This is a genomic window from Ancylobacter sonchi, from assembly GCF_018390695.1.
Classification (GTDB): Bacteria; Pseudomonadota; Alphaproteobacteria; order Rhizobiales; family Xanthobacteraceae; genus Ancylobacter; species Ancylobacter sonchi.
Genome location: NZ_JAHBGF010000036.1, coordinates 223,234 through 279,542, shown reverse-complemented (window position 1 = coordinate 279,542; position 56,309 = coordinate 223,234). Strand labels below are relative to the sequence as shown.

Annotated in this window: 50 protein-coding genes (2 of these 50 only partly in view); 30 read left to right on the top strand and 20 right to left on the bottom strand. The window is 68.7% G+C overall.

Translation table 11 applies throughout. From position 1 onward, the window contains the following. Nucleotides 1-325, bottom strand: the 5' portion of a protein-coding gene (locus KHC28_RS22105; protein WP_214010519.1) for a vitamin B12-dependent ribonucleotide reductase. It extends 3,398 nt beyond the left edge of the window; 325 of the gene's 3,723 nt are visible here — the first part of the coding sequence; it begins with the start codon at nt 323-325; its stop codon lies beyond the left edge, outside the window. Nucleotides 326-922: 597 nt separating this feature from the next. Here KHC28_RS22105 and KHC28_RS22100 point away from each other — a divergent pair. The 3 genes from KHC28_RS22100 to KHC28_RS28045 all read left to right on the top strand — a co-directional run bounded on the left by KHC28_RS22100 (nt 923) and on the right by KHC28_RS28045 (nt 3,478). Further along, nucleotides 923-2,119: an MFS transporter gene (locus KHC28_RS22100; RefSeq protein WP_214010518.1), complete on the top strand. Its 1,197-nt coding sequence runs from the start codon at nt 923-925 to the stop codon at nt 2,117-2,119. Nucleotides 2,120-2,220: 101 nt separating this feature from the next. Further along, on the top strand, nt 2,221-2,634 hold the full coding sequence (locus KHC28_RS22095; RefSeq protein ID WP_214010517.1) for an NADH:ubiquinone oxidoreductase subunit NDUFA12: 414 nt from the start codon (nt 2,221-2,223) through the stop codon (nt 2,632-2,634). Between the two features lie 133 nt (nt 2,635-2,767). Next, complete coding sequence (locus KHC28_RS28045) at nt 2,768-3,478, top strand: DUF2155 domain-containing protein (RefSeq protein ID WP_214010516.1); 711 nt, start codon at nt 2,768-2,770, stop codon at nt 3,476-3,478. Here KHC28_RS28045 and aat read toward each other — a convergent pair. The 6 genes from aat to KHC28_RS22060 all read right to left on the bottom strand — a co-directional run bounded on the left by aat (nt 3,409) and on the right by KHC28_RS22060 (nt 8,963). After that, on the bottom strand, nt 3,409-4,089 hold the full coding sequence (gene aat / locus KHC28_RS22085) for a leucyl/phenylalanyl-tRNA--protein transferase (protein WP_214010515.1): 681 nt from the start codon (nt 4,087-4,089) through the stop codon (nt 3,409-3,411). The two genes, KHC28_RS28045 and aat, sit on opposite strands and share 70 nt — an antisense overlap. A gap of 173 nt (nt 4,090-4,262) precedes the next feature. Continuing rightward, entirely contained in the window at nt 4,263-5,615 is a 1,353-nt protein-coding gene (accC, locus tag KHC28_RS22080) for an acetyl-CoA carboxylase biotin carboxylase subunit (RefSeq protein ID WP_214010514.1), read from the bottom strand. Between the two features lie 8 nt (nt 5,616-5,623). Continuing rightward, the gene (gene accB / locus KHC28_RS22075; protein WP_376772781.1) at nt 5,624-6,094 is read right to left on the bottom strand and encodes an acetyl-CoA carboxylase biotin carboxyl carrier protein; all 471 of its coding nucleotides are present in this window, start codon (nt 6,092-6,094) and stop codon (nt 5,624-5,626) included. 29 nt (nt 6,095-6,123) lie between these two features. Beyond that, nucleotides 6,124-6,576: a type II 3-dehydroquinate dehydratase gene (gene aroQ / locus KHC28_RS22070; protein ID WP_214010513.1), complete on the bottom strand. Its 453-nt coding sequence runs from the start codon at nt 6,574-6,576 to the stop codon at nt 6,124-6,126. Between the two features lie 174 nt (nt 6,577-6,750). After that, nucleotides 6,751-7,536, bottom strand: coding sequence for a DsbA family protein (locus tag KHC28_RS22065; protein WP_214010512.1), 786 nt, complete (start codon nt 7,534-7,536; stop codon nt 6,751-6,753). Nucleotides 7,537-7,589: 53 nt separating this feature from the next. Beyond that, nucleotides 7,590-8,963 (bottom strand): M48 family metalloprotease, encoded by a 1,374-nt coding sequence (locus tag KHC28_RS22060; RefSeq protein ID WP_246565137.1) that lies wholly within the window; start codon nt 8,961-8,963, stop codon nt 7,590-7,592. A 334-nt stretch (nt 8,964-9,297) separates the two neighbouring features. On the opposite strand from KHC28_RS22060, the gene KHC28_RS22055 reads away from it, so the two are divergent. Further along, entirely contained in the window at nt 9,298-10,506 is a 1,209-nt protein-coding gene (locus KHC28_RS22055; RefSeq protein WP_246565101.1) for a pyridoxal phosphate-dependent aminotransferase, read from the top strand. A 125-nt stretch (nt 10,507-10,631) separates the two neighbouring features. Here the strand turns inward: KHC28_RS22055 and KHC28_RS22050 are convergent, their stop codons facing one another. Next, entirely contained in the window at nt 10,632-13,421 is a 2,790-nt protein-coding gene (locus KHC28_RS22050; RefSeq protein ID WP_214010511.1) for an Rne/Rng family ribonuclease, read from the bottom strand. 751 nt (nt 13,422-14,172) lie between these two features. On the opposite strand from KHC28_RS22050, the gene KHC28_RS22045 reads away from it, so the two are divergent. Both KHC28_RS22045 and KHC28_RS22040 read left to right on the top strand, forming a co-directional pair. Next, nucleotides 14,173-15,498 (top strand): N-acetylmuramoyl-L-alanine amidase, encoded by a 1,326-nt coding sequence (locus KHC28_RS22045; protein WP_246565100.1) that lies wholly within the window; start codon nt 14,173-14,175, stop codon nt 15,496-15,498. Nucleotides 15,499-15,591: 93 nt separating this feature from the next. Further along, nucleotides 15,592-18,030 (top strand): penicillin-binding protein 1A, encoded by a 2,439-nt coding sequence (locus KHC28_RS22040; protein ID WP_214010510.1) that lies wholly within the window; start codon nt 15,592-15,594, stop codon nt 18,028-18,030. Nucleotides 18,031-18,124: 94 nt separating this feature from the next. On the opposite strand, the gene KHC28_RS22035 is transcribed toward KHC28_RS22040, so the two are convergent. Then, a complete protein-coding gene (locus KHC28_RS22035) occupies nt 18,125-18,739 on the bottom strand; it encodes a glutathione S-transferase family protein (RefSeq protein WP_214010509.1) in 615 nt (204 codons plus the stop codon). 163 nt (nt 18,740-18,902) lie between these two features. Here KHC28_RS22035 and KHC28_RS22030 point away from each other — a divergent pair, with 163 nt between their 5' ends. Together KHC28_RS22030 and prfB are read left to right on the top strand one after the other, a co-directional pair. After that, nucleotides 18,903-19,424, top strand: coding sequence for an Lrp/AsnC family transcriptional regulator (locus KHC28_RS22030; RefSeq protein ID WP_214010508.1), 522 nt, complete (start codon nt 18,903-18,905; stop codon nt 19,422-19,424). Nucleotides 19,425-19,585: 161 nt separating this feature from the next. Beyond that, complete coding sequence (gene prfB / locus KHC28_RS22025; protein ID WP_214010507.1) at nt 19,586-20,716, top strand: peptide chain release factor 2; 1,131 nt, start codon at nt 19,586-19,588, stop codon at nt 20,714-20,716. Nucleotides 20,717-20,752: 36 nt separating this feature from the next. Here prfB and bcp read toward each other — a convergent pair whose 3' ends face one another. Next, complete coding sequence (gene bcp, locus KHC28_RS22020) at nt 20,753-21,220, bottom strand: thioredoxin-dependent thiol peroxidase (protein ID WP_214010506.1); 468 nt, start codon at nt 21,218-21,220, stop codon at nt 20,753-20,755. Nucleotides 21,221-21,381: 161 nt separating this feature from the next. Between bcp and KHC28_RS22015 the strand changes: the two genes are divergently transcribed. Beyond that, nucleotides 21,382-24,948 (top strand): YhdP family protein, encoded by a 3,567-nt coding sequence (locus tag KHC28_RS22015; protein ID WP_246565099.1) that lies wholly within the window; start codon nt 21,382-21,384, stop codon nt 24,946-24,948. A gap of 86 nt (nt 24,949-25,034) precedes the next feature. Here the strand turns inward: KHC28_RS22015 and tyrS are convergent, their stop codons facing one another. Further along, nucleotides 25,035-26,291: a tyrosine--tRNA ligase gene (gene tyrS / locus KHC28_RS22010; protein WP_214010504.1), complete on the bottom strand. Its 1,257-nt coding sequence runs from the start codon at nt 26,289-26,291 to the stop codon at nt 25,035-25,037. Between the two features lie 98 nt (nt 26,292-26,389). Here tyrS and KHC28_RS22005 point away from each other — a divergent pair, with 98 nt between their 5' ends. After that, nucleotides 26,390-27,532 carry an anhydro-N-acetylmuramic acid kinase gene (locus tag KHC28_RS22005; protein ID WP_214010503.1) on the top strand — a complete coding sequence of 381 codons (1,143 nt, stop codon included), beginning with the start codon at nt 26,390-26,392 and terminating at the stop codon, nt 27,530-27,532. Between the two features lie 227 nt (nt 27,533-27,759). Further along, complete coding sequence (locus KHC28_RS22000; protein WP_214010502.1) at nt 27,760-28,125, top strand: hypothetical protein; 366 nt, start codon at nt 27,760-27,762, stop codon at nt 28,123-28,125. 89 nt (nt 28,126-28,214) lie between these two features. Here the strand turns inward: KHC28_RS22000 and KHC28_RS21995 are convergent, their stop codons facing one another. After that, entirely contained in the window at nt 28,215-28,880 is a 666-nt protein-coding gene (locus KHC28_RS21995; RefSeq protein WP_214010501.1) for an alpha/beta hydrolase, read from the bottom strand. A gap of 343 nt (nt 28,881-29,223) precedes the next feature. Here KHC28_RS21995 and KHC28_RS21990 point away from each other — a divergent pair, with 343 nt between their 5' ends. The 10 genes from KHC28_RS21990 to KHC28_RS21945 all read left to right on the top strand — a co-directional run bounded on the left by KHC28_RS21990 (nt 29,224) and on the right by KHC28_RS21945 (nt 38,203). Then, on the top strand, nt 29,224-30,393 hold the full coding sequence (locus tag KHC28_RS21990; protein WP_214010500.1) for a cysteine desulfurase family protein: 1,170 nt from the start codon (nt 29,224-29,226) through the stop codon (nt 30,391-30,393). 136 nt (nt 30,394-30,529) lie between these two features. Then, nucleotides 30,530-32,023: a Fe-S cluster assembly protein SufB gene (gene sufB, locus KHC28_RS21985; RefSeq protein WP_214010499.1), complete on the top strand. Its 1,494-nt coding sequence runs from the start codon at nt 30,530-30,532 to the stop codon at nt 32,021-32,023. A gap of 114 nt (nt 32,024-32,137) precedes the next feature. After that, nucleotides 32,138-32,896: a Fe-S cluster assembly ATPase SufC gene (gene sufC / locus KHC28_RS21980; RefSeq protein ID WP_214010881.1), complete on the top strand. Its 759-nt coding sequence runs from the start codon at nt 32,138-32,140 to the stop codon at nt 32,894-32,896. Between the two features lie 10 nt (nt 32,897-32,906). Next, the gene (sufD, locus tag KHC28_RS21975; RefSeq protein ID WP_214010498.1) at nt 32,907-34,220 is read left to right on the top strand and encodes a Fe-S cluster assembly protein SufD; all 1,314 of its coding nucleotides are present in this window, start codon (nt 32,907-32,909) and stop codon (nt 34,218-34,220) included. Nucleotides 34,221-34,363: 143 nt separating this feature from the next. Further along, nucleotides 34,364-35,620 carry a cysteine desulfurase gene (locus KHC28_RS21970; RefSeq protein WP_214010497.1) on the top strand — a complete coding sequence of 419 codons (1,257 nt, stop codon included), beginning with the start codon at nt 34,364-34,366 and terminating at the stop codon, nt 35,618-35,620. Then, entirely contained in the window at nt 35,617-35,991 is a 375-nt protein-coding gene (locus KHC28_RS21965; protein WP_214010496.1) for an SUF system Fe-S cluster assembly protein, read from the top strand. Before KHC28_RS21970 ends, KHC28_RS21965 begins: the two co-directional genes overlap by 4 nt. A gap of 21 nt (nt 35,992-36,012) precedes the next feature. Next, complete coding sequence (locus KHC28_RS21960) at nt 36,013-36,456, top strand: VOC family protein (protein ID WP_214010495.1); 444 nt, start codon at nt 36,013-36,015, stop codon at nt 36,454-36,456. 134 nt (nt 36,457-36,590) lie between these two features. Next, complete coding sequence (locus KHC28_RS21955) at nt 36,591-36,977, top strand: HesB/IscA family protein (protein WP_246565098.1); 387 nt, start codon at nt 36,591-36,593, stop codon at nt 36,975-36,977. Nucleotides 36,978-36,985: 8 nt separating this feature from the next. Continuing rightward, nucleotides 36,986-37,342: a TfoX/Sxy family protein gene (locus tag KHC28_RS21950; protein ID WP_214010494.1), complete on the top strand. Its 357-nt coding sequence runs from the start codon at nt 36,986-36,988 to the stop codon at nt 37,340-37,342. Nucleotides 37,343-37,420: 78 nt separating this feature from the next. Then, the gene (locus KHC28_RS21945; RefSeq protein WP_246565097.1) at nt 37,421-38,203 is read left to right on the top strand and encodes a mechanosensitive ion channel family protein; all 783 of its coding nucleotides are present in this window, start codon (nt 37,421-37,423) and stop codon (nt 38,201-38,203) included. 12 nt (nt 38,204-38,215) lie between these two features. On the opposite strand, the gene KHC28_RS21940 is transcribed toward KHC28_RS21945, so the two are convergent. Further along, the gene (locus KHC28_RS21940) at nt 38,216-39,757 is read right to left on the bottom strand and encodes a DEAD/DEAH box helicase (RefSeq protein WP_214010493.1); all 1,542 of its coding nucleotides are present in this window, start codon (nt 39,755-39,757) and stop codon (nt 38,216-38,218) included. Nucleotides 39,758-40,094: 337 nt separating this feature from the next. Between KHC28_RS21940 and greA the strand changes: the two genes are divergently transcribed. After that, on the top strand, nt 40,095-40,577 hold the full coding sequence (gene greA / locus KHC28_RS21935) for a transcription elongation factor GreA (RefSeq protein WP_214010492.1): 483 nt from the start codon (nt 40,095-40,097) through the stop codon (nt 40,575-40,577). A gap of 1 nt (nt 40,578) precedes the next feature. Beyond that, entirely contained in the window at nt 40,579-41,208 is a 630-nt protein-coding gene (locus tag KHC28_RS21930; protein ID WP_214010491.1) for a LysE family translocator, read from the top strand. Nucleotides 41,209-41,227: 19 nt separating this feature from the next. Here the strand turns inward: KHC28_RS21930 and KHC28_RS21925 are convergent, their stop codons facing one another. From KHC28_RS21925 to KHC28_RS21915, 3 genes are all read right to left on the bottom strand, one after another. Beyond that, nucleotides 41,228-41,968, bottom strand: a complete 741-nt coding sequence (locus KHC28_RS21925; protein ID WP_214010490.1) for an SDR family oxidoreductase — start codon at nt 41,966-41,968, stop codon at nt 41,228-41,230. Nucleotides 41,969-42,352: 384 nt separating this feature from the next. Next, the gene (gene parE, locus KHC28_RS21920; RefSeq protein ID WP_214010489.1) at nt 42,353-44,392 is read right to left on the bottom strand and encodes a DNA topoisomerase IV subunit B; all 2,040 of its coding nucleotides are present in this window, start codon (nt 44,390-44,392) and stop codon (nt 42,353-42,355) included. Nucleotides 44,393-44,507: 115 nt separating this feature from the next. Next, the gene (locus KHC28_RS21915; protein ID WP_214010488.1) at nt 44,508-44,792 is read right to left on the bottom strand and encodes a hypothetical protein; all 285 of its coding nucleotides are present in this window, start codon (nt 44,790-44,792) and stop codon (nt 44,508-44,510) included. Nucleotides 44,793-45,016: 224 nt separating this feature from the next. Here KHC28_RS21915 and argC point away from each other — a divergent pair, with 224 nt between their 5' ends. Then, complete coding sequence (argC, locus tag KHC28_RS21910) at nt 45,017-46,072, top strand: N-acetyl-gamma-glutamyl-phosphate reductase (protein WP_214010487.1); 1,056 nt, start codon at nt 45,017-45,019, stop codon at nt 46,070-46,072. Nucleotides 46,073-46,270: 198 nt separating this feature from the next. After that, on the top strand, nt 46,271-46,888 hold the full coding sequence (locus KHC28_RS21905) for a carbonic anhydrase (RefSeq protein WP_246565096.1): 618 nt from the start codon (nt 46,271-46,273) through the stop codon (nt 46,886-46,888). Between the two features lie 8 nt (nt 46,889-46,896). Here the strand turns inward: KHC28_RS21905 and KHC28_RS21900 are convergent, their stop codons facing one another. Continuing rightward, nucleotides 46,897-47,721 carry a lysozyme inhibitor LprI family protein gene (locus tag KHC28_RS21900; RefSeq protein WP_214010485.1) on the bottom strand — a complete coding sequence of 275 codons (825 nt, stop codon included), beginning with the start codon at nt 47,719-47,721 and terminating at the stop codon, nt 46,897-46,899. Further along, nucleotides 47,718-49,421, bottom strand: a complete 1,704-nt coding sequence (gene phaC, locus KHC28_RS21895) for a class I poly(R)-hydroxyalkanoic acid synthase (protein ID WP_214010878.1) — start codon at nt 49,419-49,421, stop codon at nt 47,718-47,720. Before phaC ends, KHC28_RS21900 begins: the two co-directional genes overlap by 4 nt. Nucleotides 49,422-50,325: 904 nt before the next feature. On the opposite strand from phaC, the gene KHC28_RS21890 reads away from it, so the two are divergent. The 4 genes from KHC28_RS21890 to glpX all read left to right on the top strand — a co-directional run bounded on the left by KHC28_RS21890 (nt 50,326) and on the right by glpX (nt 54,422). Beyond that, entirely contained in the window at nt 50,326-50,625 is a 300-nt protein-coding gene (locus KHC28_RS21890; RefSeq protein ID WP_214010484.1) for a hypothetical protein, read from the top strand. 192 nt (nt 50,626-50,817) lie between these two features. After that, on the top strand, nt 50,818-52,035 hold the full coding sequence (locus KHC28_RS21885) for an LL-diaminopimelate aminotransferase (protein WP_214010483.1): 1,218 nt from the start codon (nt 50,818-50,820) through the stop codon (nt 52,033-52,035). Between the two features lie 57 nt (nt 52,036-52,092). Beyond that, nucleotides 52,093-53,412: a homoserine dehydrogenase gene (locus KHC28_RS21880; RefSeq protein WP_214010482.1), complete on the top strand. Its 1,320-nt coding sequence runs from the start codon at nt 52,093-52,095 to the stop codon at nt 53,410-53,412. A gap of 11 nt (nt 53,413-53,423) precedes the next feature. Next, entirely contained in the window at nt 53,424-54,422 is a 999-nt protein-coding gene (glpX, locus tag KHC28_RS21875; RefSeq protein ID WP_214010481.1) for a class II fructose-bisphosphatase, read from the top strand. Between the two features lie 79 nt (nt 54,423-54,501). On the opposite strand, the gene KHC28_RS21870 is transcribed toward glpX, so the two are convergent. Continuing rightward, nucleotides 54,502-55,107 carry a nucleotidyltransferase domain-containing protein gene (locus tag KHC28_RS21870; protein WP_214010480.1) on the bottom strand — a complete coding sequence of 202 codons (606 nt, stop codon included), beginning with the start codon at nt 55,105-55,107 and terminating at the stop codon, nt 54,502-54,504. A 183-nt stretch (nt 55,108-55,290) separates the two neighbouring features. On the opposite strand from KHC28_RS21870, the gene KHC28_RS21865 reads away from it, so the two are divergent. Then, nucleotides 55,291-55,629 carry a hypothetical protein gene (locus tag KHC28_RS21865; RefSeq protein WP_214010479.1) on the top strand — a complete coding sequence of 113 codons (339 nt, stop codon included), beginning with the start codon at nt 55,291-55,293 and terminating at the stop codon, nt 55,627-55,629. A 65-nt stretch (nt 55,630-55,694) separates the two neighbouring features. Here the strand turns inward: KHC28_RS21865 and KHC28_RS21860 are convergent, their stop codons facing one another. Continuing rightward, nucleotides 55,695-56,309, bottom strand: the 3' portion of a protein-coding gene (locus tag KHC28_RS21860) for a DUF3750 domain-containing protein (protein WP_214010478.1). It continues 132 nt past the right edge of the window; only the last 615 of its 747 coding nucleotides appear in the window; the start codon falls outside the window, past its right edge — the gene reads right to left on this strand; the stop codon is at nt 55,695-55,697.

Below are 56,309 nucleotides of genomic sequence, written 5' to 3'. Positions count from 1 at the left end.
CCTGAGTCGCCTGCGTCTCGCCGACGAAGCGCTCCTTCTCGGGGAGGCCGGCGAGGGCCTTGTCGTCGGCGCCGCCGCGCCACAGGAAGGAGGGAACTGTCTCTTCCTCGACGCGCTTCAGCTTCGCGGGCACGCCGGCCTTGCGGAAATATTTCTGGGCGAGGATGTCGCTCGCCACCTGGGAGAAGTGCTCGGGCACCTCGATCCCTTCCAGGCGAAAGACGATGGAGCCATCCGGGTTGCGGATTTCGCTCGTTGCCTGGCGGAACGCGATGTCCGCATAGGGTGACCGACCGGCCTTGGTATAGCGGCGCTCGATGCGCATGATCTTCGTCCCCAACTCGCTCAAGGCGCGGTCCCGTGCCGCCGCGCTGTATCGATGAGGCCTGGATCCGTATCCAGGCCCTCTGTCTTGAAGGGGACGACCGCCAGCCGGCGTCTATCGTTCCCGTAAATTTCGAACTTCAACCCGCAAGACGACGCGCGGAAACGCTCCGGCGTCACCGCCGCGAGTACACATTGACTGGGTTGAGACATCCCAAGCCGACGTGAAGGCCGACCGATCGGGAACGACATCAACCTGTACGAGTCACTTGACCACGTCAAGATATGGGGCGTTCGTAAACAAACCGTCTAGATATTGTATATGGGGTGGGGCGAAGCCGGTGGCTACCCCCGAGGCCTTATCGAGCGCGGATTCGGCGCGGGAGTCCAGCGCGGAGGCGGGATCGATGAGGGCTGCGCTGGATAGCGAGAAAAGTGGGGAAACTACCCCGCAGGCGATTTTAGCCGTTTTGCGTGACGTTCGTGCGTAACACCGTGCCGGACTTTCCGTTGCGTCCGCGCATGACGGCCCTGCGCCGCCGGTGGTGGACAGACGTGCTCCCGCACCGCACAACGGCCGGCTTACCGGAGACAGCCGATGAACGGAGCGGATGAGCGGCCCCATGGGACCGCCAGCGACCTCACCTTTTTTCTTCTCGCCCTCGCGGCGGGGGCCGGGGCGGCGAATCTCTATTACGCCCAGCCGCTGATCGCGCTGATCAGTGCCGATATCGGCCTCGACGAGAGCATCGCCAGCCTTGTCGTCACCCTCGGCCAGATCGGCTACATCGCCGGGCTGCTCCTGGTGGTGCCGCTCGGCGATACGGTGGAGAATCGCCGGCTGCTCGGGCTGGTTCTGGTCTGCGCCTGTATCGGGCTCATCATCGCCGCCAGCGCGCACGCGCCGCTGGTGTTTGCGGGGGCGGCGCTGGTCTACGGGCTCGGCTCGGTGGTGGCGCAGGTGGCGGTGCCGTTCGCCTCGCATCTCGCCCGGCCGGAGGAGCGCGGGCGCAAGGTGGGCAATGTGGTGGCCGGGCTGATGGCCGGCATCATGCTGGCGCGGCCGGCCGCCAGCCTGATCGCCCATGCCTTTGGCTGGCGGGCGGTGTTCCTCGCCTCGGCAGCGCTGATGGCGGCGCTGGCGGTGGGGCTGCGTCTCGCCTTGCCGGCGCGCCACCCGCATGGGCGGCTCGGCATGCTCGCGCTGATCGGCTCGTTTCCCAGGCTCCTGCGCAGCCAGCCGGTGTTGCGCCGGCGCATCGCCTACCAGCTGCCGATGTTCGGCGCCTTCATCCTGTTCTGGACCGCCGTGCCGCTGGAACTCGCCGGTCCGCGCTTCGGCCTCGACCAGCGCGGCATCGCGCTGTTTGCGCTCGCCGGCGCGGCGGGGGTGTTCGGCTCCTCGCTCGCCGGGCGGCTGGCGGATCGCGGCCATGCGCGGCTGGGCACCGGCATCGCGCTGGTGAGCGCGGTGGCCGGCTTCCTGATCGCCGCCACCGGTGTGGCGGTGGGCTCGGTGGTGGTGCTGGCCATCGGCGCGGTGGTGCTCGATCTGGCGGCGGCGGCCAACCTCGTCTTCGGCCAGCGCGCGCTGTTCATGCTCGATCCGGCGATCCGCTCGCGGCTGAACGCACTCTATATCGCGCTGTTCTTCTTCGGCGGCGCGATCGGCTCGGCGCTGGCGAGCCCGCTCTACGTGCTCGGCGGCTGGCCGGCGGTGTCGGCGGCGGGTATCGTCGTGATGCTCGCCGCGCTTGGCTATTTTGCCACAGAAGGCCGCGGCGGCACGGCCTGAGCCGGCGCCCGGCCGTTCCTTATCTGGACAGGGGACGGCGCGGGTGGCATGTTCCCGCCGATCCAGCTTTCGGCCCGCTTTGGCCTTCAGGGACTCAGCCCGTGAATCTCTCGACCTTCGTCACCGAACTCTTCACCTGGTGGAACGGCAACACCATCGGGACCCGCGTCCACACCTGGCGGCACGGCGAGTTCGTCGGCGACGATCAGTTCGGCAACAAGTACTACCGTACCAAGGGCGGCGCCATCGATCCGGCGCTCGGCTTCGAGCGGCGTTGGGTGATCTTCAACGGCTATGCCGAGGCCACCGCGATTCCGCCCGGCTGGCACGCCTGGATGCACCAGCGCTCCGACGTGCCGCCGAGCAAGGAAGACTACAAGGCGTACGAGTGGGAAAAGCCGCACCGGCCGAACCCGACCGGCACCATCGAGGCCTACCGCCCGCCCGGCTCGACGCTGGGCTTCGGCCACCGCCCGGCGGTGACCGGCGATTACCGGGCCTGGACGCCGGAGTGAATGGCGCCGACGCAGCGGCACTGCGCACCTTTGTGAGCGGCCGCATGGGCCGCTTGCCGCTACATCGCCGTATTGCCTCGCCATCTGCCGACGTGCGGGCGCGTCGTCGGCGCGCGCCGACAGAGGCTGCATCATGACTTCGGGTTCGACCGCCGCGTATCGGCGCCTTCCGCTTCGACCTGTCCTTGCCACCGTGCGGATCCTCGCCCTCGGCGTCGCCGTGTTGTCGGCCGGGCAGGCCTTCGCCCAGCAGGGCTGGCAGGGCGGTGTAGAATCGGCGCCGCTGGCCCCGCCCAGCGGCGGTCCGGTGGAGAACCCCGATTCGCCGCTGCCGGGCGGTCCGGGCGTGCCCTCGATCATGGAGCCGCCGGCCGGTCCGGCCCAGCGTGCCCAGCAGCCTCGCGCCGACGAGCCGCGCGAGCCGGCCGCGCCGCCGCCGGAAGTGCCGGGCAGCGCCACCGTCGGCCCGCAGGGCGACATCGAGGTGGTGCAGCCGCCCGCGCAGAAGATCGCCAACAAGACCGCCGTGTTCTCCGGCCTCGACAAGATCACCGGGCGCATCATCACCTTCGACGCGGCGGTGGGCGAGACGGTGCAGTTCGGCGCGCTGCGCATCACCCCGCGCGCCTGCTACACCCGGCCGGAAAACGAGACGCAGAACACCACCGGTTTCGTCGAGGTGCAGGAGATCGGCCTCGACGGCGAGGTGAAGCCGCTGTTCGGCGGCTGGATGTTCGCTTCCAGCCCCGGCCTGCACGGCATCGAGCACCCGATCTATGACGCCTGGCTGATCGACTGCAAGCAGACGGCGCCGGTGATCGCCTCGCCCGGCCCCCAGCAGTAGAAATCCGCCTCGCCGTCGGCCAGCGCCCGGGCGAGCAGCCCGGCGTAGCGCTGGCGTGTCACCTCGACGGCACCGAAGCTGCGCAGGTGATCGGTGACGAACTGGGTGTCGAGCAGGGTGAAGCCGCCCTTCTTCAGCCGCGCCACCAGATGCACCAGCGCCACCTTCGAGGCGTCGCGGGCGATGTGGAACATGCTCTCGCCGAAGAAGGCGCGGCCGAGCCGCACGCCGTAGAGCCCGCCGACCAGCGCGCCGTCCTGCCAGGCCTCGACCGAGTGGCAATAGCCGCGCGCATGCAGGTCGCAATAGAGCTTGTGGATGCGGGCATTGATCCAGGTGGAGGGGCGCCCCTCCGCCGGCGCGGCGCAGGCGCGTAGCACGGCCTCGAAATCATGATCGACGCGGATCTCGAACTTGTCCGAGCGCACGGTGCGGGCGAGGCGGCTGGAAATCGAGAAATTCGCCAGCGGGATGATGCCGCGCTTGTCCGGCTCGATCCAGTAGAGGCCTGGGTCGTCCGCGCTCTCGGCCATGGGGAAGATGCCGCAGGCATAGGCCTTCAGCAGTACTTCCGGGGTGATTTCGACCTGGTGTTCGCGCGGGCGTGACATGGGCTCAGCATGACGCAGGGCGACGAAGGTGTGAAGGCTCGGCGACGCGCGATCCGGAAAGAGTGAAGGCGCCCACGGAGGGCTCGAACGTCCGAAAACACCAAAGGCGCCCCCGGGCGCCTTTGGTAACCGCAGAACGATGAAGGCGCCTGGAGGCGCCTTCAATGGGTCGTTCAGCTGGCCGGCTCGCCCTCGGCGAGGAAGGCTTCGAGCCAGTGGATGTCGTAGGCGCCGCGCTTGATGTCGTCACTGACGACCAGCTCGCGGAACAGCGGCAGCGTGGTCTCGATGCCCTCGACCACGAACTCGTCCAGCGCCCGCTTGAGGCGCATCAGGCACTCCTCGCGGTTGGCGCCGTGGACGATCATCTTGCCGGCGAGGCTGTCGTAATAGGGCGGGATGGAATAGCCCTGATACACCGCCGAATCGATGCGCACGCCCAGCCCGCCCGGCACGTGCCAGTAGGTGATCTTGCCCGGCGAGGGCCGGAAGGTGCGCGGGTGCTCGGCATTGATCCGGCACTCGATGGCGTGGCCGTCGATCTTCACGTCGTCCTGCGTGTAGCCCAGCGTCTCGCCTGCGGCGACGCGGATCTGCTCGCGGATCAGGTCGAAGCCGGTGATGGCCTCGGTCACCGGATGCTCCACCTGGATGCGGGTGTTCATCTCGATGAAATAGAACTCGCCGTTCTCATACAGGAACTCGACGGTGCCGGCACCGAGATACTGCATGTCGCGCATGGCCTTGGAGACCGTCTCGCCGATCCGCGCCCGCTGCTCGGGGGTGATGATCGGGGAGGGGGCCTCCTCCAGCACCTTCTGGTGGCGGCGCTGCAGCGAGCAGTCGCGCTCGCCGAGATGGATGGCGTTGCCCTGGCCGTCGCCGAGCACCTGGATCTCGATGTGGCGCGGCGTGCCGAGATATTTCTCGATGTAGACCGCGTCGTCGCCGAAGGCCGCGCGGGCCTCGGAGCGGGCGGTCGACAGCGCCGAGGACAGCTCCTCCGGCGAGCGGGCGACCTTCATGCCGCGCCCGCCGCCGCCGGCGGCGGCCTTGATCAGCACGGGGAAGCCGATCTCCGCGGCGACGCGAGCGGCTTCCTCGTCGGAGGAGACGCCACCCTCGGAGCCGGGCACGCAGGGGATGCCGAGCTTCTTGGCGGTGCGCTTGGCCTCGATCTTGTCGCCCATGATGCGGATGTGCTCGGGCTTCGGCCCGATGAACTTCACGCCATGGTCGATGAGGATCTCGGCGAAGCGGGCGTTCTCGGCGAGGAAGCCATAGCCCGGATGCACCGCCTCGGCGCCGGTGATCTCGCAAGCGGCGAGCAGGGCGGGAATGTTGAGGTAGCTGTCCTTGGCCGCCGGCGGGCCGATGCACACGCTCTCGTCGGCGAGCTTGACGTGCATGGCGTCGGCGTCGGCGGTGGAGTGCACCGCGACGGTGGCGATGCCGAGCTCCTTGCAGGCGCGCAGCACCCGGAGAGCGATCTCGCCGCGATTGGCGATCAGGATCTTGCCGAACATCGGCTTCCTCATTCGACGATCACGAGCGGCTCGCCATATTCGACGGGCTGACCATTGTTCACCAGGATCCGGGTGACGGTGCCGGCGCGGGGCGCGGGAATGGCGTTCATCGTCTTCATCGCCTCGACGATGAGCAGGGTCTGGCCCTCCTTCACCACCGTGCCGACCTCGATGAAGGCGCGGGCGCCGGGCTCGGGGGCGAGATAGGCGGTGCCGACCATCGGCGAGGGCACCACGCCGGGGTGCTTGGCCGGATCGGCCGAGACGGGCGCGGCGCTCGCGGCCGGGGCGGCAGCCACCGGAGCCGGCGCGGCGTAGGCCGGCGCCGGGGCGGCGTAGACGGTGGGAGCGGCGCGGACGACGCGGATGCGCAGATCCTCGTGCTGTACCTCGATCTCGGTGAGGTCGCTCTCGGAGAGGAGATTGGCGATCTCGCGCACCAGCGCGGGGTCGATGGCGGGTTTGGTGGTTTTCATCATGATCCCGTGACGGTCCTTGCCCGTCCCCCTCAACTTACGCGTGCCTGGGCCAGCGCGTCGATCGCGAGCCGGTAGCCCTCAGCTCCCAGGCCGCAGATCACCCCGCGGGCGACCGACGAAATGTAGGAGTGGTGGCGGAAGGCTTCGCGGGCAAAGACGTTTGACAGATGGACTTCGATGGCGGACACGCCGACCGCCTTGATGGCGTCGGCGAGCGCGACCGATGTGTGGGTATAGGCCGCCGCATTCAGCACCACGCCGAGCGAATTGCGCGCAGCGTGAATCATGTCGACCAGTTCACCCTCATGGTTCGACTGCCCGAAGACGAGCGTGAGCCCGTGCTGCTCGCAGGCCGAGCGGCACAGTGCCTCGATATCGGCGAGCGTGGTGCGGCCATAGATCGCCGGCTCGCGCGTGCCGAGCAGGTTGAGGTTCGGTCCGTTGATGACGTGAACGGTGCCGGATTGAATGGTGTCGGTCATGATGTCCCGAGTGACGGCCCGGCCGGCGGAAGCCAGCACGACCGCGGGGTTATAGGCAATGGCTCGCCCGAGGCCAAGCCCCTAAAGGCTTTACGGCGCGGCAACGGCCCGCTGACCCGCGGGTAACTGTGGGAAAGCCGTGCCGGCGGGTGCCGGCACGGGTCGTACGGGAGTTTAGCAGGCCGCCTTGCCGCAGCTGCGCACGGAATCGATGGCGCCCTTCAGCTGCTCGTGGCCGACCGCGCCGATGATCACCGCGTCGCCGGTGATGTAGCTCGGGGTGCCGTCGATGCCGAGCGCGTCGGCGATCTGCATGCTCTCCTGGAGCGTGGCGTTGACCTCCGGGCTCGCCATCGCCTTCTCCACCGCCGCCCGGTCGATGCCGGCCTCGGTGACGGCTTCCAGCGCGCGGGCGCGGTTGGCCTGGCCGCGGCCGCCGAGCAGCGCCTGGTGGAAGGCGAAATACTTCTCCGGCGCGACGAGCTTCACGCCGACCGCGACCTGCGCCGCCTCGACCGAGCCCGGCCCGAGCACCGGGAACTCCTTGAGCACCACCTTGAGCTTCGGGTCGTTCTCGATCAGCTTCACCAGATCGGGCAGCGAGCGCTTGCAGTAGCCGCAATTGTAATCGAAGAACTCGACCAGCGTGACGTCGCCCTTCGGGTTGCCGATCACCACGCCGTGCGGGGAATCGAAGATCTGCGGCTTCAGCTTGACGATGGCCTGCTTGCGCTGCTCGTCGGCGGCCACCTGCTGCCTCTTCTGCAACTCGCCGATCGCCTCCTGGATCACCTCCGGGTTCTTCAGCAGGTAGTCGCGGATGACGCTCTCGAATTCCTTGCGCTGGGCGTCGTCGAGCGCGAAGGCCGGCGCGGCGGCGACGCCGAGCGCCAAGCATGCCGCAAGGCCTGCCGCGAGCAGGCGGCGCCCGGTACGGCGGAAAAGGGAAGTCGGCGACATGACGGTCTCCAGATATGCGATGCGCAGCGCGCGATGACGGATAAGCCCGGCGGTCAGGGCGTCGGCCCCGGCCGCTTCTTCGGTGGCGGCTTGACGTTGACGATGTCGTCCGCCTGCAGCCAGCCGGGCGAGCCATAGGGAAAAGTCTGGCGGGCGCGGGCGGCGAGCTCGCGGGCGAGCCGCACGTCGCCGCTCAGCATCGCCGACTGAGCCGAGGCGAGGTCGGCATTCGGCAGGTCGCCCTTCTGGCCATAGGCCTGGGCGAGGAAGCGCCAGCCGGAGGCGGAATCCGGCTCGCGCTGCACGCCGAAGGTCAGTTCTCGCACGGCTTCGTCGAGCGAGGCCTTGTCATTGGCCGCCACCAGCGCCTGGCCCAGCAGGGTGCGGATCAGCGGCGCGCCGCCGGAGAGCTGCACCGCCTTGCGCAGCGGCGGGATCGCCTCGCGAGCCCGGCTCGCCTCGAGCAGCGCCTGGCCCTTCAACTCGTAGAAATAGGGATTGTTCGGCTGTTCGGCGATCAGCGCGTCGATCTGGCGGATGGCGTCCGGCACGGCGCCGTAGCGATAGGCGGAGATGGCGCGGGCATAGCGGGCCGGCAGCGAGGTGTTCGACGGCGGATAGCGCCGCGCCACCGCGTCCGGCGGCATGGAGAAGCCGACCAGCTTGGCGCGCATCATGTCGTGGCGGGCCTGCAGCTGCGGCGAATCCCTGGCGTCGCGATAGGGGCTCTTGGCGACGAGGTCCTCCAGCGCCGCGACGCGCTCGCGCGCCATCGGGTGGCTCAGCACATAGGGGTCGACGCGCTGGCTGATGAACATCTGGTCGTTCTGCATGCGCTCGAAGGTCTTCACCATGCCGACCGGCGACTGCTTGGTCGCGGTGAGATAGGTGACCGCCGAGCGGTCCGCCGCCTGCTCCTGGGCGCGGGCATAGGCGAGCACCGAGCGGCGGGCGATCTCGCCCGGCCCGGCGAGCGCGGCGGCGGCGCCGCCCATATTGCCGCCCGAGGCCGCCCCGGCCGCCACGCCGCCGGCGGCCAGCAGCGTGCCGATGATCGCCATGGTCTGGGCGTTCTCCAGCTCCAGACGCATGCGGGCGAGATGGCCGCCGGCGATGTGGCCGGTCTCGTGCGCCAGTACGCCGATGATCTCGTTCGGCGTCTCGCTGCTGGCCAGCGCGCCGGTGTTCACGAAGATGCGCTTGCCGTCCATCACGAAGGCGTTGAACGACGGATCGGAGATGATGACGACCCGCAGATTCTGCTGCGTCAGCCCGGCGGCCTTCCAGATCGGCCGCATATAGTCGCGCAGCAGGTTTTCGATTTCGGTGTCGCGGATGACGGTCGGGTTGCGTCGCCCGCTTTCCTGCGCCTGCGCAACCGCCGGAAAGCCGAGCGGGGCGAGCGCGGGCGGAACCGCGAAGGACAGGCCGAGCGCGAGGCGGACGGCTGCCCGGCCGACGCGGCGCCCCGTAGCGGCAAGCTGATGGGCGGCAAGCCGATGGGTGGCGAGCCGATGGCCGGCCAGTCCATGGGCGACACGCCGACAGGCCACAATCCCGTATGTGGTCCGGCTCCGTCGAAGCGGGGGGTTGTCAAGGCGGGTCAGAAGCATCATCCATCGACTGCATGCGAGTGCCGCGACCTGACCCGCTCCGCGGGTCGGGGTCAAGACCGGTATGCATCATCTTCGTTTGAACGCAACGTCGCACACGACCCGCAGATTGCGGCACCGGTGCGGCGGCACGGCGAGAGCCCCTTCCATGACCGCCTCCTTCGCTTCCCCCTCCACGCTCGACATTGCCGCCGCGCTGCTCGCCACGCCCTCGCGGCGCAGCGAGATCGCTCCCTTCATCGTCATGGACGTGATGGAGCGGGCGGCGCAGATCGAGGCGGCGGGCGGCCATGTGGTGCATATGGAAGTCGGCCAGCCGGCGGCCCCCGCGCCGCTCGCCGCCCGCGCGGCGGCGCGGCGGGCGCTCGACGAGGGGCGGATCGGCTACACCACGGCGCTCGGCCTGCCGGGCCTGCGGGCGCGCATCGCCCGCCATTATGGCGAAGCCTATGGCGTCGATCTCGACCCGGCGCGGGTGGTGGTGACGACCGGCTCTTCCGCCGGCTTCCTGCTGGCCTTCCTGGCGCTGCTGGAGCCGGGCGACCGGGTGGCGATCGCCAATCCCGGCTATCCGCCCTACCGGCACATCCTCACCGCGCTCGGCTGCGAGCCGGTGCTGATCGAGACCGACGCCGCCTCGCGCTGGGCGATCACGCCGGAGGCGCTGCTGGCGGCGCATCGCCGCGCGCCGCTGAAGGCCGTGCTGGTGGCGAGCCCGGCCAACCCGACCGGCACCATGATGCGCCCGGAGGCGCTGGCCGAGCTGATCGGCACCGCCGAGGCGGAAGGCATCCGCTTCCTCTCCGACGAGATCTATCACGGCCTCGACTACGCCTTTCCCGCCGCCACGGCGGCGGCGATGTCGCCGCATGCGACGGTGATCCATTCCTTCTCGAAATATTTCTGCATGACCGGCTGGCGGGTCGGCTGGATGGTGATGCCGGCGCCGCTGGTGCGGGCGGTGGAGCGGCTGCAGCAGAACCTGATGATCTCGGTGCCGACTCTGTCGCAGGTCGCCGCCGAGGCCGCCTTCGACGGCGTCGCCGAGATGGAAGTCGTGAAGCACGGCTACGAGGCGAACCGGCTCCTGCTAACCCGCGAGCTGCCCAAGGTTGGGCTGCCGGAATTCCTGCCGGTCGACGGCGCGTTCTACCTCTACGCCGACGTGTCGCGCTTCACCGACGATTCGGCGGGTTTCGCGCGGCGGTTGCTCGACGAGGCGGGGGTGGCGGCGACACCGGGCGTCGATTTCGACCCGCATCGTGGCCACCATTATCTGCGCTTCTCCTATGCCGGCGCTCTCGACGAGATGGCGCTGGCGGTGGAGCGGATCGGCGAGTTCCTGCGCCGGGGATAGGTGACGGCGACCCCGCCGGCGGCGGGAGCGTTCGCCGCGCCGGCCTGTCGGCCATCGGACGGCCAAAGAAAAACCCCGGCCCGCGCAGGCGGACCGGGGTTTCGTGTTTCAGGAGCGGCGAACGCTCAGTTGCCGAGGATCTTGCGCTGCCACCAGCCGGTGCGGCGGGGACGATCATCGGCGGGCGCCTCGGGCGCGGCCTCGGCGACGGAGGCTTCCGTCTCCACCTGGCCAGCCTCAGGCGCCGGGGCGGCTTCCGCCTCAGCGGAGGCCGGCTCGGCCGGGGCGGCCGGTTCCGCGGGGACAGGCGCGGCCTCGACCACCGTCTCGGCGGCGGCGTCCGACGCGACCGGGGCACGCTCGCGCACCGTCGAGCGACGGCGGCGCGGCTTCGGTGCCTCGGCCTCGGCGCTGGCCGGAGCCTCGGCGGCCGGGGCCTCCGCCGCCGGAGCGGCTTCGGCCGGAGCTGCCTCGGAAGCCGTGGCCTCCGCAGCGGCTTCCGCAGCTTTGGCACCACGCGGACGGCGGGTGCTGGCGCGGCGAGCGCGCTTAGGCTTGTGAGCCTTGGCCTCGTCGGTCGTGGCTTCCTCGGCGACGACTGCGTCGGCCGGCGCGTCGACGGTCGGCGTGTCCGCAAGCGGAGCGTCGGCCACGGTCTCGGCGATGCTGGCCTCCTCGGCCGAAGCAACGGCTTCCGCCGCCGCCTCGCCCTCGACCGGCGCGACGGCGATCACCGTCTCGGCGTTGCCGCCGATCGACCAGTCCTCGCCCGTCTGTTCCTCGTCGCCTTCGCCTTCGTCCTCGCCCTCGAACTCGACGCCGCTCAGCTCCGTATCGTTGCCCGCGTCGCCAGTCTCGCCATTGCCGGAACCACCGCGCCGACGCCGACGGCGACGGCGGCGACGGCGATTGCCATCACCCTGCGGCGCCTGCTCGCCCGAGGCGGCGGGAGCCGGGGCGGCCGCAGCAGTGCTCTCGGCCTCCGCAGCGACTTCTTCCTCTTCCTCGACGGCGACGACCTCTTCCTCTTCCTCGATCTCCACCACCAGCTCGGCGGGGCGGGGCAGGGGGATCGGGTTCGGCACCGCATCGCCCTTGTCGATGGCGAAGGGGATGAGGCCGGTGAGCGTCGGATCGGCGGAGATGGTGATCATCACCCCGAAGCGCTCTTCGAGCTCGTGCAGATGCGCGCGCTTGTGGTTGAGCACATAGAGCGCGTTCTCGGCGCGGGTGCGCACGATGAGGTTATGCGTGTTCGACTTGAGCAGCAGGTCCTCGGCGGCACGCAGCAGCTGCAGCGCCACGGAGGAGGAGGCGCGTACATGGCCGGTGCCGCCGCAATGCGGGCAGACCTCGGTCGAAGACTCCAGCACGCCGGTGCGGATGCGCTGGCGGCTCATCTCCATCAGGCCGAAATGCGAGATGCGGCCGAGCTGGATGCGGGCGCGGTCGTTCTTCAGGCAGTCCTTGAGCTTGCGCTCGACCGCCCGATTGTTGCGCTTCTCGTCCATGTCGATGAAATCGATGACGATCAGCCCGGCGAGGTCGCGCAGGCGCAGCTGGCGGGCAACTTCTTCCGCCGCTTCGAGGTTCGTCTTAAGCGCCGTGTCCTCGATATTGTGCTCGCGGGTCGAGCGGCCCGAGTTCACGTCGATCGAGACCAGCGCCTCGGTCGGGTTGATGACGAGATAGCCGCCGGACTTGAGCTGCACCACCGGCAGGAACATCGCGTCGAGCTGGCTCTCCACCCCGAAGCGGGCGAAGACCGGTTGCTGCTCGCGATAGGGCTTCACGTTCTTCGCATGGCTCGGCATGAGCATGCGCATGAAGTCCTTGGCCTCGCGATAGCCGTCGTCGCCGGAGACCAGGACCTCGTCGATGTCCTTGTTGTAGAGGTCGCGGATCGAGCGCTTGATCAGCGAGCCTTCCTCATAGACCAGCGCCGGGGCGGTGGAAGCGAGGGTGAGCTCGCGCACGTTCTCCCACAGGCGCAGCAGGTATTCGAAGTCGCGCTTGATCTCGGTCTTGGTACGGCTGGCGCCCGCCGTGCGCAGGATGATGCCCATCCCCTCCGGCACGTCGAGGTCGGAGGCAACCTCCTTCAGGCGCTTGCGGTCCTCGGCCGAGGTGATCTTGCGGGAGATGCCGCCGCCACGGGCGGTGTTCGGCATCAGCACCGAATAGCGGCCGGCGAGCGACAGATAGGTGGTCAGCGCCGCGCCCTTGTTGCCGCGCTCTTCCTTCACGACCTGCACCAGCATCACCTGCCGGCGCTTGATCACTTCCTGAATCTTGTAGGTGCGGGCACGGCGCTGCGGCGCGCGCTCCGGCACTTCCTCGAGCGCGTCGTCGGAACCGACCTCGTCGACGATTTCTTCCTCGCCGGCGATTTCCTCGACCTCGCCGGTCGGCTCGTCATCGGCGGAAGGACGGCGCGAGCGCCGGGACGGACGGGAGGAGGCTTCCCTTGCGTTGTCGTCGGCGTCGGCATCGGCGCCCTCGGCGGGAGCGTCCTCGCTCACCGTCTCGTCGCCGGCGGCACGCTTGGCGCTCGACTTGTCGTCGCGGCCACGACGGCTGCGGCCGCGCGGGCGCTCCTCGCTTTCCTCTTCGGCTTCTTTGCGCTGCTGGCGCTCTTCCTCGGCCAGCAGGGCCTGCCGGTCGGCGACCGGGATCTGGTAGTAGTCGGGATGGATCTCGCTGAAGGCGAGGAAGCCGTGCCGGTTGCCGCCATACTCGATGAAGGCGGCCTGAAGGGACGGCTCTACCCGCGTGACCTTTGCGAGATAGATGTTGCCGCGCAGCGGCTTGCGGTTGGCGGCCTCGAAGTCGAATTCCTCGACTCGGCTGCCGCGCACCACCACGACCCGGGTCTCTTCCGGGTGGGTGGCGTCGATGAGCATCTTGTTGGCCATTGAACTCTCATATGGGGGCACGGCGGCGTCGGCGGCGCGAGCGCAGCCGGACGGCGAAAGGCGTGCCTGTAAGCGGGGGGCGATACCGGGCCAGGGGGACGAGCGGCCTCGCATGCGGGGCGCGAGCGACGCAGCGCCGACATCCGGCGATCACGCGCCGGGCGGGAAGTCCCGCTCGGTGCCCGATCCGCCCATGCCGGCTGACGTGTCATCACTCTGGTGTCGTCCATTCCTCGACCGAACAGGTAGCCGCGGTCGCGAACGACCCGGCCGACGGCATATGGCGCGGAAAAGCCACGATCAGCTCAGAAGAGAGCCGGCGCCGGCAAGCGGCGTTCCGTGGCCCCGACACGTCGTCGGCTCAAGCGTCACCGTGGCGCGCGGTCCGCGAGGGCCGCTCAGTCGCATCCTCACGCGCTCTTGAAGGGAGCTGGCCCGGACGGGCCTGATCGTGGCCGGATGCTGGGCTCGCCCATCGCTGGACCGCCCGGCGCCATCGGATCGCGAAAGCCGGGTAATCCGACGTCCCTGCAGGCGAACCATATGCATGATCTTAATAGCGTTACGGGTGCCGATTTGGCAAGCCACGCCTGCTTGAGCGTTGCGCCGCGGCCACGGTGCGGCCGGAGGGGAACCACGAGGGTCAACGACCGGTTAACCCGGACTTCCTATTCCGTTACATAAACGGGCGGGGGCCGGACGTTTCGGAGAGACGACACTGACGACGCGCAGGCGATCGAATTGCTTCGGGATGGTGCTTTCCGAGTGGGTCATCCTCCGGGCGCTGCTGCTCGGCATGTCGCTGCTGTCCGCCGCGCCGTTGGCCGCGCTCGCCCCGGCGATGGCCGAGGACGCGCCCGCCTCCTCGACGCCGGAGCCTGCCGTGGCGACCGACGCCCGCCTCGCCGGGGACGGCGAGCGCACGCGCCTCGTTGTCGACCTGTCGCATTCGGTGGCGCTCGGGGCCTTCACCCTCGCCGATCCCTACCGCGTGGTCATCGACGTGCCGGACGTGGTGTTCTCGCTGCCGGCGACCTCCGGCCAGGAGGGGCGGGGCCTCGTCACCGCCTACCGCTTCGGCCTGTTCGCCCCGCGCAAGGGCCGCATCGTCATGGACCTCTCGGCGCCGGTGACCATCGACAAGGCCTTCGTGCTCGACCCGATGGACGGGCAGCCGGCGCGCCTCGTCGTCGATCTGGTCAAGGTCGACCGCGCCACCTTCCTCAAGACCGTCGCCGCGCCGGTGCGCAGCCTGCCGGACACCGCGGCAGCGCGTCCGGCCCCGGCCGCGCCGGGCGACGTGCGCCCGGTGGTGGTGATCGACCCCGGCCATGGCGGCATCGATCCCGGCGCCGCCAACGCCGCCTTTGGCGCGGTGGAGAAGGAGCTCACGCTCAAGATCGGCCTGATGCTGCGCGACAAGCTGGAGAAGACCGGCCGCTACCGCCCGGTGATGACGCGCGACGACGACACCTATGTGGCGCTCGGCGAGCGGGTGAAGATCGCCCGTGAGGCCGGAGCTCGGCTGTTCATCTCGCTGCACGCCGATTCGCTGTCGGCGCGCGATGGCGACGTGCGCGGCGCCACCATCTACACCCTGTCCGACCGCGCCTCCGACTCCGAGGCGCAGCGCCTCGCCGATTCGGAAAACAAGTCCGACATGATCGCCGGGCTCGACCTCTCCGAGGAGCCGGCCGACGTCGCCGGCATCCTGTTCGATCTCGCCCAGCGCGAGACGCGCAATTTCTCCGCCGTCTTCGCCCGCACGCTGGCCAACCATGTGGAATCCACCGCGCGCATGCACAAATCGCCGCTCAAATCGGCGGGGTTCCGCGTGCTGCGGGCGCCGGACGTCCCATCGGTGCTGTTCGAGCTCGGCTATCTTTCCAGCCGCAAGGATCTCGAACTCATGACATCGGAAGGCTGGCAATCTAATGTCACCGATGCGATGACAACGGCGATCAATGCCTATTTCGTCGCCCAGAAGCCGAAAGACGGCCCGTCGGGCGGCCTGCCGGGCAATCTGGACGAGGCGGTTGCCGGCGCCCATGCGTCACCGGCCGCGATAAGGCCATAGTTGCTGCGCACAGGGTGCGGGGAGGCGACACAGGTTCGTTGCGCCCGCCGGGGCATCGTGGCGGGGGCATAAGCTTTACGGGGTCATGGCCGAATGCGGCTGCTGTTGCGGTTTTTGGGTTTCCTGTTCGCTCTCGGCACCATCGTGTTCGTGGTGGGCGGAGCCGTGGCGGCCTATTTCGTCTGGAAGTACTCGCAGGACCTGCCGGACTACACCCAGCTGCAGACCTACGAGCCGCCGGTGATGACGCGCATCCACGCGGCGGACGGCTCGCTGCTGGCCGAATATGCCAAGGAGCGCCGGCTCTATCTGCCGATCCAGAACATCCCCGACCTGGTGAAGGACGCCTTCATCTCCGCCGAGGACAAGAATTTCTATTCGCATGGCGGCATCGACGTGACCGGCATCGGCCGCGCCGCCTATGCCTTCCTGCAGAATTACGGCTCCGGCCGGCGGCCGCAGGGCGCCTCGACCATCACCCAGCAGGTGGCGAAGAACTTCCTGCTCACCAACGAGGTCTCGCTCGACCGCAAGGTCAAGGAGGCGCTGCTCGCCCTGCGCATGGAGCGCGCCTATTCCAAGGACAAGATCCTCGAGCTGTATCTCAACGAGATCTATCTTGGCATCGGCTCCTATGGCGTCGCCGCCGCCTCGCTGCTGTATTTCGACAAGTCGGTGAACGAGCTCACCATCGCCGAGGCGGCCTATCTCGCCGCCCTGCCGAAGGGCCCGAACAACTATCACCCGTTCCGCCGCCACGACGCCGCCGTCGAGCGTCGCAACTGGGTGATCGACCGCATGGCCGAGAACGGCTACATCACCGCGGACCAGGCCGAGAAGGCCAAGGCCACCGACCTCGCCGTCACCGTGCGCCCGACCGGCGCGCACATCTTCTCCGCCGAATATTTCGCCGAGGAAGTGCGCCGCGAGATCTTCGAGCGCTATGGCGAGGACAAGCTGTATGGCGGCGGCCTGTCGGTGCGCACCACGCTCAATCCCAAGCTGCAGCAGATGGCCAAGAAGGCGCTGCTCGACGGCCTGACGCGCTATGACGAGCAGCGCGGCTATCGCGGCGCCATCACCGGCATCGAGGTGTCCGGCGACTGGGGCGCCCGCCTCGCCGATGTGCGCGCCTTCAGCGACATTCCCTGGCGCCTCGCCGTGGTGCTGGAGGCGAACGCCGACATGGCGCGCATCGGCCTGCAGCCGCAGCGCGACCGTTCCGGCCAGCTGCCGGACCAGCGCGAGGTCGGCGTCATCACCGCCGACGGGGTGAAGTGGGCGCTGCGCGGCCGCAAGGGCGTCAACACCGTGCTCAAGGCCGGCGACGTCGTCTATGTCGAGCCGGTGGACGGCAAGGCCGACCAGTGGCGCCTGCGCCAGCAGCCCAAGATCGAGGGCGCTCTGCTGGCGATGGACCCGTGGACCGGCCGCGTGCTGGCGATGGCCGGCGGCTTCTCCTTCGACGAAAGCCAGTTCAACCGCGCGACACAGGCGCAGCGTCAGCCGGGCTCCTCGTTCAAGCCCTTCGTCTACGCCTCGGCGATCGACAATGGCTATACCCCGTCCAGCATCGTGCTCGACGCACCGTTCGAGCTGAACCAGGCCGGGCAGGCGACGTGGCGGCCGGAGAACTATTCCGGCAAGTTCTACGGCCCGCAGACGCTGCGCTTCGGCCTGGAGCAGTCGCGTAATGTGATGACGGTGCGGCTCGCCAATGATCTCGGCATGCCGGTGATCGCCGACTATGCCAAGCGCTTCGGCATTTACGACAACCTGCTGCCGGTGCTGTCGATGGCGCTCGGCGCCGGCGAGACCACGGTGATGCGGATGGCCGGCGGCTATTCGATGTTCGCCAATGGCGGCCGGCGCATCAAGCCGACGCTGATCGACCGTGTGCAGGACCGCTACGGCAAGACGATCTACAAGCATGACGAGCGCGAATGCCGCGGCTGCGACGCTGCCCAGTGGCAGGACCAGCCCGAGCCGACGCTGATCGACCGTCGCGAGCAGGTGCTCGACCCGATGACCGCCTACCAGATGGTCTCGATGATGGAAGGCGTCGTCCAGCGCGGCACCGGCACGGCGCTCAAAGCGCTCGGCAAGCCGGTGGCGGGCAAGAGCGGCACCACCAACGAGGAGAAGGACGCCTGGTTCGTCGGCTTCACCCCGGACATGGTGGTGGCGGTCTATCTCGGCTTCGACACTCCCAAGCCGATGGGCAAGGGCTCGACCGGCGGTCTCATCTCCGCGCCGGTGGTGCGCGACTTCATGCAGGTGGCGCTGGCCGACCGTCCGGCCGTGCCGTTCCGCGTGCCGCCGGGCATGAAGTTGATCCGCATCAATCCGAAGAGCGGCCAGCGCGCCGGGCCGGGCGAGAAGTCGATCCTGGAGGCCTTCAAACCGGGTACCGCGCCGCCGGGCGACTATTACTCGATCGTCGGCGCCACCGACGCGTCGGGCCGGCCGACCACCGTCTCGCCGGACGCCGACCGCGCCATCGGCAATAGCGGTACCGGCGGGCTCTACTGAGGCCGGGGCGGCGTCTGCCGCCTCGCGCCAAGGTTTGCCTCCCGATCCCGCGCAGCGCGATCGTCTTCGATCACGTGATCATGCAATGGCGTGATCACGTCATGGGCGTGCCGGCGAATTCCGGCAGTGCCTCGGCCCGGGCGGCGAGCGCAGCGAGACGTGGGACGTCGGCATCGGCGATCTCGCCCGGCAGCAGCAGATGGATGAAGCCGAGCGTCACCGCGGCGGTGATGTCCGCCTGCATCGGCCGCTCGCCGAGCAGCCAGCCCTCGCCGGGGCCGATCTCCTCCTCCAGCAGCCGGTAGGCGGCGTGCAACTGGCCGCGCACGCGGGCGAGCCAGGGCTCGTGGCGCTTTTCCTGCGGCCGCAATTCATGCTCGTAGACGATCTGCACCGTCTTCTCGCAGGCGGCCAGCGCCAGGCCGACGAGCCGCTGGGCGCGGGCATGGGCGGCGAGGTCGGCAGGCTCCAGCGTCAGCGCCGGGTCGGCGAGGCGCTCGGCATGTTGCAGGATCAGCGTCGAATCCATCAGCACCACGCCCGCATCGGTGATGAGGGTCGGGGCCTTCACGACCGGGTTGATCGCGGCGAAGGCATCGAAATGCCGGAACACCGACACCGGCTCATGCTCGAAGGGCAGGCGCAGCAGCTTCAGGGAGATCGCGACGCGCCGGACATAGGGCGAATCGAGCATGCCGATGAGGCGCATGGTGGGCTCCGTCCAACAGGATAGGTGCAACAGGATGCGGGGCGGCGCAGGGCTCTCCGCACCGGTTCGGGAAGGGGCTGGCGGGCACGGCCCGCCCCGGCAACATGGCAAATGCCGCCGGGCGGTGCCATGCTGATCCATCGGCGAAAATGGAGTTCTGCTTATGGATTCAAGGCGCGACTTTCCCGGCGCCCGTCTTCCGGGATTCCGCCCGGCGGTGACCGGGCTCGACGAGCGCGATCTCGATATCCTCGAGGCCTTGCAGCAGGACGGGCGCCTGCCGCTCTCCGAGCTGGGCCGCCGCATCGGCCTCTCCCAGCCGGCGGTGTCCGAGCGGGTGAAACGGCTGGAGGAGCGCGGCGTCATCGCCGGCTATGGCGCGCGCATCGACCTCGCTGCCGTCGGACTGCGGATGACCGCCATCATCCGGCTCAAGACGGCGCATGAACATATCGCCGCCTGCCTCAGGGCTTTCGAGCAACTGCCTTATGTCGTCGAGGTGCATCGCGTCACCGGCAATGACTGCTTCGTGCTGAAGGCCATCGTGCCGGCGCCGGAGCATCTGGCTGTCATCGTCGATTCCATCGGCCGCTTCGGCGAGGTGACGACGTCGCTGGTGCTGCGCTCCGAGCCGGAAAAGCCGATCTCGCGCGACCTGATGCTCGCCGCGCGCGGCCGGGACTAACGTCCGGCCGCCATTCCTAGACGGCGGAGGCGGGTGTCTCCACCGGTTGTCCTGACCGCCTCGTGGACGAGCGGCGACGGCAGGAGAGGAGAGGCGTTTACAGTGCCGCCCTTCCTCTCTATTTTCCGCCGCCTTTCTCCCTGCGTTCGAGAGTGTCCATCATGCGCGCCGACCTCGCCGCGAGCGTCGACGAAATCCGCGAAGCCGCCGGGCTGCTCCGGCAGCACATCGATTTCGACCGTTCCAAAGCCCGCCTCGCCGAGCTCAATGCCATGGCGGAGGATCCCAATCTCTGGAACGATCCGGAGCGCGCGCAGAAGCTGATGCAGGAGCGCGGCACGCTGGAGGACGGCCTCGGGGCCATCGAGCGCATCAACCGCGAGCTCGCCGACAATGTCGAGCTGATCGAGCTCGGCGAGATGGAGGGCGACGCCTCCATCGTCGACGAGGCCGCCGAGGCGCTCCAGCGGCTGAAGGCGGAAGTGGCGCGCCGCCAGCTGGAGGCGCTGCTCTCCGGCGAGGCCGACGCCAATGATAGCTATCTCGAAGTCCATGCCGGCGCCGGCGGCACCGACAGCCAGGACTGGGCGCTGATGCTCTTGCGCATGTACACGCGCTGGGCGGAACGGCGCGGCTTCAAGGTGGAGCTGGTGGACGAGACCGGCGGTGAGACCGCCGGCATCAAGTCCGCCACCATCCTGGTGAAGGGCCACAACGCCTATGGCTGGCTGAAGACCGAGGGCGGCGTGCACCGGCTGGTGCGCATCTCGCCCTTCGATTCGAATGCGCGTCGCCAGACCTCGTTCTCAAGCGTCGACGTCTATCCGGTGATCGACGACCGCATCGTCGTCGACATCAAGGAAAGCGACCTGCGCGTCGACACCATGCGTTCGGGCGGCGCCGGCGGCCAGCACGTCAACAAGACCGAATCGGCGGTGCGCTTCACCCACATTCCCACCGGCATCGCGGTGGTGGCGCAGGGCGACCGCTCGCAGCACAAGAACCGCGCTACCGCGTGGGAGATGCTGCGCGCCAAGCTCTACGAGCTGGAGCTGAAGAAGCGCGAGGCGCAGGCCGCCGCCGACCAGGCCGCCAAGACCGATATCGGCTGGGGCCACCAGATCCGCTCCTATGTGCTGCAGCCCTACCAGCTGGTGAAGGACCTGCGCACCGGCGTCACCTCCGGCACGCCGCAGGAAGTGCTGGACGGCGACCTCGACCCGTTCATGGAGGCCGCGCTCGCCCAGCGCGCCTATGGCGGCGGCCCGGCGAGCGTCGACGACGTCGACTGAGGCGAATCCGCCGGCTGTGCCGGCGGATGCCGTTTCTCAGAGAGCCTGTGCCGCGGCGAGCACTTCCTCGGCATGGCCCGCGACCTTCACCTTCGGCCAGACCTGCGCGATGCGGCCTTCGGCGTCGATCAGCAGCGTGGTGCGCTCGATGCCCATGAAGGTCTTGCCGTACATGCTCTTCTCGCCCCAGACGCCATAGGCGGCGAGCATGTCGTGGGTCTCGTCGGTGGCGAGCGGGAAGGCGAGGCACTCCTTGTCGCGGAATTTCACCAGCGCCTTGGCTGGATCGGCGGAAACACCGAGCACCGAGGTGTTGGCCGCCGTGAAGTCCGGCAGCAAACGGTTGAAGTCATGCGCCTCGATGGTGCAGCCCGGCGTGCTGGCCCGCGGATAGAAGTACAGCACCAGCTTGCGGCCCCGGTAATCGGCGAGGCGGACGGTCTTGCCGTCGTCACCGGGCAGTGCGAAATCGGGAGCCGGTTCACCGGCGGTGATGGTGCTCATTTGCCTTCCTTTCGTCGGGTTTTGCGGCGAAGCCGCGCTCGGCAAAGCCAGCCACCGTCATAGATTTGCCGGCGGACAAGAAACAGACAGGATGTCGCGATAAGCCCGGCTCAGGCGCTATCATCCACATGCGGAGATTCGGGCGGTAGATGGTCGAGAGGATGACGCGCAGAGCCGACGGGCGCGCTGGCCCGGTAAAGCGCCCGCGCCTGCGGCGGGTGACGCGCGTCTGCGAGGCACCGCGCCGTGGCCGGCGCTGGGTGCGCGTCTGCAGTTGGTCGCTCGGCTGCATGGCCGGTCTCTTCATCGCCGCCTTCCTCACCGTCTATGTGCTGTTCTCCACCGGGCTGGTGACGGTGAACGTCGCCCGTCCCTATGTCGAGAGGGCGCTTTCCGAGCGCCTCGGCGCCGGCCGCACGGTGTCGATCGGCGAGATCGTCTCCAATGGCGCGGCGCCCGGCGGCATGACGTTGCGCGTCAACGACATCGAGGTGCGCGACGATAATGGCGACGTCATCGCCTCGGCACCGCAGGCCGAGATCGCGATGCAGGACCGCCTGATGCCGTGGATGGCCGGGCCGAAGCGCATCGACCTGATCGGCGTCAAGCTGCAGGTCTGGGTCACCGCCAATGGCGAGCTGACGGTTTCCACCGGCGAGAACGCCAAGCCGATCCACGCGGCGGCGGCCGGTCCCGGCGCCTCCGCTACGCCCTCTTCCACCGCGTCGCCTTCCGGGACCCCGAATTCCGCGGTCGTCCCCTCCACGCCGACGTCGTCGGGCGGACCCGCGGCCGCGCCGACCAGCGAGGCGCCGCCGATCGGGCCGATCCGCCTCGCCAGCCTCGCGGCACTGGCCGACGGGCTCGACCGTGGCGGGCTCGACGGCGGTGGATTGTCCGACATCGGCCTGAAGGACGGCACGCTGACGCTGCGTAGCGAGGTGAGCGGGCGCAGCTGGGTATTCAACGACATCGACATCAGCCTCACCCGCCCGGCGGCCGGCGGCATGACCTTCGACCTGCGCGCCGGCGGCGCGGACGGTCCGTGGTCGGCGCAGGCCACCATCGCGCCGATGGTGAACGGGCGCCGCGACATCGATGTCGCCGTCCGCGACCTCGCGCCGCGCGACCTGATGATCGCCGCCGGCATGGCGGACGCCGACCTCGTCGCCACCTCGCCGCTGTCCGGCGAGATTCACGCGCAGATCGACGAGCATGGCGACCTCGTCGGATCGAGCGGCCGGATGCTGGTCGGCGCCGGCGAATTGCAGCTCGGCAAGGACAAGCTCGGCCGCATGATCATCGACGAGGTGGCGCTGGATTTCGCCTTTGACCCGCATGCCCGCCGGATCGCCATCAAGCCGCTCGCCATCCATGCCGGACCGCTCGACCTCGACATCGCCGCCGATATCAATCTGCCGCAGACCGCCGACGGCGTCTGGACGCTGCACGCCACCCGCGGCAAGGGCAGCCTCGGCGGCGGCGGCCCGTTCTCCGAGAAGGAGCCGCCCTTCGTCGCCGACAACATCGCCCTCGACCTGCATTTCGATCCCAAGGCGAAGAGCCTCGGCATCGATTCCGCCAAGGTCACCGGCACGCAGGGCGAGATCACCGTCGGTGGCGGGCTGGAGCTCGCCGGTCCGGCGCCGGCGCTCAATCTGAATGTCTCGACCACGCCGACCTCGGCCACCACGCTCAAGCGGATCTGGCCGGTGCTGGCGGCGCCGGAAGTACGGAACTGGGTGCACGACAACGTGGTGTCCGGCGAGGTCAGCCGCGCCGAGATTGCGCTGAACGCGCCGCTGTCCTCCATCGGCAATTCCGACATCCCGCTGGCCGACGATGCGCTGCGCATCGACATCGTCGCCGGCCAGGGTTCCTTCCGGGTGCTCCCGGATCTGGCGCCGGTCACCGGCGCCGATGTCCGCGTGCATGTGACCGGTCGCACCGCCCATGTCGACGTCGCCAAGGCCGGCCTGCAGACGCCGGCCGGGCGCAAGCTGGCGCTGTCCGAGGGCGTGTTCGACATTCCCGATACCGCGCCGAAGACGCCGAACGCCAAGATCCGCATCGCGCTCAGCGGTCCCGCCGCCGGAATGGCGGAGGTGGCCAACCTGTCGTCGCTGCGCAGCCACGCGGCGGCCTCGCCGCTCGATCCGGCGACGGTGTCGGGCGATTTCCAGGGCGTGGCGCAGATCAATATCCGCCTGTCGAACGACATCAAGCCGTCCGATGTCGACTTCGCCTTCGAGGCCACGCTGAACGATTTCTCGGCCGACAAGATGGTGCTCGGCCACGACATCGACGACGCCGATGTCCGGGTCTTCGTGACGCCGCAGGCCAGTGTCTTCCGCGGTGACGGCAAGCTCGCCGGTGCGCCGATCAGCTTCGACTACACGATGCCCGCCAAGGGGGACGCTTCCTTCACCCTGGCGGCGACGCTCGACCAGGCGTCGCGCGACAAGCTCGATCTCGACCTCGCCGGCCTCGGCGGCACGGTGGCGGTGAAGCTGAACGGCACCACCTCGGCGAATGGCAAGGTGAGCGCGGATGTCGATGTCGACCTGACCAAGGCGCGCCTCGCCGAACTGGTGCCGGGCTGGTCGAAGCCGGCCGGCAAGCCGGCGCGGCTCACCGCCAAGCTCACCAAGACCGAGGACGGCTCCAAGCTCGACAATCTGGTGGTCTCGGGTTCCGGGGTGAACATACGCGGCGTGGTGACGCTCGACGCCAAGGGCGTGCCGGTCGGCGCCGATCTGCCCACCTTCCAGCTCTCGGACGGCGACAAGGCGAGCGTGAAGGTCGAGCAGGCCGGTTCGGTGACGCGCATCACCGTGCGCGGCGAGGTGATCGAGGCCCGCGCCTTCCTCAAGAACCTCCTGGAGGCGCCGATCGCCGGCAATACCGACCAGGCCAAGCCGGCGGACGTCGATATCGACGTCAATCTCAACGTGGTGGTCGGCAATAATGGCGAGACCATGCGCGAGGCGGTGCTGAAGCTGTCGCGGCGCGACGGGGCGCTGCGCAGCTTCTCGCTCGGCGCGCTGGTCGGCCGCGACGGCGGCGTGACCGGGCAGATCATGAACGGCGCCGGCGGCTCGCGGGTGATGCGGGTGGCGACGACCGACGCCGGCGCACTGCTGCGCTTCATCAACTTCTATTCGCGCATCTATGGCGGCGACCTGTGGCTCGACGTCGACCCGCCGGCCGGCGACGGCTCGCCGCAGAACGGCGTCATCAACATGCGCGACTTCGTGGTGCGTGGCGAGGCGGGGCTGGACCGGCTGATCGCCGCTGCGCCGGCCACCGCCGCCAATGGGCGTCCGCAGCCCGGCGCGGCCATCACCTTCAAGAAGCTGCAGGTGAGCTTCACCCGCTCGGCCGAGCTGCTCACGCTGCGCGACGGCGTGGTGTGGGGCCCGGCGGTCGGCTCGACCTTCGACGGCTCGCTCGACTCCGCGCGCGACCGCATCTCGATCCAGGGCACCTATGTGCCGGCCTATGGGCTGAACAACCTGTTCTCGCGCCTGCCGGTGCTCGGCTTCTTCCTCGGCGGCGGGCCGAATGAGGGCCTGGTCGGCGTCACCTACGAGGTGGTGGGGCCGTTGAGCGGGCCGACGCTGCGGGTGAACCCGATCTCCGCCGTGGCGCCGGGCTTCCTGCGCAAGATCTTCGAGTACCGGCAGGCGCCGGACCCGACGCCGCCGGCGGTGATCCCGACCCGCTAGCCGCGAGGCGTGCCGGAACGAAGAGCGGCTGGAACGAAAAAGGCCGGGCAATGCCCGGCCTTTTCATCTTTGTGCCGGCGATCCGCTCACACCGGCTTCAGCAGCACGTGCTTCTTCTTGCCGAAGGAGAGCTTCACCACGCCCTCGGCAGTAAGGTCACGGGGGCTGATCACCGCCTTGTCGTCGGTGACGACGGCGTCGTTCACCTTGAGGCCGCCGCTCTTGATCTGCCGGCGCGCCTCGCCATTGGAGGCGACGAGGCCGGTCTTCTCGGCGAAGACGCTGAGCACGCCGATGCCGGCCTCGAGCTCGGCGGTCGGCACCTCGACGGTCGGCAGATCGGCGGACAGCCCACCTTCCTCGAAGGTCTTGCGCGCGGTCTCGGCCGCCGCTTCGGCCGCCGCGCGGCCATGCAGCATGGCGGTGACCTCGGTGGCGAGGATCTTCTTCACCTCGTTGATCTCGGCGCCGCCCAGTGCGGACAGCCGGGCGATCTCGTCCATCGGCAGGGTGGTGTAGAGCTTGAGGAAGCGCGAGACGTCGGCGTCCTCGGTGTTGCGCCAGTACTGCCAGAACTCGTAGGGGCCGAGCAGGTCGGCGTTCAGCCACACCGCGCCGGAGAGCGACTTGCCCATCTTGGCGCCCGACGCGGTGGTGAGCAGCGGCGAGGTCAGGGCGTAGAGCTGCGGCGTGCCCATGCGGTGGCCGAGATCGATGCCGTTGACGATGTTGCCCCACTGGTCGGAGCCGCCCATCTGCAGGCGCACGCCATAGCGCTGCGACAGCTCGACGAAATCGTAGGCCTGCAGGATCATGTAGTTGAATTCGAGGAAGGACAGCGACTGCTCGCGGTCGAGCCGCATCTTCACGCTGTCGAAGGACAGCATGCGGTTGACCGAGAAGTGCCGGCCGACGTCACGCAGGAACTCGAGGTAGTTCAGGCCGCGCAGCCATTCGGCATTGTTGATCATCATGGCGCCGGTGGGGGCGTCGCCATAGGTGAGGTAGTTGGCGAACACCTTTTTGATCGAGGCGATGTTGTCCTCGATGGTCTCGACCGTCATCAGCTTGCGCGCCTCCTCCTTGAAGGAGGGGTCGCCCACCATGCCGGTGCCGCCGCCCATGAGCGAGACCGGGCGGTGGCCGGTCGCCTGCAGCCAGTGCAGCATCATGATCTGGATCAGGCCGCCGGCATGCAGGCTCGGCGCCGTGGGGTCGAAGCCGATATAGGCGGTGACGGTTTCCGTGGCGAACAGCTTGTCGAGCCCCTCGGGGTCCGAGATCTGGTGGACGAAGCCGCGCTCGGTAAGGGTGCGCAGAAAGTCGGAACGGAACGTCGTCATGTCGGGCCTGCCGGCGTCAATGCCATGGTAAGGAGGGGTAAAGGATCGGGCGCGTCATGTAGCAGCTTCGGGCGGTACATGCACGCCGGGAGGGCGAGATGGCGGAACCGGTAACGGCAATCGGGCTGATGAGCGGCACCTCGCTTGATGGCGTCGACGTGGCGCTGATCGAGACCGACGGCGAAAGCGTCGCCGGCTTCGGGCCCGCCGCCACCTATCCCTATGCGCCGGCGGACCGGGCACTGCTGGTGCGGGCCATCGAGGATGCGAAGCCGCTGACGGACCGCACGGCCCGACCGGGTGCGCTCGCGGAGGCCGAATTGATGCTGACCGCCCGCCACGGCGAGGCGGTGGCGCGCTTCGTCGCCACGCATCCGCAGGCGGCGGGTGCGCAGGTGGTCGGTTTTCACGGGCAGACCGTGCTGCACCGGCCGGAGATCGCGCTCACCGTGCAGCTCGGCGACGGCCCGGTACTGGCGAAAGCCTTGCGGGCGGCGGGGCTGCGGCCGGGCGCCAAGCTGGTCTACGATCTGCGCGCCGCGGATGTCGCGGCGGGCGGGCAGGGGGCGCCGCTGGTGCCGGTCTATCACGCCGCGCTGGCCAAAGGGCTGGGCCTGGCGCTGCCGGTGCTGTTCCTCAATCTCGGCGGGGTGGCCAACATCACCTATGTCGACGGGGAGAACGACCCGATCGCCTTCGACACCGGCCCCGCCAACGCGCTGGTCGACGACTTCATGAAGGAACGCACCGGCGTGCCGGTGGATGCCGACGGCGCTTGCGCGGCGGCAGGAAAGGTCGATGCGGCGGCGCTGGCGCGGCTGCTGGCGCATCCCTTCTTCGCGCAAAAGCCGCCGAAATCGCTCGATCGCAACGATTTCAAGGCCTTCGTGGCGGAACATGCCGGGCTGGCGGGGCGCAGCACCGAGGATGGCGCGGCGACGCTGACCGCGCTCAGCGCCGCGACGGTGGCGGCGGCGCTGCCGTTGCTGCCGCGACGCCCGCGGGCGGTTGTGGCCGCCGGCGGTGGCGCCCATAACCCGACGCTGCTCGCCATGCTGGCCGAGCGGCTCGGGGTGGAGGTGACGCCGGCCGATGCGGTCGGCCTGTCCTCCGACGCGATGGAAGCGCAGGCCTTCGGGTTCCTGGCGGTGCGGTCGCTGAAGGGGCTGCCGCTCAGCTTCCCCACCACCACCGGGGTGCCGGCGCCGATGCCTGGAGGCGTCTGCCTACCGCTGAAGTGAGGCCCGGCGGGGTGCGCGGGGAGGGCTGAAGCAAAGCTGAAGCGATCGTTCAGAAAAGCTTAATATACCAGGATACGTGCGAAGTATTCCTTAAACGCAATGGTGCGATGCGCAAACTGACGGTGCGTCGCACAATAAAATGCGTATCTTACGGGCTCCCGGAAGTCCGGCTCGCCAGGCAGGCAGCTTCTGATCAACACGCCTGGACAGAACTTGGAGCAATCGAGATGCGCAGCTTCTCCCGTGACATTCTGCCCCTCGCCTTGGCGGGTGGGCTTCTTGCCGTCGCCTTCATCGCCCCCGGCTTCGCCGCCGAGAAGGGCAATGTGCGTCCCGCGACGGCACAGACCATCAACATCGGCTATGTGCGCGGCATCGCCTATTACACCCCGCAGCAGGACGGCTACCACGTCGTCGCCACGCTGAGCGTCGGCGGCGGTGCGCCGATCCGTGTCGCTGCCACGCTGCAGCCCGAGCAGGCGGTGAGCTTCTCCGTGCCCGGCCCCGAGGGCGCGGCTGGTGGCCTCGTCGAGATCGCCCGTCGCGGCGACAGCGTGACGGTGACCAATCCGGACCGCCTCGTGCTCAACTGAGCCGTCTCTTCCGGGTCCTCGCGTCTCCCGAAAACGAAAAGCCCGGCGCGAGCCGGGCTTTTTGCTTGTCAGGGCCGTGCGCGTTCCGCTCAGGCGGCGGTTTCGCTCTTGCGGGTGTCCGGCAGGCGCCGGTCGAGATAGCCGCCGATCAGCTCGGTCAGTTCCTCGGTCCGGTTGTCGAAGAAGTGGTTGGCGCCGGGCACGGTCTGCTGCTCGATGACGATGCCCTTCTGCGTCTTCAGCTTCTCCACCAGCGTGTTCACCGCCGAGAACGGCACCACCGCGTCCTTGTCGCCATGGACGAACAGGCCGGAGGACGGGCAGGGGGCGAGGAAGGAGAAGTCGTAGAGGTTCGCGGGGGCGGCAACCGAGATGAAGCCTTCCACCTCCGGCCGGCGCATCAGCAGCTGCATGCCGATCCAGGCGCCGAAGGAGAAGCCGGCGATCCAGCAGGCGCGCGCGTCCGGGTTGATCGACTGCGCCCAGTCGAGCGCGGCGGCGGCATCGGCGAGCTCGCCCTGGCCGTGGTCGAAGGAGCCCTGCGAACGGCCGACGCCGCGGAAATTGAAGCGCAGGGTCGAGAAGCCGCGATTCACGAACTGGTAGTAGAGGTTGTAGACCACCGGGTTATTCATCGTGCCGCCGAACTGCGGGTGCGGGTGCAGGATGATGGCTATCGGCGCGTGGCGCTGCTTGGCCGGCTGGTACCGCCCTTCGAGACGCCCTTTCTCGCCGGTGAAGATGACCTCGGGCATGAAGCGTGTGATCCTAGATGCGGGCGGCGCGGCCGCCGCCCTGCGCAGGCGGGCAGCCAAGGCAGATGGCCGCCGTTTCAATTTTCCTGCAGGTGTACATAATACCGCGAGCGCCTTGACGACATAGGGTGTGATCCCTAAATTATTAGAATAATTCTAAACTTCTACGCATGGTTGTATATGACTTCAGTGCAACCATGCTGGCGCCGCCCGCGGAGTTTGCGGAGCCGAAGCTATGAATGAGATGGGTTTGGTTTGCAAGCAAATCAACGGGAGCCGCAGCGAAAGCGGCAATGTTTTACTATATGAGCAGGCAGGCGCTGACAGACCGAACCGGGCTGCGATGAACGAACGTACCTATCTCGACCACAATGCCACCGCTCCGGTGCGTCCGGAGGCGGCGGAAGCGCTGACTGCCGCGCTTTTCGCCACCGGCAATGCCTCGGCCATCCATGGCGAGGGGCGGGCGACGCGCGCCCGCATCGAGGAGGCGCGCGGCGCGGTCGCCGCCCTGGTCGGCGGCGATGCGCGCGGCGTGGTGTTCACTGCCGGCGGCACCGAGGCCGACGCGCTGGCGCTGACGCCGGACTACCAGCGTGGGGGCGAGCCGCTCGCCTGCGACGTGCTGCTGACCAGCGCGGTCGAGCATGCCGCCGTGCTGCGCGGCCACCGCTTTGCCGCCGACAAGGTGGAAATCCTGCCGGTGGACGCACGCGGCCGGTTGCGGCTCGAGGCGCTCGACGCGGCGCTCGCCGTCCATGCGGAAGCCGGGCGCCGGGTGCTGCTGTCGCTGATGCTGGCAAACAACGAGACCGGGGTGATCCAGCCGGTGGCGGAAGCCGCGCGGCGCGTCCATGCCCATGGAGGGCTCGTCCATACCGATGCCGTGCAGGCGGCCGGTCGCATCCGCATCGATATCGCCGAGCTCGGCGTCGACGCGATTTCGGTGTCGGCCCACAAGATCGGCGGCGCGCCGGGCTCCGGTGCGCTGGTGCTTGCCGACCCGGATCTGCGCCCCGCGCCGGTGTTCGCCGGCGGCGGCCAGGAGCGCGGCCGGCGGGCCGGCAGCGAGAACGCCCCCGCCATCGTCGCCTTCGGTGTGGCGGCGAAAAGCGCGCAGCTGGCGCTCGATGGTGAAATCAGTCGCATTGGCGGCTTGCGCGAAAGGCTTGAAGACGCTCTAAGGTGCGAGTTCCCGGAGCTGGTGCTGCTGGTCGGCGATGTCGATCGCCTGCCCAACACCTCGTGCTTCGCCCTGCCGGGGGTACCGGCCGAGACGGCGGTGATCGCGCTCGATCTCGCCGGATTGTCGGTGAGCGCCGGTGCCGCCTGTTCGTCGGGCAAGATCGGGCCGTCGCATGTGCTCGCGGCCATGGGCGTGCCCGAGCGCATCGCCCGTTCGGCGTTCCGGCTGTCCTTCGGATGGTCGAGCCGGGAAGAGGATGTTGACCGGGCGCTCGGCGTGTTCCGCCGGGTGGTCCCGAACCTTTCTCGCCGCACAAGGGCGGCGTGAGGGGAGATCGGCTGCGGCGCCCGGGTGCCGCCGGCCGGACGATTCGGCGGCGCCCATGCGGCACCGCCCGATGCGAGACGTGACGTGGTGACCTGAACCCGCGGGCCTTGACCCCGCGCGGAGAGGAGATGAGACGATGCCGGCCGTACAGGAGACAGTGGAGCAGGTCCGCTCCATCGACGTCGATCAGTACAAATACGGGTTCTTCACCGACATCGAGTCGGAGAAGGCGCCGAAGGGACTGGACGAGGACACCGTCCGCTTCATCTCGGCCAAGAAGGGCGAGCCCGAATGGCTGCTGGAATGGCGTCTCGACGCCTTCCGCCGCTGGCAGACCATGCCGGAGCCCAAGTGGGCGCGGGTCGACTATCCGCCGATCCCCTACCAGGAGCTCTATTACTACGCCGCGCCCAAGCAGAAGGCGGGCCCGAAGTCGATCGACGAGATCGACCCGGAAATCCTCGCCACCTATGAGAAGCTCGGCATTCCCCTGCGCGAGCGCGACGCGCTGCTCGGCATCGAGAGCACCGGCGGCGAGGGGAGTGGAAGAGCTCGGGTCGCGGTGGACGCGGTGTTCGATTCGGTGTCGGTGGCAACCACCTTCAAGGAAGAGCTCGCCAAGGCCGGCGTGATCTTCATGCCGATCTCCGAGGCGGTGCGTGAGCATCCCGAGCTGGTGAAGAAGTATCTCGGTTCCGTGGTGCCGGTGACCGACAACTTCTTCGCGACGCTGAACTCGGCGGTGTTCTCCGACGGCTCCTTCGTCTACATCCCGAAGGGCGTGCGCTGCCCGATGGAGCTGTCGACCTATTTCCGCATCAACGAGCGCAACACCGGCCAGTTCGAGCGCACGCTGATCATCGCCGACGAGGGCTCCTATGTGAGCTACCTCGAAGGCTGCACCGCGCCGATGCGCGACGAGAACCAGCTGCACGCCGCCGTGGTCGAGCTGGTGGCGCTGGCCGATGCCGAGATCAAGTACTCCACCGTCCAGAACTGGTATCCGGGCGACAGCGAGGGCAAGGGCGGTATCTTCAACTTCGTGACGAAGCGCGGCGACTGCCGCGGCGACCGCTCCAAGATCTCCTGGACGCAGGTGGAGACCGGTTCGGCGATCACCTGGAAATATCCGAGCTGCATTCTGCGCGGCGACGAGAGCCAGGGCGAGTTCTACTCGATCGCCATCTCCAATGGCCGCCAGCAGGTCGACAGCGGCACCAAGATGATCCATCTCGGCAAGAACACGTCGAGCCGCATCATCTCCAAGGGCATCGCCGCCGGCCGCTCGGACAACACCTATCGCGGCCTCGTCTCGGCGCACCGCAAGGCGACCAACGCGCGCAACTTCACGAATTGCGACAGTCTGCTGATCGGCGACCAGTGCGGGGCGCACACCGTGCCCTATATCGAGAGCAAGAACGCGTCGGCGCATTTCGAGCACGAGGCGACCACCTCGAAGATCTCCGAGGACCAGCTGTTCTACTGCCGCCAGCGCGGCCTCGATCCCGAGGAAGCCACCGCGCTGATCGTCAACGGCTTCGTCAAGGACGTGCTGCAGCAGCTCCCGATGGAGTTCGCGGTCGAGGCGCAGAAGCTGATCTCGGTGAGCCTCGAAGGCTCGGTGGGCTGACGCCCCTCTGGCGTCCCGGACCGCCGGGACGCTTCGCCCCATTCGAACACTCGGCGCGCCCGGCCGCACGGCGCAGGACGCCGCGCCCAAATGAACGGAACGATTGAAATGGCCATGCTCGACATCGACAACCTCCACGCCAAGATCGAGGGCGAGGACGGCAAGGAAATTCTCAAGGGCCTGTCGCTGAAGGTAAATCCCGGCGAAGTCCACGCCATCATGGGGCCGAACGGCTCGGGCAAGTCAACGCTGTCCTACATCCTCGCCGGCAAGGACGACTATGAGGTCACCGAGGGTTCGGTGACGCTCAACGGCGAGGACCTCCTGGAGATGGAAATCGACGAGCGCGCCGCGAAGGGCGTGTTCCTCGCCTTCCAGTACCCGATCGAGGTGCCCGGCGTCGCCACCATGACCTTCCTGCGCTCGGCGCTGAACGCCCAGCGCAAGAAGCGCGGCGAGGAAGAGATCTCCACGCCGGACTTCCTGCGTCTGGTGAAGGAGAAGGCCGCCGGCCTCGGCATCTCGCAGGACATGCTGAAGCGCGGCGTCAATGTCGGCTTCTCCGGCGGCGAGAAGAAGCGCGCCGAGATCCTGCAGATGGCCATCCTCGAGCCGAAGATCGCCATTCTCGACGAGACCGATTCCGGCCTCGACATCGACGCGCTGAAGATCGTCTCGGAAGGCGTGAATGCGCTGCGCTCGCCGGAGCGCGGCATGATCGTCATCACCCACTACCAGCGCCTCCTGAACCACATCGTGCCGGACTTCGTGCATGTCATGCACAAGGGCCGCATCGTGCGCTCGGGCGGCAAGGAGCTGGCGCTGGAACTCGAAGCCAATGGCTATGCCGAGTATCAGCAGGACGCGGCGTGAGGGGATCGAGATGAACGCCGAAATCCGTCCGATGCGCACCCCGGCCGAGCAGGGCCTGTCGGGTGAGCTCAAGAACCTGCCGTCGAGCGGCGGCGCGCGCATCGTCGCGCTGCGCGAGGCGGCCGCCAAGGCCTTCAACGACAACGGCCTTCCCCACCGCCGGGTGGAGGAGTGGAAGTACACCGACCTGCGCACGCTGATGCGCGAGGCGCTGCCGATCTCCTCGCCGGCGCAGTCGGCGCAGGTGGAAGCGCATGCGCGCCTGCTGATCGACACCGGCGCGCGCCGCATCGTCGTCGCCAATGGCGCGGTGGTGCCGGAGCTGTCCGACCTTGCCGATCTGGAGCCGGGGCTGACCGTCCAGCCGCTGGCCACCGCGCTGGCGGCCGGCGGCGACCTCATCGCCCGGCTCGGCACGCTGGAGACCGGCCGCTATGACGCGGCGCTGGCTCTCAACACCGCGCTGGCGGCCGACGGCGTGGCGATCTCCGTCGCGCCGGGCGCCGTCATCGAGCGGCCGATCCATGTCGCGCACGTGTTCTCCGGCAAGGCGGCGGCGAGCTTCGCGCGCAACCTCGTCGTGCTCGGCGAGGGGGCCAGCCTCACCTATGCCGAGAGCTTCGAGGGTCCGGAAGGCGTCGCCTATCAGGTGAACAGCGCCACCGAGTTCGTGGTCGCCGACGAGGCGAGCCTCGACCTGGTGCGCGTGCAGGAGGAGGGCGCCAACGCGCTCCACCTGTCGACGCTGCTGTTCGAGGTCGGCAAGGCCGTGAAGCTGAACGCCTTCACCTTCACCTCGGGCGCGGCGGTGACGCGCACCTCGCTCTATGCCCGCCTGAACGGGGCCGACAGCGCGGTGTCGTTCAACGGCGCCATCCTGCTCAAGGGCCGCCAGCACGCGGATTCGACGCTGTTCGTCGATCACCAGACCACGGGCTGCGAGAGCCGCGAGCTGTTCAAGCACGTGCTCGACGACAGCACGCGCGGCGTGTTCCAGGGCAAGATCGTGGTGCGTCAGCCGGCCCAGAAGACCGATGGCCGCATGATGAGCCGCGCGCTGCTGCTCGGCGACGACGCCGAGATGGACAACAAGCCGGAGCTGGAGATCTTCGCCGACGACGTCGCCTGCGGCCATGGTGCCACCTGCGGCGCGATCGACGACGACCTCCTGTTCTATCTGCGCGCCCGCGGCATCCCGCTGAAGGAAGCGCAGAGCCTGCTGGTGCAGGCCTTCGTCGGCGAGGCCATCGAGACGGTCGCCAATGACGAGCTTCGCGACGCGCTGGTCGAGCGCGCCGAGGCGTGGCTGAAGGCGCGGGCCTGATCCCGCCGCATGCCCGACATCGTCGTCCCGGACGCGGCGTGCCGCGATCCGGGATCGGTCTTTCGTGAAGGGCCGATCATCGGCCCGCGATCCCGGATCCCGCGACAGGCGGGCGGGATGACGCCCTCTGGAGGGGCCGCAACATGACCGAGCCGGTCGCATCCCACCCCGCCGTCGCCAACGGCACCTATGACGTCGCGCGCGTGCGGCAGGATTTTCCGATCCTGTCCAAGCTCGTCTATGGCAAGCCGCTGGTCTATCTCGACAACGCGGCCTCGGCGCAGAAGCCGGTCCAGGTGCTGGACCGCATGCGCTACGCCTATGAGAACGAATATTCCAACGTCCATCGCGGCCTGCACTATCTCGCCAATGCGATGACCGAGGCCTATGAGCAGGCGCGCGAGCGCTGCCGCGCCTTCCTCAACGTGCCGACGCTGGAAGAGGTGATCTTCACGCGCTCCGTCACCGGCGCCATCAACCTCGTCGCTTCCTCGCTCGGCCAGTCGATCAAGGAAGGCGACGAGATCGTGCTCTCCATCATGGAGCACCACTCGAACATCGTGCCGTGGAACTATCTGCGCGAGCGCAAGGGTGCGGTGATCAAGTGGGCGCCGGTCACGGAAGACGGCGCCTTCGACCTCGAGGCGTTCAAGGGCCTGCTCACCGAGCGCACCAAGATCGTCGCCGTCACCCACATGTCGAACGTGCTGGGAACGGTGACGCCGATCAAGGAGATCGCCCGCCTCGCCCATGAGGCCGGCGCGGTGGTGGTGGTCGACGGCGCGCAGGCGGCGGTGCACATGCCCGTCGACGTGCAGGACCTCGGCGTCGATTTCTACGGCATCACCGGCCACAAGCTCTACGGGCCGACCGGCATCGGCGTGCTCTACGGCAAGCGGGCGCTCTTGGAAAAGCTGCCTCCCTATGAGGGCGGCGGCGAGATGATCCGCACCGTTACCGAGGACGGCGTCACCTATGGCGAGCCGCCGCACCGCTTCGAGGCCGGCACCCCGCCGATCGTGCAGGCCATCGGCCTCGGCGAGGCGCTGGTCTATATGGAGAGCCTCGGCCGCGAGCGCATCGCCGCGCACGAGGCCTCGCTCGGCGCCTATGCCCGGCAGCGGCTCTCGGCGATCAACTCGGTGCAGATCTATGGCGATGCGCCGGGCAAGGGGGCGATCTTTGCCTTCGACGTGAAGGGCGCGCATCCGCACGACATCGCCACCATCATCGACCGCGCCGGTGTGGCGGTCCGCGCCGGCACCCATTGCGCAATGCCGCTTCTGGCGCGATATGGTGTAACAGCGACGTGCCGGGCGTCGTTCGCGCTGTACAACACCCATGAGGAAGTCGACCGTCTGGCCGACGCCCTCGTCAAGGCTCAGGACCTGTTCGCATGAGCGACACTGCATCCACCGACGCGCCGAACATGCCGGCCATCGAATCGACGATCCCGCAGGAGGAGCTGGACCGGCTGACCGACGACATCGTCGCGGCGCTGAAGACGGTCTACGATCCGGAGATCCCGGTCGACATCTACGAGCTCGGCCTGATCTACAAGGTCGACATCGCCGACGACCGGCAGGTCATGGTCGACATGACGCTGACCACGCCGAATTGTCCCTCCGCCGCCGAGCTTCCCGGCATGGTGGAAGGCGCGGTGGCGAGCGTCGGCGGCGTCTCCGGCGTCAATGTCAATCTCACCTTCGATCCGCCCTGGGACCAGGGCCGGATGTCGGAAGAGGCGCGGCTCGCCCTCAATCTGTGGTGAGCGCCGGACGGGAGTGACGCCATGGCGGCCGAGGCGGTCGCGAACGGCGCGGCACCGCCGCTCTCCGGCGTGCTGGAGACCGGCCTCTATGTCGACGACATCGCGCGGGCGCGCGCCTTCTACGAGGGCGTGCTCGGCCTGAAGCCGATGGTCGCCGACGAGCGCTTCTGTGCGTACAATGCCGGGCCGGCGAGCGTGCTGCTGCTGTTCAAGCGCGGCTATACGCGCACGCCGGTCGAGGTACCCGGCGGCACCATCCCGCCGCATGACGGGCAGGGGTCGCTGCATTACGCCCTCGCCATTCCCGGTGCGGCGCTGGAGGCCTGGATCGGGCATCTGGAGCGGGCAGGGGTGCCGGTAGAAGGCCGGGTCGACTGGAAGAATGGCGGCGTGAGCCTCTATTTCCGCGACCCGGACCGCCATCTCGTCGAACTGGCGACGCCCGGCCTGTGGCCGAACTACTGAGGGTGCGCGGCCGGCCACGCATGTGACACATGGCGGGCGTGCAGGCGGATGGGCTTGCCTGCCGCGTCCTGATACCCCATTTTCTACGTGCCGATCCGCCGGCCTTGAACCGGCGTCGAGTTGGAGACGACATTATGGCCGACATCCGTTCCCGCCCCCCCGTCATGCGCCTCACCGAGGCCGCCGCTGCCCGCGTGCGTTCGCTCATGGAGCGTTCGGACAGCAAGGGGGCCGGCCTGCGCGTCGGCATCAAGAATGGCGGCTGCGCCGGCATGGAATACACGATGGAGTTCGCCGAGGAGGCGGGCCGCTTCGACGAGATCATCGAGGACAAGGGCGCGCGGGTGTTGATCGACCCGAAGGCGATCCTGTACCTGCTCGGCACCGAGATGGACTACAAGATCGACAAGATGTCGGCGCAGTTCGTGTTCAACAACCCGAACCAGACCTCGGCCTGCGGCTGCGGCGAATCCGTCGCCATCACCCCGGCAAAGCCCGAGGCAACCGGCGCCAGCGCCTGAGATCGCCGGTGGACGCCGAGACCGTCGAGGATCTGCTGGCGTCCTTCGGCCCCGTGCGTCTCAAGCGCATGTTCAGCGGGCTCGGCGTGTTCGCCGACGGGCTGATGATGGCCATCGTCATCGACGGCACCCTCTATTTCAAGGCGGATGACGCTCTCGCGGAGAGCCTGGCGGCGCAGGGTTCCGCGCCCTTCACCTATGATCGGCGCGGCCGGCGGGTGGCGCTCGGCTACTGGTCGGCGCCGGAAGCGGCGCTCGACGATGCCGAGGAACTGGCGGAGATCGCCCGCGCCGCCCTCGCGGTGGCGCGCCGGGCGCCGGCGAGGAAAACGCGAGCGAGGCGGCCGGCAGCTCCGACCAATTGATGGCACCGCGCGGTGGTCGGGTGGTGAACCCTCGGCGCCGTTGCCCGTTACCCCTGTGACACAGACAGGGACAACGGCATGGATCTCGACCGCATCGACCTCGAAAACCTCGGCAATCTCTTTGTCCTCTACGGACTGAACATCCTCTATGCGCTCGGCCTGATCGTCGTCGGGTGGTGGCTCGCCAGCTTCGTCGAGCGGCTGGTGCTACGGGCGGTCGGCGTCGCCCGGCGAGTGGATCCCACGGTGGCCGGCTTTCTCGGCAGCATCGCCCGCTATACCGTGCTGGTCTTCGTCGGCGTCGCCGTGTTGCAGCGCTTCGGCATCCAGACCACCAGCATCATCGCCGTGCTGGGCGCGACCTCGCTCGCCATCGGCCTTGCCCTGCAGGGCACGCTGTCCAATTTGGCCGCGGGGGTGATGCTGCTGCTGTTCCGCCCGTTCAAGCTCGGCGACAGCGTCGAGGTGGCGGGCGTTGCCGGCACGGTGAAGGGATTGTCGCTGTTCACCACCGAGCTGGCCTCGGGCACCAATGTCCAGGTGCTGATCCCCAACGCCAAGGTGTGGGGCTCGAACATCGTCAACAACTCGGCCTATGCCCAGCGCCAGCTGGCGCTGACGCTGGAACTGCCGGGCGCCACCGATGCCGAGGCAGCGATGGCGACGGCGGTGGAGGTGCTGAAGGAGGATACGCGGGTCTTGTCCAGCCCCGGACCGTCGGCGGCGGTGTCGAAGCTGTTGCTCGACCGGGTGGAGATCACCGTGGCGGCCTGGACCAATGCCGGCGAGGAGGGCGCGGTGAAGGCGGCGTTGATCCGGCAGTTGCGGGCGAGATTGGCGGCGGAAGCCTCCGCCGCCTGAGGTGAGGGCGCGTCAGCTGGCCTTGACGCGCACCGGGCGCAGCAGGAAGGCCGGCAGATGCGAGGTGTCGGCCGGCTCGTCCTGATAGGACGGGCGGCGGTCCTCGCCACGGCGCACCGAGGTCGGGGTGACCGGCGCGCGGGCCGGGGCCTTGGGCTCGGGCGAGCGCCCGGCCGGTGCCCGATCGGCGGACTTCTGCGGTGCCGGGCGGGCGGCGACCGGCGCGGGTGCCTCCACGGCGGCTTCAGCTTCGAGCGCCGGAGCGGCACCGTCGCGACGCCGGGCCGGGCGGGCACCACGACGCTCGCCGCTCTCCTCGCCACGGCGTTCGCCGCTACGCTCGCGGCGTTCGCCGCCACGTTCGCTGCGTTCGCCGTCGCGGCCGCCACGTCCAGAGGCGGAACGCTTCTCGCGCGGCGGGGCCTCGCCGAGCTTGTCGCCCTGCCAGTCGATCGAGCGGCCGATCAGCTTCTCGATCGCAGCGAGCGACTTCTCGTCGGCATGGGTGACGATGGTGAAGGCGGCGCCAGTGCGGCCAGCGCGGCCGGTGCGGCCGATGCGGTGCACGTAATCTTCGGCGTGGTGCGGCGTGTCATAGTTGAACACGTGGCTCACGGCGGGGATGTCGAGGCCGCGGGCGGCGACATCGGAGGCGACCAGCAGGTTGGCCTCGCCGGTGCGGAACTGGTCGAGCGCCTGCATGCGCGAGCGCTGGTCCATGTCGCCATGCAGGCAGACCGCCTTGTAGCCATGCTTCAGCAGCGACTTGTGCACCACCGCGACTTCGCTCTTGCGGTTGCAGAAGATGATGGCGTTCTGCAGGTTCTCGGCATTGTCGATGAGACGGCGCAGCGTATCGCGCTTCTCGTAGTCTTCCTTGCTGCTCGCCACCAGCATCTGGGTGATGGTCGAGGCGGTGGAGGACGGCCGCGAGGCTTCCACCTGCACGGGATTGGAGAGGAACTGCGCGACGAGGCGCTGGATCTCCGGCGGCATGGTCGCCGAGAAGAACAGCGTCTGCCGGGTGAACGGCACCAGCTTGCAGACGCGCTCGATATCCGGGATGAAGCCCATGTCGAGCATGCGGTCGGCCTCGTCGATGACGAGGATCTCGATGCCCGACAGCAGCAGCCGCCCGCGCTCGACATGGTCGAGCAGACGGCCCGGCGTGGCGATCAGCACGTCGACGCCGCGCACCAGCTTGGCGTCCTGGTCGCCGAAGGAGACGCCGCCAATCAGCAGGGCGACGTTCAGCTTGTGGTTCTTGCCGTAGCGCGTGAAGTTCTCCTCGACCTGCGCCGCGAGTTCGCGCGTCGGCTCAAGGATCAGCGTGCGCGGCATGCGCGCCCGAGCCCGGCCCTGCTCCAGCAAGGTCAGCATCGGCAGGGTGAAGGCCGCGGTCTTGCCGGTGCCGGTCTGGGCGAGGCCCAGCACATCGCGGCGGGCGAGCACATGAGGAATGGCCTGCGCCTGGATCGGCGTCGGTTCCGTGTAACCCGTATCGGCGACGGCCGAGAGCACCTTGTCGCTCAGGCCCAGTTCGTTGAAAGGCATCGAGGGTCAATTCTGCGGCAGCGCACCGCTCACCCTGGCATCCCCCGAGCCGTAACCGGGGACGGGCTGCATCGTCATCGCGCGGAGCGCATCGGTCGGATTGGGTCAGACGATGCAGCGCAACATAGGCATAATGGTCCGGAAGTCAATGCTTTTCAGGCTCTTCAAGGGGTTGGGGCGACAAAACGCGCATTTGTGTGATAGGGGCGCATAGATGATCGTGTCGCCCTCCATGATCTAGGCCGCCGGAGTTCTTGATGTCGCCCTGTCGCAACATGCCGAGAGAGTGCAGTCCCGCTCTGCCGGCGCGGTCGGGCGGCCGGCATCGGAGGGCGCCATGAGCCGTGCCTTCGTCAAGGAGGATGGCGGCGCCGAGACGCTGCCCGACCGTCCGCTCAGCCCCCATCGCAACCTCGTCACCCGGCGCGGCCTCGCCTTGATCGAGGCCGAGGTCGCCCGCCATCGCGAGGCGCTCGCCGCCGCCGGCGCAGGGGGCGAGCGCGATGCCGTCGCGCGGGCCTCGCGCGAGCTGCGCTACTGGAGCGCACGGCGCGCCAATGCCGAGCCGGTCGATCCGCCGGCGCAGGGCGAGGCCATCACCTTCGGCATGGCGGTGACGCTCGAGGCCGCCAATGGCGGGCGCCGCACCTTCCGCATCGTCGGCGAGGACGAGGCCGAGCCGCGGGAGGGCCGCATCGCCTGGGTCTCGCCGGTGGCGCGGGCGCTGATGGGCAAATGGATCGGCGATGAGATCGAGATGCCGGCCGGCACCATGGACATCGTCGCCGTCGACGTGGCGCCGGAAACCCTTGGGAACTGACATGCTGATCTCGCCGGAAACCTTGCTGGTCTTCGCGCCGGCCGCGCTGATGCTGAACCTGACCCCTGGCAACGACATGCTGTTCTGCCTCGGGCAGGGCATGAAGTCCGGCCCCGGCGCCGGGCTGGCGGCCAGCCTCGGCATCACCGCCGGCGGCTTCATCCATACGATCGCCGCTGCGCTGGGGCTGGCGGCGCTGCTGGCGGCGCATCCCGCCGCCTTCGAGGCGATACGCTGGGTGGGCGTCGCCTATCTGGTCTGGCTGGCGATCAAGGCCTTCACCGCGGCGGGGCCCATCGCCGGCACGGCGAATGCCCGGCGCGGCACGGCCGGGGCGGCGTTCCGGCAGGCGGTGCTGGTGAACCTCGCCAATCCGAAGATCATCGTCTTCGTGCTGGCCTTCCTGCCGCAATTCGTCGATCCCGCGCGCGGCTCGCCCTTCGCGCAGTTCCTGCTGCTGGGGACGATCCTCAATGTCGGCGGCATGATCGTGAACGGCCTCGTCGGCGGCTTTGCCGGCGCCGTGGGTCGCTGGCTGTCGCACCGCGCCGGTTTCGCGCGATGGTTCCAGCGCGCCACCGGGGTGATCTTCCTCGGCCTCGCCGCGCGGATCGCCTTCGAGCGGCGCTAGAATCCGCGATGCCGCGTGCTCACAGCATGATCAGTCCGCCGTCGACGGCATATTGGCTGCCGGTGACATAGGACGCGTCGTCCGAGAGCAGGAACAGCGCCACGGCGGCAGCTTCCTCGGCGGTCCCGGCGCGGCCGAGCGGTACCTGGTTGACCACGAAGCTCTCGAAGGCGCCGCGCGCCTCCTCGGGCAGGAAATGCCGGAAATTGGTCTCGATCGGGCCGGGCACCAGCACGTTGACCCGGATGCCACGCGGCGCGAGGGCCGAGGCCCATGAGCGCGCCATGGCGACGACCGCTCCCTTGGTGGCGGCGTAGAGGCTGGTCATCGCCGCGCCCTCATAGGTCGAGCTCGACGAGGTGACGACCACCGAGGCGCCGGGCGCCAGCAGCGGCGAGAGCGCGGCGAGCTGCAGCATCGGCCCGCGCACATTGGCGGCCATCATGGCGTCGAAGGCGGGCGCGTCGATCGCTTCCAGAGGGCCGACGGTCGCATAAGCGGCGTTGAGCCACAGGCCATTGAGCGGCGCGAAGCCCTCCAGATATTCCGCGAGCGCCCCGCCGGCGGCCGGATCGGCGGCGTCGTTGTGCAGTATCAGCGAGCCTTCGGGGAGGGCGGCGCGCGCCTCGGCCAGCCGCCCGGCATCGCGCCCGGTGATCGCGACGCGTCCGCCTTCCGTTGCAATGCGCCGGGCGCCGGCGAGCCCCATGCCGCCGCTACCGCCGGTGATGAGCACGTTCTTGCCGGAAAATCGGGACATCGGGGACCTCGTTCCTGTCCAGAATTGTGCCGTGAGACGTCGAGCCGTGACCATCGGGCTGACGGCGGGGACCCGCAGGACCATCCCGCACCTGTTCGCCGGCTGGGGCGTGCAGGACGGGGGCAACCTGCCGAGCGGTCCGCCCGACGACGGTTCGTGCTGCACCGCCGGCCGGGATGGACCAGCCTGCGGCCCACGCCCGCTCGCCTCGAACCGGTCAGCCGGAAATGGGTCGGGCACCACTCGCGTCCATCATGGCAAGGGGTTTCGCCGGGACGGCGTCGACGTGGATGCCGGAATAGCGTGCCGGCCGTCTCCGCCATCCCACTCGCTGCGGCCATTCCACGCCGCCAAGGGTGCATCCGAGGCGAGTCGACGCGCCGTTCAGATATCCAGCAATGCCTCGCTGGCGAAGGCGGCGCGCTCGGAAATGAAGGTGAAGCGGCTTTCCGGCTTGTTGCCCATCAGCCGCTCGATGGCGTCGGCGGTTTCGGCGCGCTCGGCGTCGTCGACGGTGACGCGCAGCAGCGTGCGCGTCTTCCGGCTCATCGTGGTTTCCTTCAGCTGCGCCGGCATCATCTCGCCGAGGCCCTTGAAGCGGCCGATCTCCACCTTGCCGCGGCCGGAGAACTCCTTGGCGAGCAGTTCGTTGCGGTGCGCCTCGTCGCGGGCATAGAGCGTCTTGGCGCCCTGGGTAATGCGGTAGAGCGGCGGCACGGCGAGGAAGAGGTGGCCGTTCTCGATCATCTTCGGCATCTGCCGGAAGAAGAAGGTGACCAGCAGCGAGGCGATGTGCGCACCGTCGACATCGGCGTCAGTCATGATGACCACGCGCTCATAGCGCAGGTCTTCCTCGCGATACTGGGTGCCGGTGCCGCAGCCCAGCGCCTGGATCAGGTCGGCGATCTGCTGGTTCTGGGCGAGCTTGTCGCGCCCGGCGCTGGCGACGTTGAGGATCTTGCCGCGCAGCGGTAGCACAGCCTGGGTCTGGCGCTCGCGCGCCTGCTTGGCCGAGCCGCCGGCCGAATCGCCCTCGACGATGAACAGCTCGGAACCGGCCGCCGAATTGTTGGAGCAGTCGGCGAGCTTGCCGGGCAGGCGCAATTTGCGCACCGCGCTCTTGCGGGAGATTTCCTTTTCCTGCCGGCGCCGCAGCCGTTCCTCGGCGCGCTCGATCACGAAGTCGAGCAGCCGGTTCGCCTGCACCGGGTTGCCGCCGAGCCAGTGGTCGAACGGGTCGCGGATCGCCTGCTCGACGATGCGGGCGGCTTCGGCGGTGGCGAGCTTTTCCTTGGTCTGTCCCTGGAATTCCGGCTCGCGCACGAACACCGACAGCATCGCCGCGCAGCCGGCCATGATGTCGTCGGAGGTGATGGAACTCGCCCGCTTGGCACTGCCGGTGCGCTCGGCATGGTCGCGCAGGCCGCGCAGCAGGGCGGAGCGGAAGCCGGCCTCGTGGGTGCCGCCCTCGGCGGTGGGGATGGTGTTGCAATAGGAGGAGACCGCGCCGTCGGCATCGGCCAGCCAGGCCACCGCCCATTCCGCCGAGCCGTGGCCGCCGGGCCGCGAGGTCTTGCCGGAGAAGATCTCCGGATGCACCAGCGTGTTGCCGGCGATGTCGGCGGCGAGATAGTCCTTCAGTCCGCCGGGGAAGCGGAACACCGCCTCGGCCGGCACATCGGTGCCGGCGACGAGCGAGGCATCGCAGTTCCAGCGGATTTCGACGCCGCCGAACAGATAGGCCTTGGAACGGGCCATCTTGAACACGCGCGCGGGCTTGAACTTCGCCTCAGGGCCGAAGATCTGCGGATCGGGATGGAAACGCACCCGCGTGCCGCGCCGGTTCAGTACCCGGCCGACCTCGGCGAGCGGGCCCTGCGGCAGGCCGCGTGAATAGGTCTGGCGGTACAGCGTCTGGCCGCGCGCCACCTCGATCTCCAGCACGTCGGAGAGCGCGTTCACCACCGAGACGCCGACGCCGTGGAGGCCGCCGGAGGTCTCGTAGACCTTCGAATCGAACTTGCCGCCGGCGTGCAGCGTGGTGAGGATCACCTCCAGCGCCGACTTGCCGGGGAACTTCGGATGATTCTCGATCGGAATGCCGCGGCCATTGTCGGTGACGGTGAGGAAGCCATCGGCGGTCAGTTCGACATCGATGAAGCTGGCATGGCCGGCCACCGCTTCGTCCATCGAATTGTCGATCACCTCGGCGAAGAGGTGGTGCAGCGCCTTCTCGTCGGTGCCGCCGATATACATGCCCGGCCGGCGGCGTACCGGCTCCAGCCCCTCCAGCACCTCGATATGCGCGGCGGTGTAGGCGCTCTCCGCGCCGGTCGGCTGAGCGGCGGCCCGGACCGGCTTGGCAGCGGCGGGGCGCGGCGCCTCGGGCATGGCATCGAACAGGGACGGCTTCGGATCGGACATAGGACGGGTGAGGCTTTCGCTGGCGGGCAATTCAGGATCGCCCCATTACACCACATTATGCCAGTGTGAGTCATAGGCGTGAACGTTTCGTGAACGAAAACCCGCCGGGCGTGACTTATTTGCCGAGCCGCCGTCGATTGGCGCGCACCTTGCGGCCATAGAGCTTCACGATTTCCGGCCCCACCCGGTCGAGCCGGCCCGAGGCGGCGGCTTGGGCCAGCCGGGCATTGGCCTCGCCCATCGCCAGCATCTTCTCTGCCACCATCCTCGTCGCCTCGACGCCGGCGGTAAGATCGCCCTTCGCCAGCAGATGCAGGCGTTCGGCGACGACGACCTGCGCGTCGAGTCCGAGCCGGGCCATGTTCATGCCAAGCGAGAGGAGAGCGAAGGGATAGGTCATTGCGGGGCTCCTTACTGGCCCGTGACGGGCAGCGGGAAGGCAATACCAAGATGGGCGCCTTCGTTCCCGTCATATGGCGCACGGCAGCCCTGCGCAAACGCGGCGGCTGCGCCGGGGGCCGCCGTCTTCCGTCCGTCGCGCAACGGGTGTAAGTGCGCGGGCTCGGCGCATGCTCGCCGACAGACGGTTAACAATAGCTTGCACCCTCTTCAGGGAGACGGACGATGACGGAGACGAAGGCGCGGATCGCCATACTCGGGGCCTCGGGCTACACCGGCTCGGAACTGGTGCGCCTGCTCGCCCGCCATCCGCGTGTCGAGATCGTCGCCCTCACCGCCGACCGCAAGGCCGGCCAGTCGATGGCCGACGTCTTCCCGCAATTCGGCAAGCTCGCTCTGCCCAAGCTCGTCACCATCGACGAAGTGGCGTGGTCGAACGTCGATCTCGCCTTCTGCGCCTTGCCGCATGGCACCACGCAGCAGGTGATCAAGCGGGTGTTCGAGGCCGCGCCGCACATCAAGATGGTCGACCTGTCGGCGGATTTCCGCCTGCGCGATCCCGGCGCCTATGAGCAGTGGTACGGCCACGCGCATCAGGCACTGGAGCTGCAGCAGGAAGCGGTGTACGGCCTCGTCGAGCTCTATCGCGACGACATCCGCAAGGCGCGGCTGATCGCCAATCCCGGCTGCTACACCACCACCGCCATCCTGCCGGTGGTGCCGCTGATCGAGGCGGGCGCCATCGAGCCGGAGGGCCTCGTCGTCGACGCCAAGAGCGGCGTCACCGGCGCCGGCCGCTCGGCCAAGGAGAACCTGCTGTTCACCGAGGTGACCGACGGCATGCACGCCTATGGCGTCGGCCATCACCGGCACATGGCGGAGCTCGACCAGGAATATTCCAAGGCCGCCGGCCGCTCGATCGTGCCGAGCTTTACCCCGCATCTCATCCCGATGAGCCGCGGCATCTACGCGACGATCTATGCCACCACCGGCGCCGGCGTCGGCGCCGCCGACGTGCATCGCGTGCTGTCGGAGTTCTACGCGAATGAGCCCTTCGTGCACGTGCTGCCGCTCGGCCAGGTGCCGCAGACGCGCTTCGTGAAGGGGTCGAACCTGATCGTCATGGGCGTGATCGCCGACCGCCAGCCCGGCCGGGTGATCCTGATCTCCACCACCGACAACCTCGTCAAGGGTGCGTCGGGCCAGGCGGTGCAGAACATGAACCTCGTGCTCGGCTTCCCCGAGACGCTGGGGCTGGAGCAGCTGCCGCTGTTCCCCTGAGCCGTCGAGAGCTCTTCCGGCGTGCCGGGAGAGCGGAATACTACCAATTGCAACTTTGGTATAATGGTGCGCTCCATGGGCGGCTTTCAGCCCATGGAGTCCGTCATGACTACTTCGTCTGTCGTGTCTCGCCGTAAGTTGTTCGGGACGTTGGCCTGCGGCTGCGTCGCCGCGACCGGGCTCGGATCGTCCCCAGTCTTGGCGGCGTCTCCCGTCACGAAGACCAGCCTGTCCGCCGACGAGGCGCTGGCCAAGCTGAAGGCCGGCAATGCTGCCTTTGTCGCCGGCGGCGCCTGCACCCCGGCCGGCGGGCCGGTGCCGATCAGCACGCTGAGCGCCGGCCAGGCGCCCTTCGCCGTGGTGCTCGGCTGCTCGGATTCGCGCACCCCGCCGGAGCATGTCTTCACCACCGGGTTGGGCGAGTTGTTCATCATCCGCGTCGCCGGCAACACGGCCGACGTCACCGCCATCGGCTCCATCGAATATGCGGTGGCGGTGCTCGGCGCGCCGCTCGTCGTGGTGATGGGGCACAGCCAGTGCGGCGCGGTGGAGGCGGCGGTCGACGTGGCTTCCGCCGGCACGCGCTTCCCGGGCTTCATCGGCGACATGGTGCAGCCGATCGTGCCGGCCGTGCTGCGGGCCCGCCGCGAGGGGCATACGGAGCTGGCCGACGCCATCCGCACTAATGTCGGGGAGGTGAGCGACCACATCGCCACGGCCAGCGAGATCGTGGCGGAGGCCATCGCCGCGAAGAAGCTGCGCGTGGTCGGCGGCGTCTACGATCTCGCGAGCGGCAAGGTCGATTTTCTCGCCTGATCGCGCGCTCAGGGCGCCGGGCGTGCCGCGTAGCTCGGCGCCAGCGTCGCGCCGTCCCATCGCCAGCTGGCCCAGCAGGCGGCGCCGGGCGCGGTGTCCTTGCACTGGCTGCGGTCGACCCAGAGGTCGAGTTCGGTCTGCTTGGCGCCCTGGACCAGCGTCGGGCGGCCGCCGCGCAGCTTCAGCGGCGCGTAGCCGGTGCTCGACAGGCTCACCGAGATGTCGCAGCCATTGTTCGAGCAATAGGCGGTGGCGGCGCCGTCGCAGCGCAGGTTCTGGCTGTTGAGCACGTAGTCCGGCCGGCCGTCATGGTCGAGGTCGGCGCTCATCGTGTCCGGCGAGGCATTGCCCTGCAGAACGCCGCCGAAGTCGCGGCATTGCGCGTAGAAATTGCCGATCTCGTTCATTACCGGCTGCGGCAGGGGCGGGGCATCGACGGCAGAGGGCGTGTCGGCCTGCCGGGTGAGGTCGACGATGGTCGCGGCGACCTGCTGCTTCAGAGCGATGTTGCGCTGGCGGTAGAGCGGGGTGAGGCAGGCGACGGTCCCGCCGCATTTCGCCCGCGCGTCGAGGAAGGCGCGGGCGTCGTCGCGCCGGTTGCCATTGGCGCCCATCATCAGCTGGAAGCGGCTATAGCTGAACCACAGGCCGCCCATCTCGCTGTCGAGGGCCGAGAGGGTCGGATCGGCGCAGACGGCGCGCTCGTCCGGCGTCTGCGCCTTGCCGCAATCGAAGCTCGCCGCGCCGGCGGGCGTCACGCCCAATCCGGCGCCCGGTAGAAGACCAAGCATGGCCATGAAGCCGAGCGCGCAGCCGGAGGCGGCCCGTCTCACGTCTTCACCTTCACATAGCTGCCCGGTGCATCCTCGATCGGGTCGAACACGTTGCCGCCCGGCGGACGCGCCGGCACCCGCTCGGGGCCTTGCGCTTCCAGCCAGGCGAGCCAGTCCGGCCACCAGGAGCCGGGATGCATCTCGGCGGTGGCGATCCAGTCCTCGAGGCTGCCGGACGTCGCGTCGCCGGTCCAGTACTGGTACTTGGCGCGGGCCGGCGGGTTGATCACCCCGGCGATGTGGCCCGATCCCGCCAGCACGAAGCGCGCCCGCGTGCCGAACAGCTGCAACCCGTTGAACACCGAGATCGCCGGGGCGATGTGGTCCTCGCGCGTCGCCAGGCTGTAGGTCGGGATCGACACCTTGCCGAGGTCGAGCCGATGGCCGGCCAGCGTCAGGTTGCCGGTGGCGAATTTGTTGTCCAGGTAGCAGTTGCGCAGGTAGAAGGAGTGGTTCGCCCGCGGCAGCCGGGTCGAATCCGAATTCCAGTACAGGATGTCGAACGGGAACGGCGCCTGCCCCTTCAGGTAGTTGTTCACCACATAGGGCCAGATCAGGTCGTTGGCGCGCAGCATGTTGAAGGCGTTGGCCATCACCCTGCCGTCCATGATGCCGGATTCCAGCATCCGCCGCTCCAGCACCGCCACCTGCTCCTCGTCGATGAACACCTTGAGGTCGCCGGCCTGGGCGAAGTCCACCTGGGTGGTGAAGTAGGTGGCGGAGCGCACGCCGACATCGCGACCGGCGGCGGCGAGCCAGGCCAGGGTCATGGCGAGCATGGTGCCGCCGACGCAATAGCCGACGGCATGCACTTCCTCGACGTCGGCCGCCTGCTTGGCGACCTCGATCGCCGACAGCACGCCGGAATGCATGTAGTCCTCGAACCCCTTGTCGGCGAGCGCCGGCGAGGGGTTGATCCAGGAGACGATGAACACCGTCAGCCCTTGGTCCACCGCCCAGCGGACGAAGGATTTCTCCGGGTTGAGGTCCAGCACGTAGAACTTGTTGATCCAGGGCGGCACGATCACCACCGGCACCTTCAGCGCCGTCTCGGTGGTGGGGCTGTACTGGATGAGCTGCATCAGCTCGTTCTGGAAGATCACCTTGCCGGGGGTGACGGCTAGGTTCTCGCCCACCTTGAACTTGGAGGCGTCGGTCTGGCGGATCTTCAGCTCGCCGTCGCCGGCCTCGATGTCCTCGGCCAGCATCTTCATGCCGCGCACCAGATTCTCGCCATTGGAGGCGAAAGTGGCGCGCAGCAGCTCGGGATTGGTGAAGACGAAGTTCGACGGCGACACCGCGCTGGCGATCTGCCGCACGTAGAACTCGGCCTTGTGCTTGGTGTGCGTGTCGATCTCGGCGTCCTCGACCAGCTTCTCCGCCCAGTTGGCGGTGAGCAGGTAGGTCTGCTTCAGCGCGTCGAAGAACGGGTTGGTGGTCCATTCCGGATCGACGAAGCGCCCGTCGCGCGCCGGCGGCCGGGCGATGGGGGCCACCTCCTCGCCGGAGAGCCGCTTGAGGGTCGAGGACCACAGCGCCAGATAGCCGCCGATCAGCCGCGACTGCACGTCGACGGTACGCTGCGGGTCGGTCAGCCAGTATTCGGCGACATGGCCGAGCGTCTTCATGACGTCGGCGACCTCCTCGGCGATGTCGTCCTTCACCCGGCCTTCCTCGCGCGGGCGCAGATAGGCGGCCATGGCCTTGCCGCCCTCCTCGACGAGGCGGGCGAGGTTGCCGGCGAAGGCCTCGAAGTCGACCGGGCCGGGCGCGGGCGGCTCCGGACGATCCGCCGCACGTGCCGCCGCCGCCGGGGGGGCCGGGGGCGGGGCGGGCTGCGGCGGCTCGGGCGTCCGGGCGGGGCTTTCGGGCTCCGGCCGCCGGGCGAGGCGCGCATGGCTCAGCGACGGGCGGGTCTGTGCCGTCCGGCGCGGCCGGGGCAGGGGAGTGGGCGCGACCGGCGCGATGGCCTCGGCCACGGTCTTGCCGGCGGCCGGGGCGGAGGCGCGCGACTTGGTCGCAGCAGTTTTGGTCGCCGCGGTTTTGGTCGCAGCAGGCTTGGGTGCGGCCGGCTTGGGTGCGGCGGACTTGGGCGCCGAATTCTTGCGTGCGGGGTCCTTGGCTTCGACGCTCTTGGATGCCGATCCCCTGGGCGCGGGGCTTTCGGCCGCCGACCCCTTGGATGCTGCCGCGCCGCGCGCCTTCGATCCCGTCCGTGCCGCCTTGGGCGCCACCGTCTCGGCGGGCGCGGCTGCGGCCGGGGTGGACGTGCGCGCGGCAGCTTCAGCCGTCGCAGTCTTCGCCGTGACGGCAGTCTTGCCACTGCGCCGCGCGGCTCTGCCGCCACCCTCGGCCTCCGGCTGGTCGCCGCTCGCCGCGCCGGTGGTCGGGGAGGCGGAAGCCGGTGCCTCGGGCGTCGCGGTTTCTGCGGGGGTGGGAGCGCGCTCGGCGGCGCGGCGCCGGCGGGTGGAACGGTCGACGTTTCGATTATTCACCGCTTGTCCCCGCGGGTGCGTGCGTTCATAGGTGAGGGCATCATAGACACGACGCCCGGTTCGAGCGAGAGCCTAGCGCGGAGTCGATGACAGTTCGGGAAACAGGGTCATGACGCGCCGTATCGCCATTTCGTCCCACCTGTCCGCGCCGGCGCGCCTGCTTGCCTGTGCGGCGCTGGGTTTCGGCCTTGCCGGCTGCGCCAATCCGAGCCTGCCGAAGACCAGCGTGCCGGACCAGAAACTGGCCTATCCGAGCTTCGGCGCCCCGACGCAGATCGGCACCCGTCCGGTGATGGACGCCACGGCCCAGGCGCAGACTCAGGCCAGCCTCGAGGGCATGGCCCGCAATCGCGCCGGCCAGATGGAACAGCAGATCAACCAGGGCGGCGATCTCCAGTCCGGCCAGTAGCGAAAATCGTCGACAGGGGCCGCCAAGAGTCCCGTCAAAGAGCCTCGTTCCGGAGGCCTGTTACCGATTGATTCACCACGCTTGCGCCACCATCGCTTGTCATGCCTTCTGGGGTGGGCGTGGTGAAAATGATAGAAACGCCCGATGCGCCGCGCCGTATGAGGAAAACGGCCGGCTTGGAGCTTGAGACCGATGACCGACTTCCACCGTATCCGCCGGCTGCCGCCCTATGTGTTCGAGCAGGTCAACCGCGTGAAGGCCGCCGCCCGCAACGGTGGCGCCGACATCGTGGACCTCGGCATGGGCAACCCGGACCTCGACGCTCCCGCGCATGTGGCGGAGAAGCTCAAGGAAACCATCGGCAAGCCCCGCACCGACCGTTATTCCGCCTCCAAGGGCATTCCCGGCCTGCGTCGCGCGCAGGCGGCCTATTATGAGCGCCGCTTCGGCGTGAAGGTGAACCCCGATACCCAGGTGGTCGCCACGCTCGGCTCGAAGGAAGGCTTCGCCAACATGGCGCAGGCGATCACCGCCCCGGGCGACGTGATCCTGGTGCCGAACCCCTCCTATCCGATCCATGCCTTCGGCTTCCTGATGGCGGGGGCGGCGATCCGCTCGGTGCCCTGCGAGCCGGGGCCGGAATTCTTCCATGCGCTGGAGCGCGCGGTGGCGCACTCCATTCCCTCGCCGCTGGCGCTGGTGCTCTGCTATCCGTCGAACCCGACCGCCTGCGTCGCCGATCTCGACTTCTACCGCGACGTGGTGGCCTTCGCGAAGAAGCACGACCTCATCGTGCTGTCCGACCTCGCTTATTCCGAGGTGTATTTCGACGACAACCCGCCGCCCTCGGTGCTGCAGGTGCCGGGCGCCGTCGACGTGACGGTGGAGTTCACCTCCATGTCGAAGACCTTCTCCATGGCCGGCTGGCGCATGGGCTTCGCGGTGGGCAACGAGCGGCTCATCGCCGCGCTGGCCCGCGTGAAGTCCTATCTCGACTACGGCGCCTATACGCCGATCCAGGTCGCCGCCACCGCCGCGCTCAACGGCCCGCAGGACTGCATCGCCGACATGCGCGCGGTCTACAGGAAGCGCCGCGACGCGCTGGTCGACAGCTTCGGCAAGGCCGGCTGGGAGATTCCCTCGCCGACCGCCTCGATGTTCGCCTGGGCGCCGATCCCCGAGAAGTTCCGCCACCTCGGCAGCCTGGAGTTCTCCAAGCTGTTGATCGAGAAGGCGGATGTCGCGGTGGCGCCGGGCGTCGGCTTCGGCGAGCACGGTGACGATTATGTGCGCATCGCGCTTGTGGAGAACGAACAGCGCATCCGCCAGGCGGCGCGCAATGTCCGGCGCTTTCTTGAAACGGGCGCGGAAACATTGCACAACGTCGTGCCGCTCGCTGCGGCGCGTTGAGTGTCCGTCGATTGCGGGCCGGCGCCGTTCTTTTGTTTCTGATGTTCGGATAGTTTGATGGCGCCGCCGCTCAAAATTGGCATCGCCGGCCTGGGTACGGTCGGAGCGGGCGTCATGCGCATGCTTGCCCGTCGCAATGACGAGATCGCCGCCCGCAGCGGGCGCGCGGTCGAGGTCGTGGCGGTCAGTGCGCGTGACCGCTCGCGCAAGCGCGATTGCGATCTTTCCTCGGTGCGCTGGGCGGAAAGCCCGGTCGCGCTGGCCCGTGATCCCGGCATCGACGTCTTCGTCGAGCTGATCGGCGGCTCGGACGGGGCCGCCCACGAGGCGGTCGCGGCGGCGCTGGAGGCCGGCAAGCCGGTCGTCACCGCCAACAAGGCGCTGCTTGCCCATCACGGCCTCGCGCTGGCGGCGCTGGCGGAGCAGAGCGGCGCCGGCATCCATTTCGAGGCGGCGGTCGCCGGCGGCATCCCGATCGTCAAGACGCTGCGCGAGGCGCTGCTGGGCAACCGCATCGCCCGCGTCTCCGGCATCCTCAACGGCACCTGCAACTACATCCTCACCAAGATGCGCGAGGAGGGGCTGTCTTTCGAGACCTGTCTCGAGGAAGCCCAGCAGCTCGGCTATGCCGAAGCCGACCCGACCTTCGACGTCGACGGCTTCGACACCGCCCACAAGCTCGCTTTGCTGGCGACGCTGGCCTTCGGCGTGCAGCCGGATCCGGACGCCATCCATGTCGAGGGCATCCGCTCGATCACTCTCGCCGACCTCGATGCGGCGGATGAACTCGGCTACCGGGTGAAGCTGCTCGGCGTCGCCGCCCGTGCCGGCGAGGACGTCGAATTGCGGGTCCACCCGACCATGGTGCCTAAACATTGGCCGATCGCGCAGGTCTCCGGCGTCACCAACGCGGTGGCGGTGGATGGCGACGCGGTGGCACTGACGCTGGTCGGGCCCGGCGCCGGCGGCGACGCCACCGCCTCGGCGGTGGTCGGGGATCTGTGTGATCTCGCGGCTTCGCGCGATTGCCGGCCGTTCGGCTGGCCGGCGGCGCGGCTGCGTCCGGCCGGCAAGCCGGCGATCCAGCGTCACGAAGGCGGCTACTATATCCGCCTCGCCGCCGTCGATCGGCCCGGAACGGCGGCAGCGATTGCCCGTCATATGGCCGAGCGCAACATCTCGCTCGAGTCCATAATGCAGCATCGGCGTGGTCGTCCGCATGGCGGCGACCGGGCCGATAGCGCTGGGGGGCCTGCGCCAGTGGTGCTGATCACTTACGCGACGACGGAAGAGGCGGTGCGCCGCGCGATCGACGCCATCGAGGCCGATGGCGTGATCACGTCGCCTCCGCAGGTTATTCGGATCGAGAAGGATTGAGGGCTGGGACGATGGCGGAAGTCACGATCAAACCGGATCAGTTGCTGGAGCGTATCCTGACGCTCGAACTGGTGCGCGTCACCGAGCGGGCGGCGGTCGCCTCCGCGAGCCTGCGCGGGCGCGGCGACGAGAAGGCCGCCGACAAGGCGGCGGTGGACGCCATGCGGCGCGAGCTCAACCGACTGCCGATCGCCGGCCGCATCGTGATCGGCGAGGGCGAGCGCGACGAGGCGCCGATGCTGTTCATCGGTGAGGAACTCGGCACCGGCAAGGGCCCGGCGGTCGACATCGCCGTCGACCCGCTCGAGGGCACCACGCTGTGCGCCAAGAACATGCCCGGCTCCATCGCGGTGATGGCGATGGCCGAGGGCGGCACCATGCTCTACGCGCCCGACGTCTACATGGACAAGATCGCCATCGGCCCGGGCTATCCCAAGGGCACGATCGATATCGACGCCTCGGTGGCCGACAACATCCATTCGCTGGCCAAGGCCAAGGGTGTGAAGCCGCACGAGATCACCACGCTGATCCTCGACCGTCCGCGCCATGCGGCGATCATCGAGGCGGCGCGCTCCACCGGCGCCTCGGTGCAGCTGATCACCGACGGCGACGTCGCCGGCGTGATCCACACCACCGACCCGGACGAGACCGGCGTCGACATCTATATCGGCACCGGCGGCGCGCCCGAGGGCGTGCTGGCGGCGGCGGCGCTGCGCTGCATCGGTGGCGAGATGTACACCCGCCTGATCCTCGACACCGAGGAGAAGCGCGAGCGCGCCAAGAAGATGGGCGTCTCCGACCCGAAGAAGATCTACACCATCCACGACATGGTACAGGGCGACTGCCTGTTCGCCGCCACCGGCGTGACCACGGGCAACCTGTTGAAGGGCGTGAAGTATCGCCGCGACGACATCGTCACCACCCATACGGTGGTGATGCGCTCGGCCACTGGCACGGTGCGCTGGATCGAGGCCGAGCATCGCAACCTCGCCAAATTCCATCTCGGCTGAGTTCCATCTCGGCTGATCGCCGTCGGTGCATCGGACGTTTCAGCGAGGGGCGCGGCAACGCGCCCCTTTGCTTTTGTCGCTACAGCGCCCCGGCCCAGTCGTGGCCGGGATGTGCATGGGCCAGCCAGCCCTTCAGGCGCTGCCGCTCCGCCGCCGTCAGACGCGGCACCGCGCGGGCGAAGTCGGCCTCGTCCTTCGGCCGCCGGTGCCGGGCCTTGAACAGCAGAACGATAGCCGGCTTCAGATAGGGGATGCCCGCCGGCGTGGTGCCGACCGCCTCGGTGCGCGGGCAATGGATGGAAGGGTCGCGCTTGTATACCCAGCGCGACGGGGTGCCGCGCTCGATCATCATGTCGGCCCGCCAGCAGCCGGCCGCGATGTCGCGGCACCACAGCTGGGCGACATGCGCCGGCGGCTCGGCGTCACCAGGCAGATGCGCCAGCACCCCGGCATGGGCGGTGTAGAGCTCCATCGCCCCGAGCGCGCGCCGGAACGCCGGCAGGTGCTCCGCCAGCACGGTGAACTCGATATCCTCATGGTCGCGGGTCTGCGTGCCCTGCCACAGGTCGAGCGCCCAGCCGCCCGCCACGCACCAGGGCGCCGTCACGTCCACGAGGCGCCGCGCCAGCTCCTGCGGCGACCAGGCCGACCAGCTGTCTTCGTCGATGGCGGCCGTGGCGGACATAGGTTCTTCCTGCAAGGAGGCGGGCGATGATCGTCGCGGTGCTGGAGCGTTTTTCATTCGCGGGGCATCGCGCGGCGGCGAGCGGAAAATCTGGCGCTTTGGAACTGGCTCGGTGTGCTGTATACCAGATGCCGCAGACCAGCATCCGCGAGGATGCAAAGACGTTCGCAAAGGGAAACACCCATGTCCGCCCCGCATTCCGCGCTCCCCGCCTTCCTGACGAAGGTCACCGACCTCATCGACGCCGACAAGTACGACGCCGTCGCCGAGGCGTTCGCCGCCTTCGTGAAGGAGCACCCGACCACCCGCTATCTCGCTTCCGAGCCGATTCCCTTCAAGGTGAACGTCCGCCTGTCGAAGAAGTACGGTTCCTCGGCGACGTCGACCTTCACCCTGCGCCACATCACCTGGGCGGAAGACCTGAAGCGTTCGCTGTCGGACGGCGCTGCCTTCGCCGCGCTCGCCGGCAAGTATGACGCCGAGGTGGCCGAGGTCGCCAAGACGGTGAAGAAGGTCGCCTGACCAGCTTTCGCGGGCGCCGGCCTCGTCGGCGCCCGTCTTCCTGCCGCGCCCGTTGAGGGGCGGCGCTACAGCCCGATGCGTCCGAAGCCCGGCAGCTTGATGCCCGGCTGGCGCAGATCGAGGCCGGCCACCGCGCCCAATACGTTGATCTCCACGCCCTCCACCCAGGCCAGCGTCAGCCCGGCATAACCGTCGAGGCTCAGCGTCACGCCGGTGCGCGACGGCGTCCAGTCCAGCCAGTTCCCGTCGACCGGGTAGTCCTTGCCGATGGCGGTCGAGGGCAGGGCGGCCTCCAGTTCCGGCACCTGCCGCACCACATGGGCGATGAAGGTGTTGGAGTTCGGCCCCGGCCAGATCACGTAGTCGCCCGCATCCGCATAGGGATAGCCGGCGATCGCCGCCTTCACTTTCGGGATCATCTCCGCCGCGTCGGCTCCGGTCGCCTCGGCGACGAGTTCCGGCGTGTTGCCGTACCATTTGCCGTCGGGCGGGAAGCGGTTGTGGCGGATCGGGGCGCCGGAATAGCCCATCACGTCGTAGCGCTCATAGGCGCTCGCGCCGGCCTCCTTGTACACCACCCAGCAATGCACCGCGAAAATGCTGCGCCAGCCGCCGACCGGCGCGCAATAGATGCGCACCATCGCCTCCGGCACCTGCGTCGCGGCGGGCAGGGTGCCGGT

What these genes read in the sequence shown, in the direction of transcription:
- KHC28_RS22100 (WP_214010518.1), top strand. Translation starts at nt 923, where the DNA reads ATGAACGGAGCGGATGAGCGGCCCCATGGGACCGCCAGCGACCTCACC.
- KHC28_RS28045 (WP_214010516.1), top strand. Translation starts at nt 2,768, where the DNA reads ATGACTTCGGGTTCGACCGCCGCGTATCGGCGCCTTCCGCTTCGACCT.
- aat (WP_214010515.1), bottom strand. Translation starts at nt 4,089, where the DNA reads ATGTCACGCCCGCGCGAACACCAGGTCGAAATCACCCCGGAAGTACTG.
- accC (WP_214010514.1), bottom strand. Translation starts at nt 5,615, where the DNA reads ATGTTCGGCAAGATCCTGATCGCCAATCGCGGCGAGATCGCTCTCCGG.
- accB (WP_376772781.1), bottom strand. Translation starts at nt 6,094, where the DNA reads ATGATGAAAACCACCAAACCCGCCATCGACCCCGCGCTGGTGCGCGAG.
- aroQ (WP_214010513.1), bottom strand. Translation starts at nt 6,576, where the DNA reads ATGACCGACACCATTCAATCCGGCACCGTTCACGTCATCAACGGACCG.
- KHC28_RS22065 (WP_214010512.1), bottom strand. Translation starts at nt 7,536, where the DNA reads ATGTCGCCGACTTCCCTTTTCCGCCGTACCGGGCGCCGCCTGCTCGCG.
- KHC28_RS22055 (WP_246565101.1), top strand. Translation starts at nt 9,298, where the DNA reads ATGACCGCCTCCTTCGCTTCCCCCTCCACGCTCGACATTGCCGCCGCG.
- KHC28_RS22050 (WP_214010511.1), bottom strand. Translation starts at nt 13,421, where the DNA reads ATGGCCAACAAGATGCTCATCGACGCCACCCACCCGGAAGAGACCCGG.
- KHC28_RS22045 (WP_246565100.1), top strand. Translation starts at nt 14,173, where the DNA reads ATGGTGCTTTCCGAGTGGGTCATCCTCCGGGCGCTGCTGCTCGGCATG.
- KHC28_RS22040 (WP_214010510.1), top strand. Translation starts at nt 15,592, where the DNA reads ATGCGGCTGCTGTTGCGGTTTTTGGGTTTCCTGTTCGCTCTCGGCACC.
- KHC28_RS22035 (WP_214010509.1), bottom strand. Translation starts at nt 18,739, where the DNA reads ATGCGCCTCATCGGCATGCTCGATTCGCCCTATGTCCGGCGCGTCGCG.
- KHC28_RS22030 (WP_214010508.1), top strand. Translation starts at nt 18,903, where the DNA reads ATGGATTCAAGGCGCGACTTTCCCGGCGCCCGTCTTCCGGGATTCCGC.
- prfB (WP_214010507.1), top strand. Translation starts at nt 19,586, where the DNA reads ATGCGCGCCGACCTCGCCGCGAGCGTCGACGAAATCCGCGAAGCCGCC.
- bcp (WP_214010506.1), bottom strand. Translation starts at nt 21,220, where the DNA reads ATGAGCACCATCACCGCCGGTGAACCGGCTCCCGATTTCGCACTGCCC.
- KHC28_RS22015 (WP_246565099.1), top strand. Translation starts at nt 21,382, where the DNA reads ATGACGCGCAGAGCCGACGGGCGCGCTGGCCCGGTAAAGCGCCCGCGC.
- tyrS (WP_214010504.1), bottom strand. Translation starts at nt 26,291, where the DNA reads ATGACGACGTTCCGTTCCGACTTTCTGCGCACCCTTACCGAGCGCGGC.
- KHC28_RS22005 (WP_214010503.1), top strand. Translation starts at nt 26,390, where the DNA reads ATGGCGGAACCGGTAACGGCAATCGGGCTGATGAGCGGCACCTCGCTT.
- KHC28_RS22000 (WP_214010502.1), top strand. Translation starts at nt 27,760, where the DNA reads ATGCGCAGCTTCTCCCGTGACATTCTGCCCCTCGCCTTGGCGGGTGGG.
- KHC28_RS21995 (WP_214010501.1), bottom strand. Translation starts at nt 28,880, where the DNA reads ATGCCCGAGGTCATCTTCACCGGCGAGAAAGGGCGTCTCGAAGGGCGG.
- KHC28_RS21990 (WP_214010500.1), top strand. Translation starts at nt 29,224, where the DNA reads ATGAACGAACGTACCTATCTCGACCACAATGCCACCGCTCCGGTGCGT.
- sufB (WP_214010499.1), top strand. Translation starts at nt 30,530, where the DNA reads ATGCCGGCCGTACAGGAGACAGTGGAGCAGGTCCGCTCCATCGACGTC.
- sufC (WP_214010881.1), top strand. Translation starts at nt 32,138, where the DNA reads ATGCTCGACATCGACAACCTCCACGCCAAGATCGAGGGCGAGGACGGC.
- sufD (WP_214010498.1), top strand. Translation starts at nt 32,907, where the DNA reads ATGAACGCCGAAATCCGTCCGATGCGCACCCCGGCCGAGCAGGGCCTG.
- KHC28_RS21970 (WP_214010497.1), top strand. Translation starts at nt 34,364, where the DNA reads ATGACCGAGCCGGTCGCATCCCACCCCGCCGTCGCCAACGGCACCTAT.
- KHC28_RS21965 (WP_214010496.1), top strand. Translation starts at nt 35,617, where the DNA reads ATGAGCGACACTGCATCCACCGACGCGCCGAACATGCCGGCCATCGAA.
- KHC28_RS21960 (WP_214010495.1), top strand. Translation starts at nt 36,013, where the DNA reads ATGGCGGCCGAGGCGGTCGCGAACGGCGCGGCACCGCCGCTCTCCGGC.
- KHC28_RS21955 (WP_246565098.1), top strand. Translation starts at nt 36,591, where the DNA reads ATGGCCGACATCCGTTCCCGCCCCCCCGTCATGCGCCTCACCGAGGCC.
- KHC28_RS21945 (WP_246565097.1), top strand. Translation starts at nt 37,421, where the DNA reads ATGGATCTCGACCGCATCGACCTCGAAAACCTCGGCAATCTCTTTGTC.
- KHC28_RS21940 (WP_214010493.1), bottom strand. Translation starts at nt 39,757, where the DNA reads ATGCCTTTCAACGAACTGGGCCTGAGCGACAAGGTGCTCTCGGCCGTC.
- greA (WP_214010492.1), top strand. Translation starts at nt 40,095, where the DNA reads ATGAGCCGTGCCTTCGTCAAGGAGGATGGCGGCGCCGAGACGCTGCCC.
- KHC28_RS21930 (WP_214010491.1), top strand. Translation starts at nt 40,579, where the DNA reads ATGCTGATCTCGCCGGAAACCTTGCTGGTCTTCGCGCCGGCCGCGCTG.
- KHC28_RS21925 (WP_214010490.1), bottom strand. Translation starts at nt 41,968, where the DNA reads ATGTCCCGATTTTCCGGCAAGAACGTGCTCATCACCGGCGGTAGCGGC.
- parE (WP_214010489.1), bottom strand. Translation starts at nt 44,392, where the DNA reads ATGTCCGATCCGAAGCCGTCCCTGTTCGATGCCATGCCCGAGGCGCCG.
- KHC28_RS21915 (WP_214010488.1), bottom strand. Translation starts at nt 44,792, where the DNA reads ATGACCTATCCCTTCGCTCTCCTCTCGCTTGGCATGAACATGGCCCGG.
- argC (WP_214010487.1), top strand. Translation starts at nt 45,017, where the DNA reads ATGACGGAGACGAAGGCGCGGATCGCCATACTCGGGGCCTCGGGCTAC.
- phaC (WP_214010878.1), bottom strand. Translation starts at nt 49,421, where the DNA reads ATGGCCGCCTATCTGCGCCCGCGCGAGGAAGGCCGGGTGAAGGACGAC.
- KHC28_RS21890 (WP_214010484.1), top strand. Translation starts at nt 50,326, where the DNA reads ATGACGCGCCGTATCGCCATTTCGTCCCACCTGTCCGCGCCGGCGCGC.
- KHC28_RS21885 (WP_214010483.1), top strand. Translation starts at nt 50,818, where the DNA reads ATGACCGACTTCCACCGTATCCGCCGGCTGCCGCCCTATGTGTTCGAG.
- KHC28_RS21880 (WP_214010482.1), top strand. Translation starts at nt 52,093, where the DNA reads ATGGCGCCGCCGCTCAAAATTGGCATCGCCGGCCTGGGTACGGTCGGA.
- glpX (WP_214010481.1), top strand. Translation starts at nt 53,424, where the DNA reads ATGGCGGAAGTCACGATCAAACCGGATCAGTTGCTGGAGCGTATCCTG.
- KHC28_RS21870 (WP_214010480.1), bottom strand. Translation starts at nt 55,107, where the DNA reads ATGTCCGCCACGGCCGCCATCGACGAAGACAGCTGGTCGGCCTGGTCG.
- KHC28_RS21865 (WP_214010479.1), top strand. Translation starts at nt 55,291, where the DNA reads ATGTCCGCCCCGCATTCCGCGCTCCCCGCCTTCCTGACGAAGGTCACC.